Origin of the sequence: Nesterenkonia alba DSM 19423 (genome assembly GCF_000421745.1) — a bacterium.
Taxonomy (GTDB): Bacteria; Actinomycetota; Actinomycetes; order Actinomycetales; family Micrococcaceae; genus Nesterenkonia; species Nesterenkonia alba.
On sequence record NZ_ATXP01000006.1, the window covers coordinates 57,672 to 115,342 of the forward strand.

The following is a 57,671-nucleotide window of genomic DNA, read 5'->3' on the forward strand; positions in this document are numbered from 1 at the left end:
GACATGATCCCCGGCCGTACCACCTACATGTACCTGACTCCTCAAGAGGAGGGCAGCTTCGACGGCAAGTGCGCAGAGCTCTGCGGTGAATACCACTCGGAGATGCTCTTCAACGTGGAAGTTGTTCCCGAGGACGAATTCGTCGAGTACCTGCAGACCCTTGATGAGGGGCACCTGGGCGATGAGTACAACCGCAACCCCAATCTTCATGACCAGGAAGAACTGACCGGAGGGGATGACTGAGCATGACGACAATGGAGTACTCCTCCGATGAGGCCCGGGGTGCAGTGCGCAGTGCGCCCACATCCAAGGGTCAGGTGGTCGTCAACTGGCTGACCACCACTGACCACAAGGTGATCGGGTACATGTACCTGATCTCCTCGTTCATTTTCTTCTGCGTCGGCGGTGTGATGGCGCTCATCATCCGCGCCGAGCTGTTCGAGCCGGGGATGCAGTTCCTACAGACCAAGGAACAGTACAACCAGCTGTTCACCATGCACGGCACGATCATGCTGCTGATGTTCGCTACCCCGCTTTTCGCCGGGTTCGCCAACGTCATGATGCCGTTGCAGATCGGTGCTCCCGATGTGGCCTTCCCGCGGCTGAACGCTCTAGCCTTCTGGCTGTTCCTCTTCGGTTCCTTGGTCGCCATGGCCGGGTTCCTCACCCCCCAGGGTGCGGCCAGCTTCGGTTGGTTCGCCTACGCCCCGCTGTCTGACACCACTTATTCACCCGGCGTCGGGGGAGACCTGTGGGTGCTGGGCCTGGGGCTAACCGGTTTCGGAACGATCGCAGGTGCCGTCAACTTCATCACCACGATCATCTGCATGCGCGCCCCGGGTATGACGATGTGGCGGATGCCCATCTTCACCTGGAACGTGCTCATCACCTCGATCCTGGTGCTGATGGCCTTCCCGCCGCTGGCCGCGGCATTATTCGGTCTGGCCATGGATCGCCGCCTCGGCGGGCACATTTTCGATCCGGAGTCCGGTGGTGCGATTCTGTGGCAGCACCTGTTCTGGTTCTTCGGCCACCCCGAGGTCTACATCATTGCGCTGCCATTCTTCGGCATCGTCTCGGAGATCATCCCGGTCTTTAGCCGCAAACCGATCTTCGGGTACAAGGGGCTGGTCTACGCGACGATCGCGATCGCTGCGCTCTCGGTGACGGTGTGGGCGCACCACATGTACGTCACCGGTGCGGTCATGCTGCCGTTCTTCGCGCTGATGACGATGCTCATCGCCGTGCCGACCGGTGTGAAATTCTTCAACTGGATCGGCACCATGTGGAGAGGGTCCATTACCTTCGAGACACCTATGTTGTGGACCCTCGGCTTCCTGGTGACGTTCCTCTTCGGTGGTCTGACCGGTGTCATCCTGGCCTCCCCGCCGCTGGACTTCCACCTCTCCGACACGTATTTCGTCGTCGGACACTTCCACTACGTCATTTTCGGCACCGTGGTGTTCGCCATGTTCGCGGGCTTCCACTTCTGGTGGCCCAAGTGGACCGGGAAGATGCTCAACGAGCGGCTGGGCAAGATCAGCTTCTGGATGCTGTTCATCGGCTTCCACGGCACCTTCATGATTCAGCACTGGCTGGGTGTGATGGGCATGCCGCGGCGGTACGCCGACTACATGGTGGAAGACGGGTTCACCGCAATGAACCAGTTCTCCACGGTGTTCTCCATGCTGCTGGGTGCCTCCCTCATTCCGTTCTTCTGGAACGTGTGGATCACCCACCGCAAGGGCCGCCGTGTCTTGGTCGACGACCCCTGGGGCTTCGGTGGCTCCCTCGAGTGGGCCACCAGCTGCCCGCCCCCGCGGCACAACTTCTACGCGCTGCCGCGGATTCGTTCCGAGCGCCCTGCCCTGGACCTGCACCACCCGGAACTCTCCGAGCGGCACAGCCTCCACACTCCCGCAGGAAAAGTGTTCGGCCCCGCCGACCAGAAGGACAAGGCAGGTATCTGAGTCATGAAGACCAATATCGTCATCTTCGGTGGCCTCGGCGTCTTCCTCGTCATCGTCACCGCCGTCTACGCCTTCCTCACCTACAACTGGGAGTCAGCCGGCTCCGGTGGTCTACAGGGTGTCGAATGGGTCGGTGTCATCTGCATGCTGCTGGCCGCAGGTCTCGGCTTCATGCTCTGGTGGTACCTTCGCTCCACTGACAAGCACGCCGGCCCCATGGACGGCGACAACCCCGAAGGGGAAATCTCGGACATGGCCGGTAACTACGGGGAGTTCGCCCCGTGGAGCTGGTGGCCTCTGGGTCTGGGTGCCACGTTCGCAGTGCTGGTGTTCGGGGTCGCCGTGGACTGGTGGATCGTCCTGCTGGGTCTCATTCCCGCGCTGTTCTTCATCACCGGTTGGGTGATGGAGTTCAATCGGGGTCGCTACCGGCACTGATGGCCGTACGCCCTATCGTCATCCACGGCGAACCGGTGTTGCATACCCGGGCCGCTGAAGTGGAGACCATCGACGACGACATCCACGCCCTGATCCAGGACATGGATGACACTCTGGACGCCTCTAGAGGGGTGGGTCTGGCGGCCCCGCAGATCGGTGTGGGCTTGCGGATCTTCAACTGGAAGTACCACGGAGACACCGGAGACGTTCCCCAGCGGGGTGTCATCATCAACCCGACTGTTCGACTTATCGGGAAAGTCTCCCAAGAGGCACCTGACCCCGAGACAGAAGTCGAAGGATGCCTCTCCGCCCCGGGATACAGCTTTCCTCTCAAGCGCAGCGACCACGTGGAGGTCCACGGCCTTAATCCCCAGGGACAGCCGGTGCACTTCGAAGCCACTGGGTGGTTTGCCCGCATTATGCAGCACGAATACGACCACCTGGACGGCTACCTTTACGTCAATCGGCTTGCTCCGCGATGGGCTAAGCGCTGGAAGAAGGCGGTACGCAAAGAGGGGTGGACCGGGCCCGGCCACAGCTGGCTACCCGGCCAGGATCCAGATCCCTTCGCTACGGATGAGGACACCGCTTCACACGACGACGCCGAAGAACAGTCCGCAGCGTAAGGAAACCTCCGCGGTTCAGTCCAGTTCCGTCATGGGCCCTGCGATGGGGGGTTCTGTGACAGGACGTATCGGCACCCGGTGAAGCTGCGCGGCTAATCTGGTGGCATGTCTGAGAACACCACCACGTGGCCCCACCTGCTTGACACCCTCCTGGCCGGGCGAGACCTGTCCGCCTCCGATGCCGCCTGGGCCATGGAGCAGATGTTCGCCGGAGAACTCACCGATGCCCAGATCGCTGGTTTCCTCGTGGCCCTGCGCGCCAAAGGGGTGACCGGAGGGGAACTGCTCGGTCTGGCAGATGCCATGCTCAGCCACGCCATCAGTGTGGAGATTCCCGGACCCACTCTGGACATCGTCGGTACAGGTGGGGACAAGCTGGGCACCGTCAACCTCTCCACCATGAGTTCGCTGGTGGCGGTCGGCGCCGGAGCCAGGGTCGTCAAACACGGCAACCGCGGTGCCTCATCCACCGCCGGAGCCGCTGATGTCATCGAAACGCTCGGGGTCAGTCTCGACCAACCGGTTAAACAGGTGGCTGCCGCAGCCGAAGAAGTCGGCATCACCTTCCTCTTCGCCCAGGTCTTCCACCCCGCGATGCGCCACGTCATGCCGGCGAGGAAAGCTCTTGGGATCCGGACCGTCTTCAACTTCCTTGGACCACTCTCCAACCCCGCCCGAGTCACGGCCCAAGCCATTGGATGTGCCTCGGCAGAGCTGGCGCCTCAGATGGCCCAGGTACTGGCAGGGCGGGGAACGCGCGGCCTGGTCTTCCGTGGACGGGATGGGCGGGACAAGATGACCACCTCCGCGGAAACCGATGTCTGGGAGGTGCGTGACGGCGTCGTCGAACACCACGTCATCACCCCTGAGCAGCTGGGACTGCAGCGCTGCGCGGTAGAGGACCTCCGTGGGGGTAGCAGTCAGGACAACGCTCGCACCGTCCGGCAGATTCTGACCGGCCAGAGCGGACCGATTCGAGACGCCGTGTTACTCAATACCGCTGCCGGACTCGTCGCACTCGAAGAGAACGGATCTGGTCCGTTGCACCAGCGGCTCAGTGCCCAGATGCAGCGTGCCGCGGAGTCCATCGATAGCGGGACCGCAGCCGATGTGTTGGCCCGTTGGACGGCATTCCACCGCTGAGCAGGCTGCGTTTTCGACGACGTGTAGAAATATTCCTGCAACTTTCAGTTCCGTAGAGCACGCGTACTTCCGCGTCATGACGCGGAAGTTGGGCTGAGACCCCGTTCTGGCCAGCGCGCCACGCCGCCGGCTGCGATGGCATGGCTGGGAATTTTCAGGACATAATGTCTCTGTGACATCCGCAACCGAAGCCCCAGCTGCCGCCGGCGCACCGCGCACGCTGCCGAACCGCCCCAACATGGTCTCTGTGGGGACCATGGTGTGGCTGACCAGCGAGCTGATGTTCTTCGCCGGCCTCTTCGCCATGTTCTTCACGCTGCGCTCGACTCAGCCGGAGATGTGGGCTGAGTACAGCGCACGCCTCGACGTCGTGCTGGCCACCATCATTACGGTGATCCTGGTCTCGTCCTCGGTGACCGCACAGTTCGGCGTCTTTGCCGCCGAGCGTCACCAGCCGCGCCGGACCGGCGGACTCTTCCAGTTCACCAAATGGGGCATGGTCGAGTGGTACATCGCCTCCTTCATCCTGGGGTCGATCTTCATCGCCGGTCAGAGTTTCGAGTTCGCTGAGTTGGTCTCCCACGGGGTGGCCATTCAGACCAACTCCTTCGGTTCGGCCTTCTACATCACCACAGGCTTCCACGGGATTCACGTGCTGGGCGGACTGTTCGCCTTCCTCTACGTGATTGCCCGTGCCTACTTCTCCGTGAAGTTCACCCATAAGGAAGAGTCGGCAGCCATCGTCGTCTCCTACTACTGGCACTTCGTGGACGTCATCTGGATCGCCCTCTGGGCAGCGGTCTACATCCTGCCGCTGTTCGTCTAGCACCTGGCGAAGCACCCACCTCGCACACCGCACCGACAAGCAAAGGAACCGGCTCAACGTGAAGGCACTCTCGCAGAAGCGCCGCCACCCGTTCGCGTTCGTGGCGCTGCTCCTTTTGGGGCTGCTGCTGACCGGCGGACTCTACGCCGCGGCGACCACGGTCAACCAGGCTCAGGCCACCGGCGATGTCCCGGACGGGTACTCCGCCGACCAGGTCGAAGAAGGTGAGCGGCTCTTCGTGGCCAACTGCGCCACCTGCCACGGCATCAATGCCGAGGGCAGCGACGCCGGACCTTCCCTCGTCGGCGTGGGTGCGGCTTCCGTCGAATTCCAGGTGGGTACCGGTCGGATGCCCATGCAGATGCAGGGTCCCCAGGCCCAGCAGAAGCCACCGCAGTTCAATGACGAACAGACCACTCAGCTGGCTGCCTATGTCGCCTCCCTGGGAGCCGGACCGGCAGTGCCCGATGAGCAGTACCTTGATGTGGACCAGGGCGATCCTGCCCGTGGTGGCGAGCTGTTCCGCATCAACTGCGCTATGTGCCACAACGCAGCCGGTGCAGGTGGCGCTCTGACTGAAGGTAAATTCGCTCCGTCGCTGCACGGTGTGGATGAGGTTCATATCTACACCGCTATGACCACCGGTCCGCAGAACATGCCGGTGTTCAGCGACTCCAACATTCCGCCGGAGGACAAGCGGGACATCATCGCCTTCCTGAAGACCTATGAGGCACAGGGGAGTCCGGGAGGGTTCTCCCTTGGCTTCCTTGGACCGGTTTCCGAGGGGCTTCTCATCTGGACACTCGGACTGGCGCTGCTCATCGGTTCGATGGTCTGGCTGACGTCCCGATCGAGCTGACCGGCAGAACGACACCTGAGAATTTCCGCACCTGAAAACAGCAAAGGACAACACATCTATGGGCGAGCACGGTAACGGCGACCGGGACTCCGGGGCCGTCATCACAGCCGGCGAGGGGGACAAGGGCTCATACGCCATCGACAACCCTGGCCTGCCGCCGCACCGTCCGCGGCTGGCGGATGTCGATGAGAAGGCGGCCAAGCGCGCTGAGCGTCAGGTCACGGCCCTGTTCCTCGTCTCTATCATCGGTACCGTCGTCTTCTTCGTCGGGTACTTCGCCGTCGGACGCATGGACGAGTTCGACGACTACTTCGACGGAATGACGGCTCTGCGACTGCAGAACACGCTGCTCGGTGTCGGTGCGGCCCTGGCTATGCTCGGCATCGGTCTTGGGGTGGTGCACTGGGCAAAGACGCTCATGCCCGATCACGAGATCGTCGAGGACCGCAAGCCGCTTCGCACCGAGCAGGACCGCCAAGAGGCCGAAAAGATCGTCACCGAAGTCGTCGAGGAGACGCAGATCAAGCGTCGCCCGCTGATGCGTAACACGCTGATCGCAGCTGCGCTGCTGGCTCCGCTGCCCGGGATTGTGATGTTCCGCGATCTCGACCGCAGTGAAGACTTCGGTGTGGAGCGCCTGCGGCACAGCCTGTGGGACGAAGGGGTGCGACTGGTCCGTGACCCCACCGGTACACCTATCCGTGCTGCAGACCTCACAGTGGGCTCGGCGATGCACGTCATCCCGGAGAACCTACGGGAGATCTCCTCTCACGGTGAGCGGCTCTCGGAGAAGGCCAAAGCCGTTGTGCTGCTGATGCGGCTGAACCCCGACGAATTCGAGAACCCCGAGCACCCGGAATGGACCCATGAGGGCATCATTGCCTGCTCAAAGGTCTGCACCCACGTCGGGTGCCCTGTGGCGCTGTATGAACGGCACACCCACCACCTGTTGTGCCCGTGCCACCAGTCCACCTTCGACGCTTCCCAGGAGTTCAAAGTGGTCTTCGGCCCCGCCGGTCGACCGCTTCCGCAGCTGCCAATCACCGTCGATGACGAGGGCTTCCTCGTGGCGCAGAGCGACTTCCAAGAACCCGTCGGCCCGACCTACTGGGAGCGTGGCAACGCATGAGCACTCCGCACACCCCGAAATACACCGAGGCCCAGTACCTCGAAGTCGACCAGTACCAGCCCAAGACCCGCACCGGGCGCATCACCAACTACTTCGACCAGCGGGTCGGCGGTACTTCCATCGTCAAAGAGTTCGGTCGGAAGGTCTTCCCCGATCACTGGACCTTCATGTTCGGTGAAGTGGCACTCTACAGCTTCGTCATCGTGGTGCTCTCCGGGGCATTTTTGACCTTTTGGTTCGACCCATCCATGGCGACCACCCGTTACTCGGGCTCCTACGCACCCCTGCAAGGCCTGGAGATGTCCATGGCCTACGCCACGGCCCTGGAGCTGAGTTTCGATGTGCGCGGTGGTCTGTTCATGCGCCAGGTGCACCACTGGGGCGCTCTGCTCTTCGTTCTGGCGATGAGCATCCACATGCTCCGCGTGTTCTTCACCGGTGCCTTCCGTAAACCGCGTGAGGTCAACTGGGTGATCGGTGTGGCGCTGCTGCTGGCCGGTATGGCCGCCGGGTTCACCGGCTACTCCCTGCCGGACGAGGTGCTCTCCGGGAACGGTCTGCGCATCATCGACGGCATGATCAAGGCGATCCCGGTGATCGGGACCTACATCTCCTTCTTCCTCTTCGGAGGGGAGTTCCCGGGCAATGAAGTCATCCCACGGCTGTACACCCTGCACATCTTCATCATCCCGGCGATCATCCTGATTCTCATCGCCATCCACCTGTTCCTGGTCGTAGTGCATAAGCACACCCAATACCCTGGCCCGGGACGGACTGAGCGCAACGTCGTTGGATACCCAGTGGGTCCGGTTTACGCGGCCAAAGCTGGTGGCTTCTTCTTCATCGTGGCTGGCATCCTCTCGTTGATTTCCGGCACCTTCCAGATCAACGCGTTGTGGAACTACGGCCCCTACGATCCATCGCCGGTTCAAGCCGGGGCGCAGCCGGACTGGTACATCGGACCGTTCGAAGGTGTGCTGCGACTTATGCCCGGTTATATCGGGGACATGTCGTTGGAGTTCGTCATTCCGACCCCATGGGGCGGGAACTCCGTGGCCACACCGGTGCTCATTCCGATGATCCCTATTGCGATTCTCTTCCTCGGGATGTTCATCTGGCCGTGGTTGGAAGCCTGGATCAGCGGGGACAAGAAGGAACACCACCTGCTGGATCGGCCCCGCAACGCTCCGACCCGTACCGCTATCGGCGCGGCCACCGTGGTGTTCTACTGCATCATGTGGGGAATGGGGTCCAACGACCTGATCGCCACACACTTCCAGTTGTCGCTGAACGACATCACCTACTGGTCGCGTGTGCTGATCTTCCTGGGACCGATCATCACCTACATCCTCACCAAGCGGATCTGTCTGGCCCTGCAGCGCAAGGACCGGGAGACGGCACTGCACGGTCACGAGGCTGGAATCATCGAGGTCAGCCCCGACGGTGAGTTCCACGAGCGGCACTCGCGCCCAGACGAGTACGAACTCTGGACGCTGGTGTCTTACGAAGCACCGGAGCCCAGTGGCCCGCAGCCGAACGCCAAGGGCAAGATCACCCGCACGGAGAAGTTCCGTGCCTGGCTGAACCGCATCTGGTGGGAAGACCGGGTGGAGCCGGTCAGCCGCGAGGAGTACCTCGAGGCACTAGAGCACGACCACCACGAGCCGGAAGCCCTCGGCCCGCACACCAAACGCGAGCTCGAGCACAATAAGCACTGAGCCTCGAACGCGCAGGTCGCGAATGGCCCCGCTGGTATTCCAGCGGGGCCATTCTGTTTCCCCAGCACAAGCATCTGCGCATCAGCACTGGGCCTCCATCAGCACTGGGCCCGCAGCAGAGGCGTGTCTGAATCAGCGTTGCATCGCGCGGGCCCTCAGGTGCCGCGGATAATGGAGCGAAGACGGTTCAGCCGCTCTGCGACGGCCCGCTCGTGGCCGTTCTGCGTGGGGGAGTAGTAGTCCACGGCGAGGAGGTCATCGGGAGCGTATTGCTGCCGGGCGACGTGATGGGGCTCATCGTGGGCGTACACATAGTCGGCCCCGTGCCCCAGCCGCTGAGCACCCTTGTAGTGGGCGTCACGCAAATGCATGGGCACCGGTGCGCCCTTACCGGCACGCACATCCGCAATGGCAGCATCCAGTGCCTTGTAGCTGGCATTGGACTTCGGAGCGGTGGCGATATGTACCGTTGCCTGGGCCAGAATAATCCGGCCTTCAGGCATGCCGATGAGCTGAACCGCTTGGGCAGCTGCCACAGCGGTCTGCAGGGCTGTCGGATCCGCCATGGCGACTTCCTCGCTCGCGGCGATGACGAGGCGCCGGGCAATGAATCGGGGATCCTCTCCGGCGACGATCATCCGGGCCAGATAGTGCAAAGCAGCGTCCACATCGGAACCACGCAGTGACTTGATGAACGCGGAAATAATGTCGTAGTGCTGGTCGCCGTCTTTGTCGTAGCGCTGAACAGCGAAGTCAGCCGCTTGCTCGGCGTCGTCTGCGGTGATGAGCAGCGGATCTTCTGTCTCAGGAACGTGGTGGCGCCCCAACGCCACGGCTGCTGCGGCTTCCAGGGTTGTCAGCACCCTCCGGGCATCCCCACCGGAGATGCGAAGAATATGGTCGCGGGCGGCGTCGTCGAGCACGAACCGGTCTGCTAAGCCGCGGTTTTCTGTCAGCGCCCGATCGATGAGCCCGTTGAGGTCTTCGTGGGTCAACGGCTGCAGTGTCAGCAGCAGGGACCGGGACAGCAACGGAGCGACGACGCTGAAACTCGGGTTCTCCGTGGTGGCGGCCACCAGAATGACCCAACCGTTCTCCACACCCGGCAGCAGTGCATCCTGCTGAGCCTTATTGAACCGGTGAATCTCATCGAGGAACAGCACGGTGGTCACACCGCGTAAGTCGCGATCTTCCAAGGCCTGATCCATCACCCGCCGAACATCTTTGACTCCGGCGCGGATGGCTGAGAGCTCAACGAACTTCCGAGTCCCGCCGCGGGCAATGACGTGAGCGATCGTCGTCTTCCCCGTCCCCGGAGGCCCGTAGAGGATCACCGAACTCGGTCCAGCCGGTCCGCTGGAGCCCTCGGCCAGTACCCGCAGAGGAGAACCTTCCTTCAGCAGATGTTGCTGGCCGAGGACCTCATCGAGAGTGCGGGGGCGCATCCGCACAGCCAGAGGCGTATGCCGACCTGAGCTGGCGCCTGAACCAGCTGTGCTGACGGCGTCGTGCTCGTCAAACTCCGAGGAGAACAGGTCGCCTGTCATAGCTGCCAGACTAGCCCAGGGCCCCGAGAAGCCCCTGGGCCACAACGAGCCTAAGAGTTCTTTGGTCCCGGCGCCGCGTCGACACCGGCTTCCTTGCGCTGTTGCGCAGTGATGGGGGCAGGCGCGTCGGTGAGTGGATCGTGCCCGTTGCCGGTCTTGGGGAAGGCGATGACCTCACGGATGGAATCCTCCCCGGCCAGCAGGGCGACAACCCGGTCCCAGCCGAAGGCGAAGCCGCCGTGCGGGGGAGCGCCGTACTTGAAAGCGTCAAGGAGGAACCCGAACTTCTCCTGGGCCTCGTCTTCGGACAGCCCCATCACCTTGAATACCCGCTGCTGGACATCCTGCCGGTGAATACGAATCGAACCGCCACCGATTTCGTTGCCGTTGCAGACCAGGTCATAGGCGTAGGCCAGCGCGTCTGCGGGATTCTTGTCGAATGTCTCGGCAAACTCCGGTTTCGGTGCCGTGAAGGCGTGGTGAACCGCTGTCCAGGCACCGGACCCCACGGCGACATCCCCAGCCGCCTTGGCGTCGTCGGCCGGTTCGAACATGGGTGCATCCACCACCCAGGCGAAAGACCAGGATCCGGGTTCGATGAGGTCAAGACGTTCGGCGATTTCCACGCGAGCTGCCCCCAGCAGCGCGCGGGAAGACTTGGGCTCACCTGCGGCGAAGAAGATGCAGTCACCGGCAGAGGCCCCGACGGCCTCAGCGAGTCCGGACTTCTCCGCCTCGGAGAGGTTCTTGGCCACCGGGCCGCCCAGTTCACCATCCTCACCAACCAGGACATAGGCCAGGCCCTTGGCCCCGCGCTGTTTGGCCCACTCCTGCCAGGCGTCCAGGGTCCGCCGCGGCTGGGAGGCCCCACCGGGCATGACCACCGCGCCCACATAGGGTGCCTGGAAGACTCGGAAGGGAGTTTCGGCGAAGTACTCAGTCAACTCGGTCAACTCCAGGCCGAACCGGAGGTCCGGCTTATCCGTGCCGTAGCGGGCCATCGCCTCCCGGTAGGTGATATGCGGAATCGGGGTGCTGATCTCTACCCCAATGAGCGCCCACAGTCGGACGGTGATCTCCTCCACCAAGGAGATCACATCCTCCTGCTCCACAAAGGCGGCCTCGATATCCAGCTGGGTGAATTCCGGCTGTCGGTCGGCCCGGAAGTCCTCATCCCGGTAGCAGCGGGCGATCTGGTAGTACTTCTCGATCCCGCCGACCTGGAGCAATTGCTTGAACAGCTGCGGAGACTGTGGCAGGGCGTACCAGGAGCCGGGAGCCAGGCGAGCCGGAACTAGGAAGTCGCGGGCACCCTCCGGCGTCGAACGAGTCAGGGTGGGGGTCTCCACCTCAGTAAAGCCCTGCTGGTGTAACACCTCCCGGGCAACCCGGTTCACCTCAGAGCGCAGCCGGATCGCCCGCGACGGCCCGGGTCGGCGCAGGTCGAGATACCGGTGCTTCAGACGAGCTTCCTCCCCAACTTCGACGTGCTCGTCGATCTGGAACGGCAGTGCCGCCGAAGGGTTGAGCACCTCCAGCTCCGAGGCGATGATCTCCACCTCACCGGAGGGAATATTGGGGTTCTCATTACCTTCTGGACGGCGTTCCACAGTGCCGGTGACCCGCAGGACGAACTCATTGCGTAACGGGTCAAAATCTTCCTCATCCCGCACGACCACCTGCGCGATCCCTGAGGCATCGCGCAGATCGAGGAAGGCCACCCCGCCGTGATCCCGGCGGCGGGCCACCCAGCCGGTGAGTGTGACAGTCTGACCCAGAAGTGCGGCGCTGATCTCGCCTGCAGTGTGTGTGCGGAGCACGGCGTCCTTTCGACGTACGGGAGCGGTTCTGTGCTGAGCTTACAAGTCTCGTCCGGGGCGCAGAACCCGGGGCGTGAGGTCCTCGGCTGGGGGAGTCCACACCGCCGGGTCGGCAGGCACCTGGTCCCCGGAGCGGATGTCCTTGACCTCGTGGTGACCTTCGGCGTCGGTGAACCACACATACGGGATCCCACGCCGGTCGGCGTATTTGATCTGCTTACCGAACTTTTCGGCGCTGAAGGCCACTTCGGCACTGATACCCCGGGCGCGGAGCTGGTCGGCGACATCCTGGGCTGTGGACCAGTCCGTATCCTCGCGCAGCGTCACATAGACCGCAGTAGGTACCGAACGGGAGGCGGTGAGCTCATCGGCGGCTAGCAGCGCAGAGATCAGCCGGGTTACCCCGATGGAGAGTCCGACGCCGGGAAACGTGCGTTTGCCGTGGGTGGCCAGGGAATCGTAGCGCCCCCCAGAGCAGATCGACCCGAGGTTCTCATGCCCGAAGAGCACCGTTTCATAGACCGTTCCCGTGTAGTAATCGAGCCCACGGGCGATGGACAGATCCGCCACAGCCTGTCCCGGCACCCGCTCCTGCAGTGTGGCGATGACCTCGGTCATCTCCCTCAGCCCCTCTTCGAGCAGCTCGTTAGCTGCCCCGGGAGGTAGCAGATCGCGGACTTGCTCGGCGAAGGAGACATCTGCTGTGCGGATCTGGGCCAGGGCCAGGGCTTTCTGCGCCTGGTGCTCATCGGCACCGCAGGTCTCGGCCAGCTCGGCCTGCACACGGGCGGGGCCAATTTTGTCCAGCTTGTCGACAATGCGTAGCACCGCAGCAGGATCGTTGAGACCCAGAGCGGTGTAGAAGCCTTGGGAGAGCTTGCGGTTATTCACCCGCAGTTGGAACTGACCGATGTCCAGAGCCGCCAAGGCCCGAGCCATGACCACAGCGAGCTCAGTGTCGGCGCGGAAGGGCAGGGTGCCGTCACCGACGATGTCGATATCGGCCTGGGTGAATTCCCGGAACCGTCCGGCCTGGGGCCGCTCTCCCCGCCAGACCTTCTGGATTTGATAGCGACGGAAGGGAAAGGCCAAGTGCCCGGCGTTTTCGGTGACGTAGCGGGCAAACGGCACAGTGAGGTCGAAGTGCAAGGCGAGTTTGGCCTCAGCGGCCGAGTCGGCGTCGTCGTGGATTCGGGAGACCGCATAGACCTCCTTATCCACTTCCCCTTTACCCAACAGCGTGTCCATGGTCTCCACGGCACGGGACTCGATCGAGGCGAAACCGTGGCGTTCGAAGACCTCCCGCAGGGTGTCGAGCACATGCAGCTCCACCAGCCGCTCGGCCGGAAGCAGCTCGAGGTAGCCGGAGAGCGATGCAGAACGTGCCATGGCGGTGAGTACAGCTCCTTGCGGATCAGATCAGGGGGTTATCGGCTCAGCCACGCCATCATAGCCGCCGGGCGGGATGTGAAGCACTCGCCTAGCTGGTTCTGACCACCCGGTAGGCTGGAGACTATGAGTCCAGCAGTGAAGCCCACCTACCACCAGACCTCTCTGGATGAGGTACGCCGGCGTACCCGGGTGGATGCCGAAGGTCATGTGTACCTCACCTCACCGGAACCCTCCGGCGAGGAGACCTATGTAGGGCAATACTCCGCCGGTGGTGGTGAAGACGAGGCGCTGCGGTACTACGCGCGCAAATTCGACGAACTCTACAACCGAGCGCTGCTGCTGGGAGCCCGTGTCGCCACTCGCGCTGACAGTGTCTCGGTGCTGCGGGGTAGCCACACGGCCCTCACCAAAGAGCTCGACGACGGCACGTGGGTGGGCGACGTCGACTCGCTGCGCAAACTCTTAGCTGAGATCGCTCGGGGCATCGAGGAGATCGCCGCCGAGGAGCAGAAGGCCCATGACGAGGCCGTGGCTGCGAAACTCGCCGTGCGCGAAGAGATTGTCGCCGAAGCCGAGCAACTGGCTGCTGCCGATGATGCCCAGCAGCACTGGAAGACTGCCCAGCAGCGGATGAACGAGCTCTTCGAGGCGTGGAAAGCGGAGCAGAAATCTCCACCGCGGATCCCCAAATCACAGGAGGACCCCCTGTGGAAGCGGTTCCGTACCGCGCGCAGTACGTTTGAGCGCCGCCGCAAGGCTTTTTTTGTGAAACGGGACAAAGAAGCTGCGGAGATCAAGCGGGCCAAAGAGGAACTCATCGCCGAGGCCGAAGCCTTGCAGCACTCCACGGATTTCGGTCCGACCACGAAGGCATATCACCGCCTGATGGACCGGTGGAAAGAGCTCGGGCGTGGCCCCCGTAAGACTGAGGACGCCCAGTGGAAACGGTTCCGTGCAGCCGCGGATGTCTTCTTCAGTGCCCGGGATGAAGCCAATGCCAAAGTCGACGCCGAGTACCAGGAGAATCTGAAGAAGAAAGAGGAAATCCTGGCTCGCCTGGAAGAGCTGATGCCCTTCACCAAGCCGGAGGCGGTGCGGGACCGGTATTACAAGCTGCTCGATGAGTACGAGGCGGCCGGTCGCGTGCCTCGCGGCGATATTAAGCGTCTGGAGCGGCGACTTGGGGAGATCCAGGACGCCTTCCGTCAAGCAGAGGGCGCCAAATGGCGTCGGAGCGACTCAGTCCAGAACGACCGCCAGCACCAGATGCTCAGTCAATTGCAAGAGAGCATCGCCCAGCTGGAGCGTGACGTCAAAGAGGCTCAAGCCAGTGGGGATCAGGCTCGGATCCGCGAGGCGGAAGAGGCGTTGGAGGCCCGTCGCAGCTGGATGGCCATGTTGCAGTCCAACTGAGATCACGGATCGATTACAATCGTGAGCGCCTTTGGATACCATGATGTCTATTTCTGGCCGTCCACCTGCCGTCAACCTTGAGGATCGTTCGTGAGCGATGAAATGCTCCCTGAGGTGGGGTCTCGGCGTCGTCGCCGCGAGATCCGTGAAGCCAGGGAGCGTGCCCGGGCGGCTGAACGGGAACGTCAGTCCGCTGTCCGGCGGCTGAGCCGGTCTTCGACCGCCTCGCCGGCGCCAGATCTCTTCGATCAGGAGTCGAGCCAGACCCAGGTTCCTCCGGCGGTCCGGCGGGAACGTGAAGGCAGCGATAACGGGCGCCCACAGAACCCCTCCCCGCAGCGGCCATCCGGGGAAACTCTTCCTCACCAGACTCTTCCCAACCAGGCGCTACCCACTCCGGTGGAGTCCCGGCGTTCCCGGCGGCAGCGCCGCAGTGCTACCGAAAGTGCCGCCGAATCGGGTGCCTCACCGGCTGTCCCGGGGGAGACCGCGCAGGGGCAACCCGCATCGTCGCGGTCGGCTCAAGCCCGTCACCAGGGCGGAACCGGTGCACAGTCCACATCGTCTCAGCCCGCAACGGACCAGCCCACACCCGATCGGGCGGGTCAGAAATCCCGTGGCCCGGCAGCCGGCTCAACGCCTGCGCGGCGGACAGAACGGCAGGTGCCTGATCGCCGGAGTCCGGGAACGCAGACGCCACGGGCGCAGCAGACTCCGCGGATCGACCAGGCGCCTGGGAATCAGGCTCCTCGGAATGAGGAACCCACGCGGATTCAACCGGCCGTGTCACCGGCCGCAGGATCTCATCAGCGTGACTCGACTCCGCCCGGAGAGGCTCTGCATCACGAATCCACCCCCACTGAGGCTCTCGGTGGCGCCCCCGCTGGCAAGGGCAGGGAGAGTTCCTCCGTGCAGACTCCACCACCGGTGCGGTCCGAGGACCACCCCAGCCCGGTGCCGGGTCGGGCCCGTCCCACCGCATTCGACGAGCTCGTCACCGGATCTGCGGCGTCCTCTGCTGAGGCTGCGGGTTCTGAGGAGCCGGCGGGTGAACAGGACATCTCAGCCGAGGAGTTTGATGCCTTCGACGCCGATGAGGGCGCCTTCGACGACGACACCTCCGCAAGTTTCGATGACTTCGAGGATCTTGAGCACATCGACCTCGATGAGATCGACGGTCATATTGAGCACGATGAAGACGGCCACCCGGTCTTGGTCTCCGCTTCTGGCTTCGGCCGGGGGTACCAGACCGTCCAGCCCCTGACAGGACGTATGGCACGCAATATTCTCCAACAGCGGAAGGCCAAGCGCCGTCGCCGCAATATCACCTTGACCCTGGCCATCGGCGGTTTTGTCGTGATGGTCGCCGTCGTCTGGATTTTCCTGCAATCCATTGCAGGGATCTTCGGGCCCCGTGAGGCGGAGGACTACGAGGAGCAGGCCGGCGAGTTCGTGCAGTTCCAGGTGGTCGAAGGCGACGGTATCGAATCGGTGGCCACCCGGTTGGCCGATGCCGAAATCATCGCCAGTACGGAGGCCTTCAGCGAGGCGGTGCAGGAACTCGAAGCCGAGGGCGAACGCGGGGAACTGCATCCGGGAACCTACGAATTGCGGGAGCAGATGCCCGCGGCCGACGCCGCCGAGGAACTCCTCAGTGAAGGCGGACAGTTCTGGTACATCGGCATCACCCCGGATATGTGGAACGATGACGTCATCGAAACGCTGGCGGAGAACACCGCCCACTCGTATGAGGAGTACCAGCAGCTCAACCGGAATCCGCAGCGCTTCGGCCTGCCGGAGCAGGCTGAAAACCTCGAAGGTTATATCGCCGCGGGCGAGTACCAGCCCGAGGCCGGAACTTCTGCCGAGGAAATCATCGAAATGATGATCGAACCGACCTTCGAGCTGCTCGAAGCCGAAGGGGTCGACGATCCTGACGAGCAGTACCGGGCCATCACCATCGCCTCACTCATCACCGCTGAGGGCCTGCCCGAGGACTACCCAAGAATCGCCGGTGCGATTGAGAACCGCCTGCAGGACGAGGACGGTGAAACCAACGGTTACCTGCAAATCGATGCGGCAGTGAACTATGGCCGCGGGGTGCGCGGCACCCACTTCACCGAGGAGGAACGCTTCGATGCCTCCAATGAGTACAACACCTACGTGCATTCAGGTCTGCCGCCCGGGCCCATCGGGGCTCCCGACCAGCGGGCGGTGACAGCAGCAGCGGATCCCGAGGACAACGACTATCTCTTCTGGGTCACCGTGGATCTGCACACTGGAGAGACCCGGTTCGCCGAGACATTCGCCGAGCACGAGGAGAACGTCGAACTGCTCAACCAGTTCTGCGAGGAGAACGAGGAGACCTGTAACCAGGAAGTCGGCGGCGGCCAGACCGAAACCGAACAGCCGGGGGGTCAGTGACCTCGCAGCAGCGCGCCGCTGTACTCGGCTCTCCGATTCAGCACTCGAAATCCCCGGCTCTGCACAGTGCCGCCTACCGCCTCTTGGGTGTGGAGATTGACTACACGCGCCGGGAAGTCAGTGAGCAGACGCTGCCCCGTTTTCTCTCCGGTGAGGGCGCCGAACCCGGCTGGGTCGGCTGGTCGGTGACCATGCCGTTGAAAGCCGCCATGGTCGAGCACATGACCACTTACTCCCCACGGGTCAAGACTCTCGGAGTGCTCAACACGGTGGTGATTGACCACGACGCCGACTCGCGGCGTCTCCACGGGGAGAACACCGACGTCGATGGGATCCTCAGAGCATTGACTGAGGCTGAGCTCACAGCACCCGGGCCGACGGCGGCCGCGGCGAGACAGAGCCAGCGTCCCTTTGCGGTGTTGGGGGCCGGGGGGACGGCGGCCGCGGCCCTCGGAGCCGCCGCCGAGCGCGGGCATCGTGAAGTCGTCGTCTACGCGCGCAGTCTGCAACGGGCCGCCTCCGCGGTGCCGCTGGCCCAGCGACTGGGACTGGAATGCACACTGCGTGAGCTGGAGGCTTTCCCTCACGACGTGGCGGCTACCTCCCCTGCGGCGGTGGTCTCCACCCTGCCACCGCGGGCGGCCGACCCGCTGGCCGCCGCGTTGGGCACCGTGACCCCGGGGGTTCCGCTGCTCGATGCTGCCTATGACCCGTGGCCCTCCCAGTTGGCTATCGCCTGGGAAAACGCCGGAGGGCAGGTGGCTAGTGGGCTGAGCATGCTGTTGCACCAGGCGGTCAAACAAGTGGAGCTGTTCACTGCCTCCACCGGCCACCCGGCCGGTGAACTGGCAGCGACCGCTCACCGCCAGCTGGTGGAAACGATGCGCACAGCGATCGGACTTCAGCCCCCTGGGAACAGGACCACGGACTGAACACCGCAGCTTCTGCGGCCGCTTGAGCTCACCAACCCGGTTAGGATGGTCGGCATGTTGCGCTGGCTGACTTCCGGAGAATCTCACGGCCGTGCCCTGGTTGGCATTCTCGAAGGCCTCCCCGCCGGGGTGCCGCTGACTTCCCAGGATGTCCAGGACCGGTTGGCTCGTCGGCGCCTGGGCTATGGTCGCGGAGCCCGCATGAAGTTCGAGCAGGACGAGGTCACTCTCATCGCCGGAGTCCGGCACGGTGAGACCTTGGGCGGTCCGGTTGCCATCGAGGTCGGCAACACCGAGTGGCCTAAATGGGAGAAGGTCATGTCTGCCGACCCGGTGGACCCTGCCGAGATTGAGCACCTGGCACGCAACGCACCCTTGACCCGGCCCCGTCCTGGCCACGCCGACTTCACAGGGATGCAGAAGTACGGCTTCACCGAAGCGCGTCCCGTGCTGGAGCGCGCCTCCGCCCGAGAGACTGCCACCCGGGTGGCGTTGGGAACCGCTGCACAGAACTTCCTGGCCGAACTAGGCATGACTACGGTCTCGCACACCGTCGCCGTCGGGGAGGTCACCACTGACGACGACGCCCCGGTTCCCACCGCGCAGGATGTCGCCACGATCGACGCCGATCCGCTGCGATGCTTCCACCCAGCGACCTCTGAGGCGATGGTGGCTGAGGTCGATGCGGCACATAAAGCCGGCGAAACTCTCGGTGGCGTCGTCGAAGTTGTCGTCGACGGCGTCCCCCCGGGGCTGGGAAGCTATGTGCACTGGGACCGCCGACTGGATGCACGGCTGGCCGGAGCGCTGATGGGTATCCAGGCCATCAAGGGCGTGGAAGTCGGTGACGGGCTGAAGACCGCTGCCCGTCGGGGCTCCCAGGCCCATGACGAGATCGAACTCGACGCCCACGGGAGAATCCGCCGCTCGACCAACCGTGCCGGAGGGATCGAAGGCGGGATGAGCATTGGCGATACCCTCCGAGTGCGCGCGGCGATGAAACCTATCGCCACGGTGCCCCGAGCCCTGCGCACCGTGGATATCGCCACCGGGGAGCCAACCACTGCCCACCACCAGCGCAGCGACGTCTGTGCGGTCCCGGCAGCCGGGGTGGTCGCCGAAGCGATGGTCGCCCTGGTCCTGGCACAGGCAGTGTTAGAGAAGTGCGGCGGGGACAGCCTCACTGAGACGCGGCGTAACCTGCACAGTTACCTGGAGAACATGCCCGAACTGGGGCAGAACCCGCAGCTGGCCGGCAGCGACGGGGACCCCGTGCAGCCTCCGGCTGCCTTCAGCAGCTGATGAGCAGCCCGGCACGTACCCACAATGTGGTACTCATCGGACCCATGGCCTCCGGTAAGTCCAGTGTGGGCCAGGCACTGGCCCGCCGGTTGAACCGCCCCCATGTGGACACCGACCAGTTCTTCGTGGCCCGCTACGGTCCCATCCCTGAGTACTTTGCCCAGCACGGGGAGGAGTCGTTCCGGGCCGCTGAGGAGCGCATTGTCGCTGAGCTGCTCGATGCCCCCCGCCCATCGGTCATCAGCCTCGGAGGTGGGTCGGTGCTTTCGCCTCGGACCCGGGCATTGCTTGAGGGGCATTTCACGGTGATGCTCGATGTCACCGCCGAACAGGCCGCCGCCCGGATCGGCGACGCCTCCACCCGCCCCATGCTCGCCTCCGACCCGGTGGGCCGTTGGAAGAAGATCTACGCCGAGCGGGAATCCCTCTACCGGGACTGCGCTGATCTGGTGGTCAGTGCCGACCACGAGACGATCGAAGCCCGAGTCGATACCATCGAGAACGAACTGAACCGGATCACGAAAGACTGAGCGCACACCCCTATGAGCACTCCTACAGACAGCGGTGAGCCTGCGGGGACACCGCAAGCATCCACCCCGCTGAGCGAGACCCAGCACAGTGAGCCCACCACCATCACCGTGGGTGAGGGAACGGGAACCGGTGGAGATGAACTGGGCTATCCCGTCGTCGTCGGCAATGGACTCCTCTCCCGGCTGCCGGACCTCTTGGGCACCCAAGCCGAACGGGTGCTCATCATTCACCCGCGGGCGCTGCGTGCCACCGGTGACGTGGTGCGTGAAGACCTGGAGAAGGCCGGCTACACCGCCATGGTGGCCGAGATTCCCGATGCCGAAGAGGGTAAGCACATCCAGGTGGCCGCGTTCTGTTGGCAAGTGCTCGGGCAGAACGATTTCACCCGCTCCGATGCTGTGGTCTCCGTCGGCGGGGGAGCGGTCTCCGATCTGGCCGGCTTCGTCGCCGCTACCTGGCTACGGGGAGTGCGGGTTGTGCATATGCCGACCACGGTGCTCGGCATGGTCGACGCCGCCGTCGGCGGCAAAACTGGGATCAATACCGCTGAGGGGAAGAACCTGGTGGGTTCCTTCCACCAACCGGCCGGGGTGCTGGCTGACCTCGACACCCTCATTACCCTGCCACGCAATGAACTGGTCTCTGGATTGGCCGAGGTCATCAAATGTGGGTTCATCGCTGATGAACGGATCCTCACCCTGATTGAGGAGTCCCCGGAGGCCGCGCAGAACCCTCATTCGGCACAGCTGCGTGAACTCATCGAACGCTCTATCCGGGTCAAGGCTGAGATCGTCGGAGAAGACGCCCGGGAGGCTGATCGCCGTGAGCACCTCAACTACGGGCACACGCTGGCCCACGCCATTGAACTCGCTGAGCGTTATCAGTGGCGCCACGGTGCGGCCGTCTCGGTGGGTATGGTCTTCGCCGCGGAACTGGCGCACAGCCTGGGCCGGCTCAGTGAGGCCGAGGTCGACCGCCACCGGGCAGTGCTGACCTCACTGGGATTGCCCATTACCTACCGGGATGACCGGTGGAACCAGCTGCTGGAAGGAATCCGCCGCGATAAGAAGAACCGCGGCGATGTGCTCAGGTTCGTGCTGCTCAACGGCATTGGCAACCCCGCCACTGTGGAGATTCCGGATGCATCCATGTTGTACGCGGCGTACCAGGAGATCGGCGAACCAGTCAGCGGGACCACGATCTCCCTGTGACGTGCTGGGTGGAGGCCGCCTGTATGATGGATCGGCGGCTCACAGAGATTTATCGAACCAGAAGGGGCTCAATTTCGTGGCAACCTCGAACGACATCAAGAACGGCGCGGTGCTCAAGCTCGAGGGGCAGCTGTGGAACACCCTGGAATTTCAGCACGTCAAGCCGGGCAAGGGCGGAGCGTTCATCCGCACCAAGCTGAAGAACGTCACCTCCGGCAAAGTCGTGGACAAGACGTTCAATGCCGGAGCCAAAGTGGAGTTCGCCACGGTGGACCGCTCCGACTACCAGTTCCTCTACGCCGATGGCGACGATTACATCTTCATGGACTTACGTGACTACGACCAGATCACGGTGCCCGCTGAGATCGTCGGCGATGCCGCCAACTACCTGCTGGAATCGGCTACTGTCACCATTGCGATGCACGAAGGCACTCCGCTGTACCTGGAGCTGCCACCTTCAGTGGTGCTGGAGATCACCTACACCGAGCCGGGCCTGCAGGGTGACCGCTCCAATGCTGGAACCAAGGCAGCCACTGTGGAGACCGGTCACGAGATCCAGGTGCCGCTCTTCGTCGACCAGGGCACCAAGGTCAAAGTCAACACCAGCACCGGGGAATACCTCGGCCGTGTGACCGACTAATAAGTTCAGCGACCACTGTGGTGAAACGATCCCGATCCAAAGCCCGACGTCGGGCTCTAGAAATCCTCTTTGAGGCTGAGCAGCGCGGACTCCCGGCCGAGGAAGTCCTCACCCTGCGCAGCTCGGCCACTGAGCTGCAACTGAACCCGTATGCTCGTCAACTGGTCCTGGGGGTCAGTGCCCGGCAGGAAGAACTCGACGAGCTGATCTCTACCTACGCTCGTGGCTGGACTCTGGAGCGGATGCCCACAGTGGATCGCACTGCGCTGCGCATCGGGGCCTGGGAACTGCTGCACAACCCGGAGATCCCCGAGGCGGTGGCCGTCTCCGAGGCCGTGGCCCTGGTCCGCGAGCTCTCCACCGATGAGTCACCGCGGTTCGTCAACGGGCTACTCGGCAGGCTCCAGCAGCTCAAACCCACTCTGGTGGATGAGGACGAGGACCCCCTGCTCGATGAGGAGCCTGGCATGGATGAGGATGCAGACTCTGCCTGATAGGCTGAAGCAGGTGTCGATGAGGCACCAGCGCACCCGATGCGCCGACATCAGGTGCGCAGGCCGGCACGGCTTTGCCGCCGGGACCACCGCTCCTTTAAACATCGTCCTGTGAGGCGAGGAAGGAGTCGATACGATGACCCCGTCATCTGAGACTGCCCAGGTCATGAGCGCTTCGGATATTGAACGCGCCCTGACCCGAATCGCCCATGAAATTGTGGAGACCCACCGCGGCACTGCGGGACTGGTCATTCTGGGTATTCCGCGCCGGGGCGTCCCCTTGGCCCGCCGGTTGGGTGAGAAACTCGCCGGCATAGACACCGACTTCGACTCCCACGACCAGGTCGGCTCCCTGGATATCACCATGTACCGGGACGATCTGCGCACCACGGGTGCCCGCACACCTGAGCCCACCGAACTGCCCGCCAGCGGAATCGATGCCGCCACTGTGGTGCTCGTCGACGATGTGCTGTACTCCGGGCGGACGATCCGGGCTGCACTCGACGCTCTTTCTGACCTCGGCCGGCCGGAGACCGTCCGGTTGGCAGTCCTGGTCGACCGGGGTCACCGGCAGCTGCCCATCCGGGCCGACCACGTCGGTAAAAACATCCCCACATCCCGTCAGGAACGCGTCTCGGTCCGCCTGGCGGCCATTGACGGTGTGAGTGCCTCAGATGAAGCGGTGGTGATTCAACGGTGAAACACCTGCTGACCACCTCCGACTTAAGCCACAGCCAGGCGATGAACATCCTCGACACCGCTGAGGAGATGGACCAGGTGTCCCAGCGGGAAGTGAAGAAGCTTCCCACCTTGCGCGGCCGCACAGTAGTCAACCTGTTTTACGAGGACTCCACGCGCACCCGGGTCTCCTTCGAGGCGGCCGCTAAGCGGCTCTCGGCCGATGTGGTCAACTTCTCCGCCAAGGGGTCCTCGGTCTCCAAAGGGGAGTCACTGAAGGACACGGTCCAGACCCTCGATGCCATGGGGGCCGATGCCATTGTCATTCGCCATCCTGCTGCCGGAGCGGCCGCGCAGCTGGCCGCCAGTGACTGGACCCAGGCGGCGGTGCTCAACGCGGGCGACGGAACCCACGAACACCCCACCCAGGCGCTGCTGGACGCGCTGACCCTGCGCCGTGGCTACGCCGCCGCCCGGGACACTGGATCCCGCGGCACCGACTTATCAGGACTGAAGGTGCTCATCATCGGAGATGTGCTGCACTCCCGGGTCGCCCGGTCCAATGTATGGCTGCTGACTACCCTCGGGGCGAAAGTCTCCCTGGTCGCTCCGGCCACCCTGCTGCCGGTGGGCGCGGAAACCTGGCCGGTGACCATTCACTACGATCTGGATGAGGCCCTGGCCACGGACCCGGACGCAGTGATGATGCTACGGGTTCAGGCCGAACGGATGGGCGGGGCGTTCTTCCCCACGAGTGCGGAGTACACCCGCCGCTGGGGTCTGACCGATGAGCGGCTCGCCGTCGTCGAATCCTTGCGGATCGGCCCGAGTCAGGCCCCGGCGATGATCCTGCACCCTGGTCCGATGAACCGCGGCGTGGAAATTTCCGCCGCCGCTGCCGACTCCCCGCAGTCGGTCATCACCGAGCAGGTCACCCACGGTGTCTCCGTGCGGATGGCCGTGCTGCACCTGCTGCTCTCCGGAAGGAGCGAAACGTGAACGCCTATCTCATCACGGCCGCCGCACCCTATGGGCAACAACCGGTCGACATCCTCATTCGCGATGGGCGGATCGTCTCCATCGGTGAGAACATCACCGACGACGACGCCGAACGGGTCGATGCCGCCGGACTCATCGCCTTGCCGGGGATGGTTGACCTCCATACCCACCTGCGTGAACCCGGCCGCGAGGACGCAGAGACGGTCGACACCGGGACACGGGCCGCTGCCCGCGGGGGATTCACCGCCGTGCACGCTATGGCGAACTCCCAGCCGGTGGCCGATACCGCCGGCGTCGTCGAGCAGGTCAAGCGGCTCGGAGATGACGCCGGTTGGAGCGAGGTCTACCCAGTGGGTGCGGTCACCCGCGGTCTGGCCGGAGAACAGCTGGCCGAGCTTGGAGCTATGGCGGCTTCGGCGGCTGAGGTGAGAATGTTCTCCGATGACGGCCACTGTGTGGCCAACCCCCAGCTGATGCGCCGGGCTTTGGAGTATGTCAGCACGGTGGGCGGGTTCATCGCCCAGCATGCCCAGGACCCGGATCTGACCGCCTGGGGCACTGACTACGCGGCCCAGATGAACGAAGGCATCGTCTCTTCCGCCCTCGGATTGCCTGGCTGGCCGTCGGTGGCCGAAGAGGCGATCATCGCCCGGGATGTGCTGCTGGCCGACTACGTGGGAGCCCGGCTGCATATCTGCCACGTCTCCACCGCCGGCAGTGTCGAGATTCTCAAGTGGGCGAAGTCCCGGGACATCCAGGTCACCGCCGAGGTCACGCCCCACCACCTGTTGTTGACCGATGAGCTGGTCCGCAGCTTCGACCCGGTCTACAAGGTCAATCCGCCGTTGCGGACCGAGCGGGATACCCGCGTGCTGCGTGAAGCCCTCGCCGAGGGGATCATCGACGTGATCGGCACCGACCATGCTCCCCACCCCACCCAGGCCAAGGAGTGCGAATGGCACCAGGCCGCCATGGGGATGACCGGGCTAGAGACCGCTCTGCCTGCGGTGACGCACGCGATGATCTCCACCGGGTTGATGGACTGGCGGCGCTTTGCCGAAGTCACCTCGGAGACTCCGGCGCGTATCTACGGGCACACCCATCAGGGACGGCCGCTGGCCGAAGGGGAGCCGGCCAACCTCATCCTCGTCGATCCGGGGGCGGTGACCACCGTACGGCCCGAGGAACACGCCACGAAGGGGCAGAATTCGCCTTACCGAGGGATGGAGCTGCCCGGAGTGGTTCGAGCCACCTTCCTCAACGGCCATCAGGTGGTCGCTGATGGCGCCCTGACCGTCTCCACCACTGGGAGGTCCGCATGACACCCACCCCGCTGGGCACCGCCCCCGCCGCTGCACAGTTTCTGGCCGATACCACCCGGCCGGAGATGACCGGTACCTACCTGATGTACCTATGGGTCTCCCTAGGGGTCATCGTGGTCTTCTGCCTACTGTTGTGGATCGGGTGGCGCGGACGCAAGCGTCGCCAGCAGGGCATCCCCGAACCGGCTGATGTTCCCGCACAGCTGATCGAGACTGAGCCACAGGCCGCCGCCGAAGGGATGGTCATCGGCACGGTGAAAGCCGAGGACTACCTGGACCGGGTGGCGGTGCATGAACTCGGCTTGCGGACCACCGGCCGGATCGAAGTCCACGACGCCGGAGTGGCCGTCTTCCGTGCTGGGGCGCGTAACGTCTTCATCGGCACTGAGGACCTCAGCTACGTGCGCACCGACCGCGGCGTCGTCGGGAAGTTCGTTGAACGCGACGGCGCCATTATCTTCGGGTGGCAGCTGGGCACTGAGGAGGTCGAAACGGCATTCCGACCCCGTCGCGCCGTAGAGGGGCGTGCCCTGCTCAGTGCCGCCGAGGCCCTGACCCCCCGTCAGACAAATCAAGAGACCCCACACCCCGACCAGACACCTTCCCAGGAGAACTCCGCCGAATGAGTACCGAACCCGCATTACTGGTCCTGGAGGACGGCACTGTCTACACCGGCACCGCCTACGGCGCGGTGGGCACCACCCTGGGAGAGGCGGTCTTCGCCACCGGAATGACCGGCTACCAGGAGACCCTGACCGACCCCAGCTATGCCCGGCAGATCGTGGTGCAGACCGCACCCCACATTGGCAACACCGGGATCAACGACGAAGACCCCGAATCCCGGCGCATCTGGGTGGCCGGCTATGTGGTGCGCGATGCCGCCCGCCGGCCCTCCAACTGGCGCTCCGTCCGCAGCCTGGAGGACGAACTGTCTGCACAGGGCATCGTGGCCATCAAAGACGTCGACACCCGGGCGGTCACCCGCAGGCTGCGGGACCACGGGGCCATGCGCGCCGGGATCTTCTCCGGGCAGGCCGCCCGCCGCCCCGAGGCTGAACTGCTCACCGAGGTGCGGGAGCAACCGTCCATGGTGGGGGCACGCCTGGCTGAAGAAGTCAGCATTGACCAGGCATACGTCGTCGAGCCCGCTGACCACGGCTGGGTGGATGCTCACGGCCGCCCCAAGGAGCCGATCGCCACAGTGGCTGCCATCGACCTGGGGTTGAAGAACATGACCCCGGTGCGGATGGCTGAACGGGGCCTGCGGGTCCACGTATTGCCGGCGAGCACCACCTTTGCCGATATCGAAGAACTCCAGCCCGACGGCGTCTTCCTCTCCAATGGGCCCGGAGACCCTGCCACAGCCCCGCAGGTCGGTCTGCTGCGGGAGGTGCTCGACGCCGGCACTCCGGTCTTCGGTATCTGCTTCGGTAACCAGATCCTCGGCCGGGCGCTGGGCTTTGGCACCTACAAACTGCCGTTCGGTCACCGGGGCATCAACCAACCGGTCATCGATCACGCCACCGGGAAGGTGGAAATCACCAGCCAGAATCACGGCTTCGCCGTCGATGCGCCCATTGGGGAGACCGTCACCGCACCTGAGGCGAAGTACGGGCGGGTCCAGGTCAGCCACTCCAGCCTCAATGACGGTGTCGTCGAAGGACTGCGCTGCCTGGACATCCCGGCCTTCAGCGTGCAGTACCACCCTGAAGCCGCCGCGGGGCCGCATGACTCCGCGTATCTGTTCGACCGATTCGTCGAACTCATCATCGCCCGCAAGACCGGGAAGCAGGCCACTGGGGCCGATACGCTCCCGCAGACCACCGCCACCGCAGGAGGACACGAACAGAATGCCTAAGCGCGCCGACCTGAACTCCGTGCTGGTCATCGGCTCCGGGCCCATCGTCATCGGGCAGGCCGCCGAGTTCGACTACTCCGGCACCCAGGCTCTGCGGGTGTTGAAAGAAGAAGGCCTGCGCGTCATCCTGGTCAACTCCAACCCCGCCACCATCATGACCGACCCGGAGTTTGCTGACGCCACCTATGTGGAGCCGATCGATCCCGACGTCGTCGCCAAGATCATCGCTAAGGAACGCCCCGACGCGTTACTACCCACCTTGGGCGGTCAAACCGCGTTGAACACCGCCATCGCCCTGGACAAAGCCGGAGTACTGGCCGAGTACGACGTTGAACTCATCGGAGCCAACATCGCCGCCATCGAACTCGGTGAGGACCGGGAGAAATTCAAAGGCGTGGTGGAACGCTCCGGTGCGGAGTCGGCACGTAGCCGCATCGTCCACTCGATGGATGAAGCCCTCGCTGCCGCTGAGGAGCTCGGTTACCCCATGGTGGTCCGCCCCTCCTACACCATGGGTGGGCTTGGCTCCGGTATGGCCTACAACGAAGCTGACCTGCGTCGGATCGCCGGAGCTGGGCTGCAGTATTCACCGACCACTGAGGTGCTGCTCGAGGAGTCGATTCTCGGGTGGAAGGAATACGAACTGGAGATGATGCGCGACGCCAACGATAACGTCGTCGTCGTCTGCTCCATTGAGAACCTCGACCCCGTTGGGGTACACACCGGGGATTCGATCACCGTGGCCCCTGCCATGACCCTGACCGACCGGGAGTATCAGCGGCTGCGAGATATTGCGATCAACGTGATCCGCGAAGTGGGTGTGGACACCGGCGGCTGTAATATCCAGTTCGCCGTGGAGCCGACGACCGGGCGCGTGGTCGTCATTGAAATGAATCCGCGGGTTTCCCGGTCCTCCGCGCTGGCCTCGAAGGCCACCGGCTTCGCCATCGCCAAGATCGCCACCAAGCTGGCAGTGGGCTACACCCTGGATGAGATCCCCAACGACATCACCCAGAAGACCCCGGCCAGTTTCGAACCCACCCTGGACTACGTAGTGGTCAAGGTGCCGCGCTTCGCTTTCGAGAAGTTCCCGGCCGCCGATCCGACACTGACGACTACGATGAAATCGGTCGGTGAGGCGATGGCCATCGGCCGCAGCTTCACCGAGGCGCTGCAGAAGGCCTTGCGGTCTCTGGAGCAGCGGGGAGCGGAGTTCACCTTCGCGGCACCGGAGGAGCCCGCAGCCGACGTCGCCGGGTTGTTAGAGGCAATGGCAACCCCCACCACCGAGCGGATTCACCAGGTGCAGCAGGCACTGGAAGCCGGCGCGGAGCTGGAAAACATCCACCAGATCACCGCGATCGACCGGTGGTTTCTGGACCAGATTCAACTCATCAACGAGGTCGCCGCGCAGATCCGTGAAGCCGAAGCCCTCGATGCTCAGACCCTGCGGCTGGCCAAACGGCACGGCTTCTCCGATGAGCAGATCGGCCGGCTGCGATCCATGGACCCCGCAGTGGTTCGGGGAGTCCGCCACGCGCTAGGAATCCGCCCGGTGTACAAGACAGTGGACACCTGCGCGGCCGAGTTTCCCGCCTTCACCCCTTACCACTACTCCAGTTACGACCTCGAAGACGAGATCGAGCCGCACGCCAAGCCCTCTGTCATCATCCTGGGCTCCGGACCCAACCGGATCGGGCAGGGTATCGAGTTCGACTACTCGTGTGTCCACGCCACGATGGCGCTGGCCGAGGCCGGATACGAAACGGTCATGGTCAACTGCAACCCGGAGACCGTCTCCACCGACTACGATGTCTCCACCCGCCTGTACTTTGAGCCGTTGACTCTGGAAGACGTGCTCGAGGTGATCGCCGCCGAACAGCGCACCGGGGGAGTGGCCGGGGTCTTCGTTCAACTCGGCGGGCAGACGCCACTGAAGCTTGCCCAGCAACTGGCCGACGCCGGAGTGCCGATTCTGGGCACCTCCCCGGAGGCCATCGACCTGGCTGAGCACCGGGGGGCTTTCGACCAGGTGCTTACCACCGCGGGGCTCATCGCCCCAAAGAATGGGACTGCGGTCAGCTTTGAGGACGCCAAACGGGTGGCCGATTCTATCGGGTACCCGGTGCTGGTCCGGCCCAGCTACGTCCTGGGCGGTCGAGGCATGGAGATCGTCTACGACGAACCCGGCCTGGCCCGGTACATCGCCGGAGCCACTGAGGTGACCCCGGAGCACCCGGTGCTGGTGGACCGGTTCCTCGAAGACGCCATTGAGGTCGACGTCGACGCCCTCTACGACGGTGAAGAACTTTACCTGGGCGGGATCATGGAGCATATTGAGGAGGCCGGTATCCACTCCGGGGACTCCGCCTGTGTGCTGCCGCCGATCACCCTGGGTCCCGATGTGCTGGCCAGGGTCCGCGAGGCTACTGAGGCGATCGCCGCGGGCGTCGGGGTTCGGGGGCTGATCAATATTCAGTTCGCGGTGGCCTCTGATGTTCTCTACGTCATCGAGGCCAATCCCCGGGCCTCCCGCACAGTGCCCTTTGTCTCCAAGGCGACCGGGGTGCAGCTGGCCAAGGCCGCAGCCCACATCGGCACCGGTGTGTCCATCGCGGAGTTGCGTACCGGCTCCGGGCATCGACTCTCCGGGGTGCTGCCCGCTGAGGGAGACGGCTCCCTGCTGCCGCCGAACGCCCCGGTGGCGGTCAAAGAAGCCGTGCTGCCCTTCGCCCGGTTCCGTACCCCGCAGGGCCGCAGTGTGGACTCGCTGCTGGGTCCTGAGATGCGCTCCACCGGCGAGGTCATGGGGATTGACGCCCACTTTGACACCGCCTTCGCGAAGTCCCAGCTGGCCGCCAGTAACCCGCTGCCCACCTCCGGGAAGGTGTTCGTCTCCGTCGCCAACCGGGACAAACGCGGCATCATCATGCCGGTCAAACGGCTCGTGGATCTTGGGTTCTCTGTGGTCTCTACAGGTGGGACCGCCGATGTGCTGCGCCGCAACGGCATCGGCTGTGAAGTGGTCCGCAAGATCGCCGACACCGGCGAGGAGACCGGCACTATTCTGGAACTGGTCGAAGCCGGTGACATCGACCTCATCATCAACACCCCCTCAGGTGGGGACGCCCGCAGCGATGGTTACGAGATTCGTGCCGCCGCGACCAGCCTGGGCATTCCGGTCATCACCACGGTCGCCGAGTTCGGTGCCGCCTGCCAGGCCATCGAGGCCCAGCGACAGTTCAGCTGGTCAGTGGCCTCCCTGCAGGAACACGCCGCCGCACTGCACACCGCCGCCGGTGAGCACGGTGCTGCTGCAGAAAGCGCCAGGGCGTGAGCGGCGCAGATCAGCAGCCCTTCGGGGTCCGCCTGGAGGCGGGCCTGCAGCACCGTGGGAAACTCTGCGTAGGTCTCGACCCCCATCCGGAGATGCTCACCGAGTGGGGACTAGGTCACAACCAAGCAGGTCTGGAGGCTTTCGGTGCCCGGATCATCGAGGCGGCGGCCTCACGGGTGGCCGTGGTCAAACCTCAGGTGGCCTTCTACGAGGCCTTCGGCCCCGAAGGTCTGTGTGCTTTGGCGACAACGATCCGCCAGGCGAAAGAGGCGGGCCTGTTGGTGCTGGCCGATGCCAAACGCGGCGATATCGGTTCGACAATGCAGGCCTACGCCCAGGCCTGGCTCAATCCCGCTAGTGATTTCGGTGTCGATGCACTCACGGTGAGCCCCTTTCTGGGTTTCGGTTCCCTGCAACCGGCCATTGAGCTAGCCCGGCACCACGGGGCCGGCTTATTCGTTCTGGCCCTGACCTCCAATCCTGAAGGTCGTGAGGTTCAGTTGGCGTATCACGACGACGACGGCACCGGAGCTGGGCCGGTGACAGTCGCCGAAGACATCATCCGGCAGACTGCGGCGGTCAATGCCATCCATGCGGCACAGCCTCCTGCAGGCACCGCGCAGGGTGCGCCGCTGGGCAGTATCGGACTGGTGGTCGGGGCGACCACCGCTCATCTGGCCGCGGACTACGGTATCGACCTGACCCTCGGCCGGCCTGCCCTGCTGGCTCCCGGGTACGGGGCCCAGGGAGCCACCGCGGAGACCCTGCGGCGATCTTTCGGACCCGCCTGGGGGCAGGTGCTGGTTAACTCCTCTCGGCAAATCCTGGAGCACGGTCCCGAACCACGCCGACTCGCCGCCGCGATCGACTCCGCCCAGGAGGATCTGAGCCGATAACCCGCTGGTCAGCCACGGTGCAGCAACCTCACAGCATGCGAGGAGTGTGATGCGCTGTTGCCCATGACAGAAATTGGCGCTACATTCTGCCTCAGGCCCATCCGCGCAAGCGGCGTTGAAGACCTGACAAGGAGAATAACTGTGGCACTGCGACAGCTGACCTCGGAGGAACGAGACTCAGCCCGGAAGAAGGCCCTGGCGGCGCGTATCGCCCGTGCGGAGATCAAGCGGGACTTCGCCGCGGGCAAGCTCAGCTTCGGCGATGTCATGGGCAAGGCCGATGCCGATGAGGCGATCGCCCGGCTGAAGTGCACTGAACTCCTCGAGTCGCTACCCGGCGTCGGACGGGTCACTGCCACCAAGATCTGCGAAGAGCTCGGGATCTCCATTAACCGCCGTTTGGGGGGACTCGGGGTCAAACAGCGGGCTGCCCTGGCCACGCATCTGGCAGAATTGGGCTGATGCAGCCACCCTCCACCCGCCCGCGTGTGACCGTTTTGGCAGGACCCACCTCGGTGGGAAAGTCCACGCTCAGCCGGCACATCCGCACTCACTACCCTCAGGTGCACTTCTCCGTCTCGGCGACCACTCGGCCGCCGCGGCCTGGGGAACATGATGGGGTGGACTACCACTTCATCTCACCTGAGCGCTTCGATGAACTCATCAAAGCCGAAGCGTTCCTGGAGTGGGCTACTGTCCACGGTCGGCATCGCTACGGGACACTGCGCAGCACTGTGGAGCAGGCACTGACCGAGGGTAAACATGTGCTGTTAGAGATCGACCTGCAGGGTGCCCGCCAGGTGCGTCAACGAATGCCCGAGGCACAGTTCGTCTTCCTGGCCCCACCGAGCTTCGAGGACCTCGTCGCCCGCTTGACCCACCGCGGCACGGAGGACGAGGAAGAGAGGCGCCGTCGGCTCGAAACGGCTAAGATAGAACTTCAGGCCGAATCAGAGTTCGACGTGACGATCATCAATGACGACGTCGACCGGGCCGCGCGGGAGCTTCTGGCTCGCATGGGCCTCGACGTGACGAACGCCGATCCCGCCACGACCTGATGAGAGCCCCGGCCGCAACCGGCCAGGCACCCGACCAACGAAGGACACCGTTTCAGTGACTGAGCAGCTCGAAGGCATCATCGACCCGCCCATCGACTCCCTGAGCACCAAGGCCGAGTCGAAGTACGCGCTGGTGCTGTTCGCCGCCAAACGTGCCCGCCAGATCAACAACTACTACGCCCAGTTGCACGAAGGCCTCTTCGAGCACATCGGCCCCCTGGTGGATACCAAACTCAACGAGAAGCCGCTGTCCATCGCGCTGCGTGAGATCAACGAAGACCTGCTGGTCATGCGGCCGAAGACGGCTGTGGTCGAACCTGCTGGCGAGACCGCGGCCGACAACGCCTGAGGCGGACGATACGCCTGAAAATCCCATGCGCATCGTCCTCGGTGTTACCGCCGGCATCGCCGCCTATAAGTCGGCGCACCTGCTACGGCTCCTCACGGAGGCCGGTCACACGGTCGACGTTGTGCCCACGCCGAGTTCCGAGAAGTTCGTCGGCCGGGCTACCTGGGAGGCACTCAGCGGCCGCCCGGTGACCACTGGGGTCTTCGACAGCGTGGATACGGTCCGGCACGTGCGGCTGGGTCAGCAGGCCGATCTGGTGGTGGTCGCACCTGCCACTGCGGACCTGCTGGCCCGAGTGCGGGCCGGAATGGCCAATGACCTGCTGACTTCCACCTTATTAGTGACCCGAGCTCCTGTGCTGATGGTTCCGGCCATGCACACCGAAATGTGGCAGCACCCGGCCACTGTGGACAATGTCGCAGTGCTGCAGCAGCGCGGTCTTGAGATCATGGAACCGGCCACAGGGCGGCTGACCGGGGTTGACTCCGGCGCCGGGCGGATGCCTGAACCCGAGCAGATCGCAGCCCGAATCGAGGAGATCCTTTCGGCGAAACCGGCCACGGAGTCAGCCTCTTCGCCAGGCACAGGCCCGCTGACCGGGGCCCGGGTGGTCGTCACCGCCGGGGGGACCCGGGAACCCCTGGATCCGGTGCGGTATCTGGGCAATCGGTCCTCCGGCAAACAGGGCATCGCCCTCGCCCGTGCCGCTGCGCGCGCCGGGGCACGGGTCCAGCTGATCGCCGCAGTCACAGACGGTGGGCTGCCCACCCCGGCCGAAGGTATCGACATCGTCCGGGTGGAAACCACCGCTGAACTCCGCCGAGCCGTGCTGTCTAGGGCCGATGAAGCCGATGTGCTCATTATGGCCGCCGCGGTAGCGGACTTCCGCCCCGCGGCCAGCTCCCAGACCAAGATCAAAAAGACTTTCGACGGCGCCCCCGTGATCGAGCTGACCACCACAGAAGACATCCTCGCCGAGACGGTACGGCGTCGCCGAGCAGGGGCCGCCGGCCCGCGGGTCATCGTCGGCTTCGCCGCCGAAACCGGGGACGAGCACACCGACCCGTTGCAGTTGGCGCAGCAGAAACTGGAACGTAAAGGGTGTGACCTTCTGGTGCTGAACCGAGTCGGGGAAGGACTGGTCTTCGGCCAGGACAGCACGGAGGTGCATATTCTCTCGGCACCGCAGTATCACGCGGTACTGGGGACAGATCCGGTCACCCTTCGAGGAACTAAAGATGAGGCCGCCGAGCGCATCGTGGAACATACCGCCACTGTTTTGACCCACCAGGGCTGAGGCCCTGTTGACCAGGCAGTCAGAGGTGGCGACTGCTTCGGCACACACCTGGGTGAGCCGTCGTCGTCGGCTATGACGAATTTCTCACGCGCCGCCCACGGCGCGATGCCCTCAGCGATAGGATGACCCGGTGAGTATACGAGACGACCTGCGCCTGTTCTCCTCGGAGTCGGTGACCATCGGGCACCCGGACAAGATCTGCGACCAGGTCTCCGACTCAATCCTCGACGCTCTGCTGGCCAAGGACCCCGAATCGCGTGTTGCGGTGGAAGCGCTCACCACCACCGGTCTGATTCACGTCGCCGGAGAAGTCACCACTGACGCCTATGTGGAGATCCCCCACATTGTGCGTAACACGCTGCTGGGCATTGGATACGATTCCTCAGCCAATGGGTTCGACGGCGCCCGCTGTGGGGTGACGATCTCCATCGGCCAGCAGTCAGCAGAGATCGCTGGAGGCGTCTTCAACTCTCTGGAAGCCCGCACCGGAGAGGCCTCCGATCCCCGTGACGCCCAGGGTGCCGGAGATCAGGGCATCATGTTCGGCTACGCCACACGTGAGACCCCTTCTTTGATGCCGACGCCGATCAGCCTCGCCCACCGGCTTTCAGCGCGACTGACTGAGGTGCGTACCTCAGGGGAACTGGACTACCTGCGCCCCGACGGCAAAACTCAGGTCACCATCGGTTACGACGGGGAGACTCCCGTGAGCTTGGACACTGTCGTGGTCTCTAGCCAGCACACGGTAGAGACCACCCAGGCCCAACTGCACGCCGAGATTTCCGAACATGTCATCGCCCCTGTCATCGCCGAGTCAGGGCTGGATACCGCTGATGTCGATGAGATCATCAACCCTTCGGGGCCCTTTGTTATCGGTGGGCCGGTCGGGGACGCCGGACTCACCGGCCGGAAGATCATCGTGGACACCTACGGGGGATTCGCCCGCCACGGAGGCGGTGCCTTCTCCGGCAAGGACCCCTCCAAAGTGGATCGCTCAGCCGCCTACGCCATGCGGTGGGTCGCTAAGAATGTCGTGGCCGCCGGTCTCGCTGGCCGGGCTGAGATCCAGATCGCCTACGCCATCGGCCGGGCCCAACCGGTGGGTATCTACGTGGAGACCTTCGGTACCGAGCAGGTGGATCCGCAGCGAATCCCGGCTGCCATTCGGGAAGTGTTCGACCTACGGCCCCTCGGGATCATCGAGGATCTGCAGTTGAAGCGCCCCCTCTACGCCGAGACCGCCAAAAACGGGCACTTCGGACATGACGCCTTCCCCTGGGAGCAGACCAACCGGGTCGAGCAGTTGCGGTCGTTCTTCTCCGCCTGAATCGGACTGACGAGTTCTCCGAGGTGGAACGTACTATCAAGACATGACCAGCGCGGACCCGGAGCCCCCTGCCGGCCGTGCCACCCGCCAGCCGTTGCTCGACGGCCTGGCCAGCGAGCTGGCCGTCCCGCCGCCGTTGCCCGCCGGTACCGCAGAGCGCCTGCCGGTGGCCCAGGTGCTCTTGGAAAGTCCCGTCCCACACCTGGACCGGCCCTTCGACTACGCGGTACCCGCGGAGCTGGATACCCGGGTGGTGCCTGGCGGACGGGTCAAAGTGCGGTTCTCGGGGCGGGAGATGTCCGGTTGGGTTCTCTCCCGCAGTGCGCAACCGGGCACCGCGGTGAAACTGAGCCCCATCAGTAAAGTGGTCTCCGCTCTTCCGCTGTTGGATGAGGAGATCCGCCGGTTGTGTGAACAAGTGGCGACCCGTTACGCGGGGGTGACCTCTGATGTCATCCGGGCGGCGGTGCCGCACCGGGTTGTGCGGGTGGAACGAGAATTCACCGGACTGCAGCCCGGCTGGACCCCACCGGCGGTCCAGCCGTCACCAGTAGACGACATCCCCCACTCCCTGCAGGAGTTCCTCACCCACCTAGCCTCGGCACATTCCGGCTCACCTGCCGGGCCTCGGGCGGCACTCTGTGGGGTCGCCGGCTTCGGACCTGGTGGCTGGGTAGCCAGCGCCCTGGCCGTGGTGCAGGCAGCCCTGGTGGGAGGTCACGGTGCTGTGGTTGTGCTCCCCGACCAGCGGGACGTTCAACGGATGGCTAGCCTCCTCCGAGAAGCTCTGGGGGATGAAGTGGTCGCCGAACTGACTGCTGACCTCGGGCCCACCGCCCGATTCCGTTCCTTTCTGCGGTTGCGCTACGGCACCGCCCAGGTCGCAGTGGGAACCCGTTCCGCGGTCTTCGCGCCCGTACAGCGGTTGGGGGTCATCATCATGGTCGACGACGATGAGACCACTCTGAGCGAACCCCGCGCCCCCTACCACCACGCTCGGGAGGTGGCCCTCTTACGGACCGTGGACACCGGTGCCGCGATTCTCTTCCTCTCGGGGCACCGCAGCCTGGAAGTCCAACGGCTGGCGGAACGCGGCTGGCTGGCCGAGCTCACCCCGCCGGCACGCATGCAGCGGCAACAGGCTCCCCGGGTCATCTCCACCCACGACTCCTACCAACTGGAGCACGACCCCATGGCCCGGCGTGCCCGAATGCCGGCCGCCGCCTACCGGACCGCCGCTGAGGGGCTGACCACCGGGCCGGTGCTCATCCAGGTGGGTCGGGCCGGCTATGTCCCTGCGGTGTTGTGCTCCCGGTGCAGCACCCGCCAACAGTGCCCCGACTGCTCCGGTCCACTCAGTCTGCCTGTCCACCACCAGCAATCTGCCACGTTGCGCTGCCGGTGGTGCGGACTGCACCACCGCCGGCACCGGTGCCCGGAATGCGGTGGAGCCCAGTTCCGCGCCGGTTCGCGTGGAGCTGACCGGACCTCCCACGAACTGGGCCGGGCCTTCCCCCAGGTGCCGGTGATCTCATCTACCTCCGACCACCCCGTGGCGGAAGTGGGGCACGCCCCGGCCCTGGTGGTCGCCACTCCCGGCCTGGAACCTGTGGCCCCCACCGGCTACAGTGCCGCGGTACTGCTCGACGGGGACGCTCGGCTCAGCAGGGAAGGACTCGATGTGCCCCGGCAGGTGCTGGCCTCCTGGTTTCGGGCGGCCGGGCTGGTCCGCTCCCAGGAGACTTCCGGTGCGGTGGTGGTCACCGCCGCCGACGAGGAACTCACCGCCGCCCTGGTGCGTTGGGACCCGATCGGATACGCCCGCCGAGAGCTCTACCGCCGGTTGGAGGTCGGCCTGCCCCCGGCTCGCCGGGTCCTCAGCGTCACCGGGGACGCTACCGAGGCTGAGGAGCTCATCGCCCGGGTCCGCCTCCCCGAAGGCCTGGAGTGGATCGGTCCGGCCCCGGTGGAGGGCGGTCACCGGTGGCTGCTGTTCTTCAGCTACGCCCAGGCTCACCAGGTCATTGCCGAGATGCGCCGAGTGCGTCGCACAGCCAGCGCTTCACCGGCCGGAGCTGGGCGGGCGCTGCGAGTCGCCGTCGACGACGTCGCTAGCCTCCAGATCTGAGATGAATCGCCGCATCGCGCGGGCCAGCTGAGCGGGTCGCTCGTAGTGGATGAGGTGTCCGGTATTGCGCACCAGCTCCATCCGCGCGTGCGGTAGCCGCTGTTGGAGCGCTGCCCGGCCGGCTCGCGTGCTGAGCTGGTCCTTGGCCCCGGCCACTAGCAGCACCGGCAGGTTCAGCCGGTCGGCGACCTCGGTCACGGTATGCCGGCTCGAGGCCCGGTAGGCCTGAAGAAGAGTCTGCCGGTCGGTGTAGGTGCCGAAGTACCGGTGGTGCTGGTCCTTGACGAAGGCGCGGACCAGCGGATCGTCGTCGACACCGATGGTCAGGTTCGTCACCGCCATGGCGAACCGGGAGCGCAGCAGGGCATTGCCGCCAGCTTCTGGCAGCAGGCGGCTCAGTGCATAGTAGAGCTCCACTCCACACGCTCCGGGGAGCAACCGTCCGGAAAACACCGGATCACTGATCGGGGCACTCAACACCAGTCCCGCCCAGTCCCGCACCCCCGAGGCGATATGCGCGGCGGTGACGATTGTGCCGAAGGAATGCCCGAAGAGCACATCATCAGTGGTGAAGCCCAGGTGCGCGGCCACCGCTTCGACGAACCGGTGATACGTGCTCAGAGTATGCGGCAGTGTGGCACCGGTGGCCGGGTCGCGGACCGGCTCGGTGGCGTTGAAACCGGGCAGATCGGGAACGACCACCTCGAACTCCGGCAGGGCATCGACGATCAGTTGCATCCCATGGTGGTCTCCCCGGAAGCCATGGACGAACATCAGCCGCCGTTGAGACGCCGGTTCAACGGTGGGGGTGTAGTGCCACAGTGCAGTCCGGCATGTAGCCTCTCGACCGTGCCGCGGCGCCGCGCCATTGCTTCTGGCTGTGTCATCGTCGCCGGCAGGGCCCTCGGCTCCGACTGGCTGGTCTGGCACAGTGAAGCGGAGCTGGACATCACGCCGGGTACCCGGCCGGTGGGGATAACCGGTCCAGGGGACCGGATCGCCTGTGGTGGCGGGGGCAGAGGAGGTCACAGGCACCAAGCCTACCGAGCCGGCGTCGTCGTCCCCTTCAAGGGCCGCTCGGTCCTCGATGAGCTGGTCTGGTCTCGTTGAGGCCGGCCTGATGGGTAGCGGTGTGGTCCGCGGTCGCCGGTCTGATGGCGTAACCTCATAGACTGTCCCCGACGGTGACCGGGACCCACAGAACCGGGCCTCACCGTCAATGTCCATGACCGCATGAGTGTGAGGTGCCCGATTCAGGTGAGCGAGACCGCCGCGCGCAGCGAGAAAGCCAGCTACGACTTCCGCGAGATCGAGGCCCGCTGGCTACCGTTTTGGGAACAGGACGGCACGTTCGCCGCCGACCTCGACGACAACACGCGGCCTCGCAAATACGTCTGCGATATGTTCCCCTACCCCTCGGGGGATCTGCACATGGGGCATGCCGAGGCCTTCGCCATCGGGGATGTGCCCGCCCGCTACTGGAGGATGCGCGGGTTTAACGTGTTGCACCCCATCGGGTGGGACTCCTTCGGGCTGCCGGCTGAAAACGCCGCCATCAAGAACAATGCGCATCCTGCGGAGTGGACCTACGCCAATATCGACACCCAGGCCGCCAGTTTCCGCCGGTATGCGATCAGCGCGGACTGGAGTCGCAGACTGCACACCTCCGACCCGGAGTATTACCAGTGGACGCAGTGGCTGTTCCTGCAGTTCTACAAGCGGGGCCTGGCGTATCGGAAGGACTCTCCGGTCAACTGGTGCCCCAGCTGCCAGACCGTCTTGGCCAATGAGCAGGTCGTTGACGGTGCCTGTGAGCGGTGTAAGACCCCGGTGACGAAGAAGTCCTTGAACCAGTGGTACTTCAAGATCACCGACTATGCCGACCGGCTGCTCGAGGACATGCAACAGCTTGAAGGCACCTGGCCGGAGCGAGTCTTGGCGATGCAGCGCAACTGGATTGGCCGCTCCACCGGGGCCAGTGTGCGTTTTGATATCGCCGACGACGCCGCCGAGGTTGGTCCGATCGAGGTGTTCACCACCCGGCCAGACACCCTCTACGGTGTCACCTTCATGGTGGTGGCCGCCGATGCGCCGCTGGCCGAAGAACTGGTCACCGAGGCCCAGCGCGCCGAGTTGGACAGCTACCGGGAGAAGCTCAAAAGCGTCTCCGAAATCGAGCGGCAATCCGCCGACCGGGAGAAGACCGGGGTGTTCCTGGGCAGTTACGCTCTTCACCCCCTGACCGGTGAGCGTTTGCCGATCTGGGCCTCCGATTATGTGCTGGCCGATTACGGCACCGGTGCTGTGATGGGTGTGCCCGCTCACGACCAGCGGGATCTGGAATTCGCCCTGGCCATGGACCTGCCGGTCACCGTGGTGGTGGACACCGGGGAGGAGCACCCGGCCTCCACCGGGACGGCGGCCTCCGGTGAGGGGACCGCGATCAACTCCCCGCGCTGGGAAGGTCTGCCCAAGCAGGAGGCCATCGAGAAGGCCATCGAGGTCTTCGAGGATGAGGGCGTGGGGCGCGCCGAGGTCAACTACCGGCTGCGAGACTGGCTGATTTCCCGCCAGCGGTTCTGGGGCGCACCGATCCCGGTGGTTCACTGCGCTGACTGCGGAGAAGTTCCGGTCCCGGAGGATCAGCTGCCGGTGACTCTGCCCACCGATATGCGCGGTGAACAACTGGCACCTAAAGGCAAGTCCCCCCTGGCCGCTCACGCCGAGTGGACCACAGTGTCCTGCCCGGAATGTGGGAAGACCGCCACCCGGGACACAGACACGATGGACACCTTCGTCGACTCGTCCTGGTACTACCTGCGATACCTGGACCCGCGGAACAGCCAAGAGGTTTTCTCCACCGAGCGAGCCAACCAGTGGCTGCCGGTGGACCAGTACGTCGGTGGCGTGGAGCACGCTATTCTCCACCTGCTGTACTCCCGGTTCTTCACCAAGGTGCTCCACGATATGGGTCTGGTGAACTTCACCGAACCGTTCAGCGCGTTGCTGAACCAAGGGCAGGTGCTCAACGGTGGCAAGGCGATGTCCAAATCCCTGGGCAATGGGGTGGACCTCGGAGAGCAACTGGACAAATACGGGGTCGACGCCGTACGCCTGACCATGGTTTTCGCCTCCCCGCCGGAAGACGACGTCGACTGGGCCGATGTCAGCCCCTCCGGTTCGGCGAAGTTCCTCTCCCGCGCCTGGCGCCTGGCGCAGGATGTCACCAGCGCGCCGGGAGCTGATCCCACTGCAGGGGCCCAGCCGTTGCGTGCGGTGACCCACCGGACCATCGCTGATGCTGAGGCGCTGCTTGAGGATCGCAAATATAACGTCGTCGTCGCGCGTTTGATGGAGCTGGTCAACGCCGCACGCAAGGAGATCGACTCCGGGGCCGGGCCAGCTGACCCCGCCGTGCGAGAGGCGGCTGAGACCACCGCCCAGCTTCTGTCCCTGGTGGCTCCCTACACCGCCGAGGACATGTGGGCGTTACTGGGGCATGAGCCCTCTGTGGCTAACTCCACCTGGCCGCAGGTCGAGCAGTCCCTGCTGGTGGAGGACACCGTGACCGCCGTGGTGCAGGTCAAGGGCAAACTACGGGACAAATTGGAGGTGCCCGCGGACATCAGCGCGGAGGAACTTCAGCAGCGCGCCCTGGCCTTGCCGAAGATCCAGCGCTACATCACCGAAGGTGGGGGAGTGCGCAAGGTGATCGTCCGGGAGCCGAGGCTCGTCAACGTCGTCACGGGTTGATGTGCCCACGGTGGGAAGCCTGCTGCGATGATCGCCGTTGTCACCGATTCAGCCGGCTGTCTTGCCTCACGGGGGCGACTCCGCGTGGTCTCTATTCCGGTCACCATTGGGGAGCAAAGCTTTCCTGAAGGCTCTGCGGACCTCGAGGAACGCCTGAAGCTGGCCCTGGCCTCTGGTGAGCCGGTGAGCACCTCCCGTCCCTCTCCGGGGGTTTTTGCTGAGACGTACGACCAGCTTCTTGCCCAGGGGTACCAGCACATCGTGTCGGTACATCTCTCCGGGGAGCTTTCCGGCACGGTGGACTCTGCTCGCCTGGGTGCCGCAAACACTGCAGCGCAGGTACACGTGGTTGACTCCCGGCAGGCCGGAGCGCCTCTGGGGTGGGCTGCGGAGGACGCAGCCCGGGTGGCTGAAGCCGGCGGGAGGGTGGAGGAGGTGATCGCTGCGGCCCAGCGCACCGCCGAAGCCGCCCGGGTGGTTTTCGCGGTACCAAGCCTGGAGCGGCTGCGTCTCTCCGGGCGGCTCCGTGGGCCCGTGGCCGCCCTCGGTTCTTTGATGCACATCACTGCAGTGCTGCACCTTCAGGCCGGGCGAATCCAGCCCGTGGCGAGGCCGCGCACCTGGCAGACAGCCCAGCAGAAACTCCTCGAGCAGACCCTTCACGCGGCCCAGCAGGGCCAGGTGAGGCGCTGCACAGTGCATCACGCTGCTGACCCCCAGGGAGCCCGATGGTTGGCTGAGCGGCTGAGGCACCAGCTGGATGAGACCGCACCGGGCCAGAGCGTTGATGTGGTGAACTTACCACCGGCACTCAGTGCCCACCTCGGCTTGGGGACCCTCGCGGTCGCTGTCGACGCCGCACCCCCGCCCTCTGGCTGAGCTGCCTGCCAGGTCACTTCAGTTGCGCTGCCCACTCGGCAGGACTGTCCCATCGCGGTGCAGGCCTCAGAGGTCTTGCGCGAAGGACTTTTCCACCCCGGCGCGCTGACCAACTGCGGCACGCCGATCTATCCACAGGGGGTGCCACCTGTGAACCGTTGAGGGGATGGACCCCTCTACGGTGCGGATATGGCCCGCTATGACACACTGAGCAGCGAACTGCCTAACCCCGAACGGCCTAGCCCCGAACCGCAGACTGTCGGCGCGCAGGGCATCAGCGCGGAACAGGTCGATGTCGGTGAGGATCCGCTCTGGGAGGATGAACCGGTCCTCAGCAGGCGAGAGCGTATGCGTCAGGCCCGGCAGGCGGCCCACGCCGCGCCGGCGCGATTCTCCCTCCGGCTCTCGGCAGTGATCGTGGTGGTCGCCGCCGTGGTGACCTGGCTAGTGGTCTCCTGGCTCAGCGGGGCACATCGTGCCGGGGAGGAACTCCCCGATCCACCAGAACCCCAGGCTGCCGGTGCAGACTCAGACGCTGGCTCTGGGGACACCGCCTCCGGCGACGATTCTCCAGGGGACGGGGGAGAGGCAGACCAAGCTCGGCAGGGCGAGATGGACGCCAACCTCATGGTCCACGTAGCGGGGGCGGTCGAGGATCCGCAAGTCGTGGAACTGGAACCAGGAGCCCGAGTTCTTGACGCTGTGGAAGCTGCCGGAGGGCTCACCGAGGACGCAGCCGCCGAGGCGGTCAACCTGGCGGCTGAAGCCGAAGACGGCACGCTCATCTGGGTTCCCACCCAGGAGGAGGCCGAGGCTGGAATGAGTCCACCCCAGGCCGCCGACACCGCGGCGGATGCAGACGGTGATGGTCAAAAGGTCAACATCAACACCGCTGATGCCGCCGAATTAGAAACCCTGCCGGGGATCGGCCCCGCATTGGCCGAACGCATCATCACCCACCGACAGACCCACGGGGAATTCGGTTCGGTGGAGGAGCTGGAAGCGGTCAGCGGCATTGGTCCCGCTGTCCTGGAGAACATCGCTGACCTGGTCACCTGGTGAGCGGGATCAGTTCATCTGCCCAGCGCGGTTCGGCCCCCGTCCCCGTGCCTACGGCTGACGATCGACGCAACCGGCTGGACTTCAGACTGGTGCCAGCGGCCCTGAGTGCCTGGGCCATCGCACTGGTCTGTGTCCACGCGACGGCTTCCTACGCTGTCAGGCTCAGTGCAGCAGCAACTGTGGTGAGCCTGCTGGCACTGGGGGCCGGCGTACTCCTGCGGCGGCACCGACGTGCCGCATTAGTCGCCGCTCATCTGTGTTTGGCGGCGGTCTGCAGTGCCGGGGTGGCGCATTCTGCCTACCTCTCGTTGCAGACCGTGGAGTCCACCGGCTGGGCAGCTGCCGTTGAAGACCCCGGACGTCTTGAAGTGCAACTGCGGGTCACTGAGGATGCTCAGCCGTTGCGTGAGCCGGGGTGGGGCGGGCAGCAGCGTGTTCGTGCCACCGCTACGGTGCATCGTTTCCGTCCAGCCGGAGAGCAGGAGTGGATCCCGGTACGCGGTGCTTACGCCGTGGTCATCGCGCAGGTTCCACACGGAGTGCATCCGGATTGGTTGCTGACTGCTGGGGTCAGATATTCCGGTGAGGTGCGCGCGAGCCCCACCGATCCGGGGGAACGCGCCAGTGCGTTGCTGTTCCCGGCTACAGAACCTCTTGCCGAGCTGCCGGCAGACGCCTGGACCGATCTGATGGGTGTTTTCGGGCACCTGCGGGAGACGACCTCCCGTGCAGCGGCCTCCACGGTCGCAGATGCGCCTGCTCTGCTTCCCGGGGTGATCCTGGGGGACAGGTCCGGTCAAGATGAGGAGCTCACCGAGGCGATGCGGGTCTCTGGGTTGAGCCATATGACAGTGGTCTCTGGAACCCATTGCGCCTTGGTGATGGGCGCGCTGATGGGTGTGTTGCGGATATGCCGCACACCGCGGTGGTGCACCCCGGTGGCGGTGCTGCTGGGGTTGGTGCTCTTCGTGTTGCTCGTCCAGCCCGCGCCGAGTGTTATTCGGGCCGCAGTCATGGGCGGGATCGGGGCGGTAGCCGTCTTTGCAGGCCGAGGCAGAGTGTCGTCGTCGCTGCTGATGGTCTGCGTGCTTGTGCTGCTGGTCTATGACCCTTGGTACTGCGTGGAGCCGGCCTTCCAGCTTTCAGTGGCCGCGACAGCCGGGATCGTGCTGGTGGGGCGCCGGTTGAAGGAGATCTTTGATCCGTGGATGCCAGCTATCGTTTCCGGACCACTGGCCCTGGCCACTGCCTCGCAGATTTTCGTCACCCCGGTGCTGTTACCCATCGCCGGGGGTGTGAATACCTACAGCGTGGTGGCCAATATCCTCGCCGGGCCGTTGCTCCTCCTGGTGACGGTTCCCGGCACAGTGGCGGCGCTGCTCTCGGTTGTGGCTCCCGGCGTGACTCATCTGCTGCTGAACGTGGCTGCCGTACCCGCAGCGGTCATCGGGGTGATTGGACGCAGCGTAGCAGGATTACCACAGTCTTTAGCTGAGTGGCCCCCAGGCTGGCTCGGTTGGGTGCTGGTGGTGGTCTATCTCGCCGGGTCAGTGGTGATGTCTCGGCTGCTCATTGAAGCACGGCGTCCGGGTCAGTGGGAACTAGTGCTGCTGACGGTCTGCGCCGGATCCTTCGCTGCAGTGGTGATTCCAGGACCCACCGGGTAAAGAACGAGGACACGGTTGTGGTGCCGAACCCGCGAACGGTCCGGCACCACAACCGATATCAGGACGGTAAGAGGATTATTCCGCGGCGGGAACCTTCAGTTCATCGCCAACGTAGATGAGGTTGGGGTCCTCGATGAGGTCAGTGTTGGCACCCCAGAGGTCGGTCCACTCCACACCGAGCTCATCAGCGATGCTGGCCAGGGTGTCACCGGACTGGATCTGGTAGGTCTCGTCGGAGACGTCGACGTCGGTGTTCGGCTCAGCGGAGAACTGCGGGGTGGAGCTGCTCTGCTGCTCAGGCTGGCTTTGCTGCTGGGACTGCTGGCTCTGCTGCTGCTGTCCCTGGTTCTGTTGCTGGGTGTTCTGCTGGGACTGCTGAGTCTCCTGCTGCTGGGACTGGCCGCCGCCGTTACCGCCGCTGGGAGAACCAGAGAGGCCCAGGCTGGCGGAGCAGGCAGGCCACTGGCCCCAGCCGTAGCGGGCCTGCAGCTCAGTGGCCACAGCAATTTGCTGCTCACGAGTGGCCTGGTGCGGGTATTCCGCGTACTGCTGACCGCCCATGGCGTCCCAGGTGGACTTCATGAACTGCAGTCCGCCGTAGAAGCCGTTGCCGGTGTTGATGGACCAGTTGCCGCCGGATTCGCACTGGGCCAAGCGGTCCCAGTCGCTGGTAGCGGTCGCTGCGGGGGCCTGAGCCACCAGGGCGCCGCCAGCCACTGCGGCAGCAGCCAAAGATCCGCCGAGCATCTTCTTTACGGAGAGAGTCTTCATCATGTTCCTTCTGTTCCTCACTTGGTCGGTGCAGGTTTTCACCGGGCCGGCAGATCGTCGATGGGAGGCGCAGTACTGCCGGTCCTGATGTCCTCTGCGTACGAGCTGAAAGATCACGCTCGCATCACAAAAGATGTCCGCGCTCCAGTAAAGGGCCTCAGAGTGTGGGCGTCAAACCCACCACAAACGTCCCGTGAAGCGGAAAAACCCCGACATTACGCGGATCGAGCACCGTTATCGTCCTGTGATCTTTCTTTCTGTGGATTTTCTGTGAATCTCAGGTCACACTGCCTGGCATCGCGCTGTTCCGGGTCCTTTCAGGCTAGGGATAGACTCCATTGCGTGAGTGAGCCGCAGGTGACTGAGTCGAAAACGATTCACGTGGCCGCCGTCGTTATTCAGGACCCCGAGGGGCGCGTGCTGACCGTGAGAAAACGAGGCACCAGCCGCTTCATGCAGCCCGGGGGTAAGCCAGAACCCGGCGAAACTCCGCTCCAGACGGCGTTGCGAGAAACCCGCGAAGAACTGGACCTGCCCCTGCGTTCTGAGCAGCTGGAACTGATGGGCCAGTTCTCCGCCGCAGCCGCCAATGAACCCGGCCACACAGTGGTATGCACCAACTACCGCGTCAGCTTGGGTCAGGACGCCACAGCGATCTTGCGCACAGTAAAACCTGCCGCAGAGATTGAGGAACTGCGCTGGTTCCGGCTGGATGAGCTTGTCTCCCGCACCGACGTCGCACCCTTGCTCACTGATGTCATTGCCGACCAACTGCGGTCTGCCGTGACCTAAGACCTCAGTCTGCCGGGTCGGCGGACTGATACCGTGATGAACATCCCACGGGTGCCCCGAGTACGGGGCTGAGATCGGACTGCAACTGTCCGGGACCGGCCGAACCTGTCCGGATCATGCCGGCGAAGGAAGAAGGAGCATCACGATGACTGCACGCTTCACCGAAACCCTCCGCGCGGAGAGTCAGCCCACCTGGGACCAGGCGGTTGGTCACCGCTTCGTCGACGAGCTCATTGCTGGACGCGTCGACGACGACGTCATGGCCACGTATCTCATCCAAGACCACCGGTTCCTTGAGGCTTTCGTGACGCTACTGGGTTCAGCGATCGCCACCGCTGACACGTTCGAGGCGCGACTGCGGTTTGGCCGATTCGTCGGCATGGTCGCCAGTGACGAGAACACGTATTTCCTGCGGGCCTTCGATGCTCTGGGGGTCTCCGAGCAGCGGCGTGCCGCAGAGCCGGACACCGAACCTACGGCCGGTTTCATCAGCATCATGCGTGAAGCCGCGCAGACTCGAGACTATGTGGCGGTGCTCGCTGTGCTCAACGTCGCCGAATGGCTCTACTACGAATGGGCCCACCGAGCCCAGGGACACCGGCCAGAGAACTTCGTGCACGCCGAGTGGATCCACTTACACGACAACCCAGACTTCAACGCCTTCGTAGAATTCCTCCGCAGCGAACTGGACCGCCTGGGCCCGACATCCCCGCAGACCGCCAGGGACTTCTTCTCCCGAGCCGTGGACTTGGAATTGGCGTTCTTCGACGCCGTCTACGGCAGCTGATGCGGGAAAGGCCCCGGCACGTGACCGGGACCTTTCCTCATCCAAGGGGTGAGCGACGGGGCTCGAACCCGCGACCCTCGCGACCACAACGCGATGCTCTACCAGCTGAGCTACGCCCACCATGAGGCACATGCCACCGGCTGCTGAATCAAACACTCCACGATCGCAGCGGACCGGTGCACCTCCGGCGCTGTTGAACCTCTCGATGAACGTCTGGTCATGACCAGCTCGATCTCTCCAGGCCGAAAAGCGCCGCAGATCATCATACATCGCAAGTACCCCGCTGAGCACATCGGCTCCGTGGAGTGCCACAAACAACGACCACACCCTGCCTTAAGCCGGCGACACTGGCCACCCGCGCTGGTCACATCCGCCGAATCCCGGCGAACGGCAGTCCACCGGGGCTGGTCAGCGGAAGATCGTCTGCCGGTAGTGCCGCAGCTCGGCGATGGAGTCCACAATGTCCCCCATGGCCCGGTGGTTACCGGTTTTGGCAGGTTTGGCCTCAAACGCCTCTGGGTACCAGCGGCGAGCCAGCTCCTTAACCGTAGAGACATCAACAATCCGGTAATGCAGGTGCTCAGTCAGCGCCGGCATCCCCACGCGCAGAAACGCTTTATCCGCATGGACGGAATTGCCCGCCAGCGGAGCGGTCCGGGCCTCAGGGACCCAGGCGGTGACATAGTCGAGCACTTTCTTCTCCGCCGACTCCAAGGAGATGCCGTCTTCCAGCTCAGCGAGCAAACCGGAGGCGGTGTGCATCTGCCGCACGATGGACTCCATTCCCTCCAGTGCGGCCGGATCGGGGCGGATAACGACGTCGACCCCCTCACCGAGCACATTGAGGTCAGCGTCGGTCACCAGGGCGGCCACTTCGATGAGCACATCGCGTTCGGGGTTTAACCCCGTCATCTCGCAGTCGATCCACACCATCCGGTGGGACCAGTCCCCGCCTGGTGCGGTCTGTTCGGATTCGTCTCTTTCAGTCACGGCCGACACTTTACCCACTCCCACTGCACTGAATCGCAGCAGAATGCTGTGAGACAAGACCAGAAGAAGGACCGGCGCCCACGGGGAGACGCCGACGGCACCGGGGGCGGGCCGCCGGTTCAGCAGACTGCAGTGGATCACCGCGCCGTGCAGAAAGCCCGCCGGTAAGATAGGCACAATGACAGCCCAGCGCACCCGTGGACCCCTCATCGAGGGGTTCATCGGATCGCTGCTCATCCTTGCCGGGTCCTTTGGGGTGGGGTGGCTGGTCTCCAACTCTCCGGTGGCGCGCTGGGACTGGGTGATCCGGCTGCGGACCGAACCTGACGGCGTCGTGCTCTCCACGGTGCTGCTGACCCTGGGCTGCTGGGTGATGTTCCGGGCGTGGCTGCGGTTGGGCCGCCGCCTCGGAGAAGGCACCCACTCAGCGGATCAGGCCCCCGACTGGCCTGAAGGCAGTGTGCGCACCGTCAACCTCGCGGTGGTGCTGTGGTGTGTGCCGCAGCTAGTGGTTATTCCGATCTTCTCCCGGGATGTCTTCGCTTACCTCAACCAGGGCAGGCTCGTCCTAGCAGGGGAGGACCCCTATCAGACAGGGGTCTCCAGTCTCGGCAATTGGTTCCAGCTGGGGACTGATCCCATCTGGGCCGAAGACGCCACCCCCTATGGGCCGTTGTTCCTCTGGGTGGAGGCGGCGGTGACGTGGGTCGCCTCGGAAAGCACCGACCTGGCGATCATCCTCTTCCGCCTGGCCTGCTTCGCCGGGGTGGTGATGATGATGATTTACGTTCCCCGCCTGGCCGCCCTCCACGGGGTCGACGCCGCCCGGGCCCAGTGGATCACCTGCGCCAACCCACTGCTCATCATCAGTTTTGTCTCCAGCGCCCACAATGACGCGATCATGGTGGGGTTTGCCCTGGCCGGAATCTGGGCGGCCGCCCATGGGCGGGGGATTCTGGCCACCGTGTTGGTGACCGTCTCGATCGGAATCAAGCCGATCACCATGGTGCTGCTGCCATTCATCGGGTTGTTGTGGGCCGGACCCGGTGCCAGCTGGGTGCAGCGGGTGAAGAAGTGGATCGTGGTCGGGGGACTGGCCCTGGCGATCATGCTTGCCGTGGGGCTTATTCAGGGGTACGGGTTCGGGTGGCTGACCGTACTCATCGGCACCGGAACGGGAGCGACGTTCTGGTCCCCGGTGGCCATCGCCGATGGCGCGATCTCCGGGATGCTGGCGAACCTGGGACTGACCCACTATTGGACGCTGGATACGCTGCGACTCATTGGCCGGATCCTCTCTGTGGTCATCGTGCTGGTCCTCATCTTCACTGGCTCGGACCAGCACATTGTGCGCCGGCTGATGTGGGCGTTCACCGCGATTGTGGTGCTCTCCCCGGTGATCCAGCCCTGGTACCTGCTCTGGCTGCTGCCGCTGTTCGCTGTCACAGGGATCCGCCCCAACTGGCAATTCAAGTGGGTTGTGTTCACCGTGGCGTTCTTCCTGGCCTTTGGTGCCTCCGACCAGCTGTCCATCTACCAATTCCTCGAACTGGACCAACAGATGGTGGCGCTCTCCCTGGGTGTTTCCTACGCCTGCCTGGCACTGATGTTCACTGTGGACCCGGGGACCCGGTGGGTCGCCTGGCAGGGCTGGCAGCTTCCTCGTCTGCGGCTGCGGTGGCCGCGCCCCGGCCGGACTCCCGAACCGCCATTGACTACCGATGAACTCCACACGGCACCCCCGCGGACAGAAGAAGACGAAGGGCAGCCGCGTGTCTGAACGCCATGGTGAACACGGTCTTCAGCGCAATGTGCTGACCCGCTACGCCGAAACCGCACGCCGAGCTCTGGGCCGCTGGCCGGTCACCGGGTGGCTCATCGGCGGGGCCGAAGGGGAGGTCTCCCACACCCTGCGTCAGGGACTGCTGGCCGCGTTACTCATCATGGTCGGTTCCTGGGGGGTGGGCTGGCTGGTCACCACCCCAGGTTCAGTGCTGGCCTTCAACGAAGTGCTGTTGCCGCTGCGCACCACCGAGGTTGGGGTCATCACCTCCACGGTGCTGCTCATCGTGGGGACCCTGCTGCTGTTGCGTTCCTGGTTGCGGCTGGCACAGCGTACAGATCTCACCGGCGACGACGCCGTCGGCCTGATGCGCCGGGCCCTGTTCACCTGGGGTGCCCCGCTGCTGTTGTGCTTTCCCATCTTCTCCCGGGACGTGTTCTCCTACCTGGCCCAGGGCCGGTTACTGCACACCGGGCTGAATCCGTATGAGCACGGGGTCAGTGAAGTGCCCGGCTGGTTCATGGAGGGAGCCGACGCACTGTGGGCGGAGTCCCCTTCACCCTATGGTCCGTTGTTTTTAGTTATCGCCCAGATGATCTGGTTCAGTACCGGGGGGATCCCGGAACTGGGGGTTGCCGCGTTCCGGTTGCTGGCGGTGGCAGGTGTGTTGCTGATGCTGTGGAGCATTCCCCGGCTGGCTGAAGCTTTTGGTTCCCGACCCGGCTGGGCGCTGTGGCTGTGCCTGCTCAACCCCCTGAGCCTGATGGTGTTCATCCCCGCCGCGCATAACGACCCGCTGATGATCGGTCTGATGCTCGCCGGTGCGTGGTACGCGCTGCGGCGGCGTCGGCTTGCCGCGATCCTGCTGGTCACCGCAGCTGTGGCGGTGAAACCCATCGCCCTGGTGGCGTTGCCATTCGTGGTGCTGCTCAGCCTGCCGCATACCGCCAGCTACGCCCTACGGTTCCGCGAGTGGTTGGTCGCCGGCTCTATCGCGGCGGCACTGCTCATCGGTGGGGGGCTCTGGCTGGGCGTGGGGCTCGGCTGGTTTACCGCCGCACTGTCGGCCGGCTCCGCGGTACTGCAGGGCGCTCCTGTGGGTCTGCTGGGCATGGCTGTAGGTGAGCTGGCCGCGATGCTGGGGCAGGCGGATGCGGAGGCAGTCGCCGTCGTCGTCTACGACGCCGCCCGGGTGTTCTCAGCTGTGGTGCTGGCGCTGATGCTACTGCGCCCCCGGCTAGGCAACCCGGTGCTGTGGGCGGCCTACGGGCTGACCGTGGTGGTGCTGTGTTCCTCGGTGATCCAGCCGTGGTACGTGCTGTGGCTGCTGCCGCTGTATGCGGTAGTCCACATGTACCGGGGCCGGGTGGTGACTTTCGTGGTGCTGTTACTCACCGTCATGGTGCTGGCTTCGATGGTGGGCCAGCTGTGGGTGGCTCAGTGGATGGACGAGTGGCTCATCCGGGGGATCGCCGCAGCCGTTGCGATGCTCTACCTGGTGTACATCACTCTGCTGGACCCGGCGACGTCGGCCATGTTCACCGTGCGGGAAAGATCACAGCGCTGGAATGCCGTCGATGGCTGGCTACGCTTGAGAGAATTATCGACGCCCGACACCTCCTGGGCAGCCTCTGACGTCTACACGAAAGCCGCACGGTGAACCTGAAGTCCAAACTGCTGTGGGTTCTGCTAGCGGCAACAACCTTCGCCGCAGTGCTGTCGGTGGCCGCGATGCAGTGGTGCCGGGTCAACGGCTGGTCGGACCCTGACCAGCACCTGCGCATGTGCTACTCCGATGTCGCCCTGCTCTACACCGAGCGGGGCTTAAGTGAGGGACTCTTCCCCTTCATCGACAACGTCCCCGCCGATCAGGTCATGGAGTACCCGGTGCTCATCGGCGTGGTCACTGGGGTGCTGGCCCTGCTGGTGCCGACAGGACTCGACGACGACGCCGCACGGCTGGTCTTCTACGATCTCAACCACCTCGCGGCGATCCTTTGCTGGGTGGCGGTGGTGCTCATGACCGCGGCCTCCACAGCACGCAGCCGCGCTCGCGACGCCATCCTGGTGGCCCTGGCCCCCGGGATCATCCTCACCGTGTCCATCAACTGGGACATGTGGGCGGTCTTCTTGGGGTCCTTTGCTGTGCTGTTGTGGGGTCGGTCCCGTCCGGGATGGGCCGGTGTGCTCATCGGCCTGGGCACTGCCATGAAGCTCTACCCGTTGTTCTTCCTGGGGGCGATCCTGGTGCTGTGCCTGCGGACCGGGCGGTTGCGTAGCTTCACCGGGGTGCTGGTGTCCGCCGTGGGGACGTGGCTGGTGGTGAACCTTCCGTTCATGCTCACCCAGTTCGACCAGTGGGCCACGTTCTACCGGTTCTCCTCCGAACGTGAGGTGAGTTTTTCCTCCATGTGGTTGGCCTTCACATGGCTGCCCCTGGACGGGCAGGGGTTCTCCCTACTGTCGAATGGACTGTTCCTGCTGTGCTGTCTGGCGATCGCGTGGCTGGGTCTGGCCGCCCCGCAACGGCCACGTCTGGCCCAATTGTGTTTCCTCATCGTGGCCGGTTTCCTGCTGCTGGGAAAGGTGTATTCACCCCAGTTCGTCCTGTGGCTGATCCCTCTGGTGGTCTTGGCCAATCCGAGGTTGCGGTCGTTCGTCATCTGGCAGGCTGCAGAGGTTTTCCACTGGGCCGCAGTGTGGCTGATGAGCGCGAAGATCACCTCCGGTGGGCAGATTGGCGCTGGGCACCATCTCATCGAAATCGCCTATGGTGCCGGCATCGTGGCACATATGGCGGCGGTGATCTGGCTGATGGTCCAGGTGGTCGGCGATATCCTGCATCCGGAACGGGACCCGGTACGCGCCGCTGAGGCCGGTGGCGACCCGCTGGCGGGTGTCACCGCTACAGCACCCGATGTGGTGACCTTGCCCGGGGCTGGGCAGCCGAGACGATTCAGTGTGAGGTGGTGAGCCGTGGCTGAGATGCTCACGGTCATCGCACCGATGTTCCTGCTCATCGTGGTGGGTTTCGGTGCCGGGTTCGTGGGTCGGTTCCGGCAGGCCGCCGGGCACCTCAACGCCTTTGTGTTTTACTTCGCGTTGCCCAGCTTCATCTACACCACCATGGTCAGCGCCCCGCCACTGGGCAGTTTCCCGGCGGTGGGACTGCTCATCCCGCTGACGCTCACACCCCTGCTGGCAGTGGGGCTCTACCTGCTCTGCCGCGCGGTGGGACGCTGGCGGGACCACGCGGGTCCGGCTTCCTTGGCGGGGACTTTCGGCAATGTGGGGTACTTCGGCATCCCGATCTCAGTAGGTGTGCTCGGCCCCGAGGCGGGGTTGGTCGCCGGGCTGGTACACACCGCCCACAATGTCTTCTTCATGAACGCCTACCCCATGGTGCGTACCGCGGTACACGCCTCACGGGCCTCATCCGGGCGACCACAGAACCTCCGGCAACTCTGGCGCGAGCGGTTGTGGCCGATCCTGCGCCGGGCGGTGTTGCTCAACCCGGTACTCGGATTCATCCTCCTGGCTCTGTTAACGGTGTTCACCCCTGTTCAGATGCCGGCGCTGTTCAACGAGCCGGTGGAGATGATCGGGCAGACCGCGGTGCCGCTGGCACTGTTCTGCGTGGGTCTGGCACTACATCCGGCACTGGCCGGAGTGCGCAGCGGCGGGGCGCCGGCAGCCCCCGTCATCTTCGGTGCCACGGCCAAGCTGCTCATCTTGCCCGTCATCACCTGGGCGGCGGTGTTGCCGTTCTACGACCAGCTGGGACCGGTTTGGGCCGGGGTGCTCATTATTATGGCGGCCACCCCCAGTTCCACCACTGTGTTCCTCTTCGCCGAAGAGTACGACGGCGACGGCCGCCTCGCCGCAGCCATTTTGGTCCTCTCCACGGCCCTGAGCCTGGTCACCCTCCCGGTAGTGGCCGAGTTCATCCTGTGACCGGCCCCGGAGCGCTACGAGGTGGAGGCTCCTCAGTGGTGTTCACCCGGAGTTCACCTCACCCCAGTTGACTAGTACTGATGAGTGACACCGAACAAAACCGTCCGGTCAGGGAAGCCGGAGGCAGCGTGTGGGAGGTCTTCTGGGTCTTCCTCCGCCTGGGGCTGACCAGCTTCGGTGGTCCGGTGGCGCATCTGGCGTACTTCCGGGAGGCCTTCGTCGAGCGACGCAAGTGGCTGAGTGAACGCGCCTACGCCGACCTGATGGCGCTGTGCCAGTTCCTCCCCGGGCCGGCCTCCTCCCAGGTGGGTATGGCCCTGGGACTGCACCGCGCCGGTCCCGGCGGGCTCTTCGCAGCCTGGTTCGCCTTCACCCTGCCCTCAGCAGTGCTCATGATCGCTTTCGCCTACGGGGTGGCTGCCGCCGGAGACCTCTCCGATGCCGGGTGGATCAACGGGCTGAAAGCCGCCGCAGTCGCCGTGGTCGCCCATGCAGTGCTCGGAATGGCCAAGTCCATGACCCCGGACGCCCCGCGGGCCACGATCGCCGCGTTAGCGGCGATCATCGTGCTGCTTGCCCCTCACCCCGCTGTACTGGTCGGGGCCATCGCGCTCTCCGGGGTCATCGGGCTGATCTGGCTGCGGCCGCAACAGCAGACCAGTACCGAGGCCGACACTCTCCACGTGCGGATTCCCCGCCCGGTGGCAGTGGCATGTTTGGTGCTCTTCGGTGCCCTGCTGGCAGGACTACCGGGGCTGGTGGCCCTCACCCAACACAGTGGGCTGACCCTGGCCGATACGTTCTATCGGGCCGGGTCCCTGGTTTTCGGCGGCGGACACGTCGTCTTGCCGCTGCTGCAGGCCGAAACGGTGCACCCCGGGCTGGTGGACGCCGATAGCTTCCTCGCCGGGTACGGGGCCGCGCAGGCGCTGCCGGGGCCGCTGTTTACCTTTGCTGCGTTCCTCGGGGCCTCAGCGGAGACCGACACCACTGGGGTGCTCGGTGCGGTGATCGCCGTGGTGGCGATCTTCCTGCCCGGAGGGCTGCTACTGGTGGGCTGCCTCAGCTTCTGGGAGCAACTGCGGTCCAATCGGGTTGCCCGCCGGGCCATGGACGGGTTCAACGCCGGAGTGGTCGGGATTCTCGCCGCCGCGCTCTACACCCCGGTCTTTACCGAAGGGGTGCTTCAGGTCGGTATTGAGGCGCTGGTGGTTGCCATCGCTGCGTTCATTGCGCTGTCCAGCTGGAAGATCCCCGCCTGGGCGGTGGTCATCGCCGCAGGCCTCCTTGGCTGGATCGTTCTCTGAGCTGACAGTTACCTGTCATCCAGCCACAGCAAAGGTGTACTGACTAGCTTCCTCGCAGTGACTACGCGCCCCCGGAGCACCTCCCGTTTGGCGGCTCTCGACGTCGCCCGTGCCGGTGCTGTCTTCGGGATGGTGATCGTCAATGTGGGCCCTGTCCTGGCCGAAGGGCCCGCTTCCTGGCCGATGCAGCTGCTCTACGGACGAGCCTCTGTGCTGTTTATCCTTTTAGCCGGACTCGGCGTGGTGCTGCTGGCCGGCACCCGCTCTGCTGGGCGCAGCGTCACCGGGACTCTGCTGTGGCGGGCGGCGGTGCTGTTCCTGCTGGGGCTGGCCCTGCAGCCGTTGCCCCATGAGGTCAATGTCATCCTCACCGTGTACTCCGTCCTGTTCCTGGTGGCCATCCCGGGGTTGCGTGTGCCTTCCTGGGCGGTGCTGACCACCGCGGGGGTGCTCACCGTCGTCGGCCCGCTGGTGTGGATCGCAGTGAACCGAGGGGTCGAGGAGAAGGACGACGCCGCCCGCTTCGGAGACTCCCCGGGACAGATTCTTGCCTCGGTCACTCTGACCGGCCCCTACCCGGTGATCGTCTGGGCGGTGCCGTTCCTGGTGGGGATGTGGGTTGGGCAGCGTGACCTGCGCAGCCGCAGCACCCAGTGGGCTCTGGTGATCTACGGGGCGATCGCGGGACTGGCTGGATACGCCGTGGCGGAGGGACTGCAGTTCATCTATGGTGCTCCCGAGCCGGAAAGTGTGGACTATGACCGCCTGCTCACCGCCGGTGGGCACTCCCACATGCCGCTGTGGTTGGTCAGCGCCACCGGAACCGCGGTACTGGCTGTGGGTCTGCTGCTTCTGGTGGTGCCGCACCTGGGCCGTGTCACCGCACCCTTTGAGGCCGTAGGGCGTATGCCGTTGACCGCCTATACCGCACACCTACTCCTCATTGCGTTCCTGGTGCGCCCCGGACCGGATGAGGCTGGCACCGGCCTGCTGGCCAGCGTGGGCATCATCGTCGTTCTGGTGGTGCTGAGCCTGGTGTGGTCGATGATCCGGCGCACCGGGCCCCTGGAGTACCTCATGCGCCCACCCCCACTGCCTCGGCTTCGGCGGCCACCGTCGTTTTCAGCGGATCCACCGTGAACCGGGTAGATCGGTGTGAAGAGCCGCCTGAAGTTGGTGATCTTCCTGCCCGTCTGTGATCCGACTGTCCGTTTCCATTGAAGACCACTGATGTTCCATGGGGTGATGACGTGATGATCTTGCAGAGCACTGAGGCTCTCCGCCCGGCCCTTGCGGGCACCGCTGCTGCCGCACTGGTGCTCACTGGCTGCGGCCTGACCGACCAAGAGCCTCCCCCGGCGGAGGAGGCCGAGGAGACTCAGCCCGGAGAGCACCTGGATCCAGAGGATGTGCCCGAGGCGGACCCGGACGAGGAGGACACCGACGCCGGAGAGCCCTATCTCAGCCAGCAGGCGGTCAGTGCCGGACACCCAGAGGCCGTCGCCGCCGCGGAGGAGATCCTCGCCCAGGGCGGAAACGCCGTTGATGCTGCCGTGGCGGCCTCCTTCGCAGTGGCGGTGATCGAACCGGTTGCCTCTGGTATCGGTGGGGGCGGCTCCGCGATCCTCGCCGGACCGGAGGGCGAACCGGTCTTCTACGATTACCGCGAAGTGGTCAACAACGACGGTGATATCCCCGACACCGGAACTGGCATCCCAGGGTTCGTCGCGGGAATGGGACAACTGCACGAGGAGTACGGCCAGCTCAGCTGGGAGGAAGTCCTCGAACCCTCCCGGGTCTTGGCTGACGAAGGATTCGAAGTCTCCGATTACCTCGCTGAGCGCATCACCACCGGGCAGGGGCCCGAGTATCTCGCCGAGTTGGAGGCATTCACTCCCGATGGCGCGAGTTTGCAGGCCGGTGACGACCTGGTCCAACCCGAGTTGGCCGAGACCATGGAACGCCTCATCGACGCCGGCTGGGAGGACTACTACACCGGTGAACTCGCCGCCTCCCTGGTGGAGCAGGCTGAGGGGATCGACGCCGAAAGTTTGGAATCCTATGAGGTCATTACCTCGGAGCCGGTGACCGGAGAAGTGGGCGATTACGACGTCGTCTCCGCCTCTCCCTCGCTTCCCGGGCCGGCGCTGATTCAGATGCTGCAGATCGCCGAGGCCGAGGGGATCGCGGAGATGGAACCGGGGTCAGCTGAGTACATCGATACGCTCTCCCGGGCCTGGGGTGTGGCGGAGGAAACGATCT

49 protein-coding genes, 1 tRNA gene, 1 pseudogene and 1 riboswitch (2 of these 52 cut by a window edge) are annotated in these 57,671 nt (G+C 64.6%); of the genes and pseudogenes, 44 read left to right on the forward strand and 7 right to left on the reverse strand.

Annotation, left to right across the window (positions count from 1 at the left end):
- The 9 genes from ctaC to qcrB all read left to right on the forward strand — a co-directional run.
- On the forward strand, positions 1–243 hold the end of the coding sequence (gene ctaC, locus H578_RS0106225; protein WP_022872831.1) for an aa3-type cytochrome oxidase subunit II. The gene continues 633 nt to the left of window position 1, outside the view; 243 of the gene's 876 nt are visible here — the last part of the coding sequence; the start codon falls outside the window, past its left edge; it ends in the stop codon at positions 241–243.
- Between the two features lie 2 nt (positions 244–245).
- Complete coding sequence (gene ctaD / locus H578_RS0106230; protein WP_022872832.1) at positions 246–1,970, forward strand: aa3-type cytochrome oxidase subunit I; 1,725 nt, start codon at positions 246–248, stop codon at positions 1,968–1,970.
- 3 nt (positions 1,971–1,973) lie between these two features.
- The gene (locus H578_RS0106235) at positions 1,974–2,408 is read left to right on the forward strand and encodes a cytochrome c oxidase subunit 4 (protein WP_022872833.1); all 435 of its coding nucleotides are present in this window, start codon (positions 1,974–1,976) and stop codon (positions 2,406–2,408) included.
- Positions 2,408–3,034 (forward strand): peptide deformylase, encoded by a 627-nt coding sequence (def, locus tag H578_RS0106240; RefSeq protein WP_022872834.1) that lies wholly within the window; start codon positions 2,408–2,410, stop codon positions 3,032–3,034. Before H578_RS0106235 ends, def begins: the two co-directional genes overlap by 1 nt.
- 105 nt (positions 3,035–3,139) lie before the next feature.
- Positions 3,140–4,177, forward strand: coding sequence for an anthranilate phosphoribosyltransferase (trpD, locus tag H578_RS0106245; protein ID WP_022872835.1), 1,038 nt, complete (start codon positions 3,140–3,142; stop codon positions 4,175–4,177).
- Between the two features lie 172 nt (positions 4,178–4,349).
- Positions 4,350–5,003: an aa3-type cytochrome oxidase subunit III gene (gene ctaE / locus H578_RS0106250; RefSeq protein WP_022872836.1), complete on the forward strand. Its 654-nt coding sequence runs from the start codon at positions 4,350–4,352 to the stop codon at positions 5,001–5,003.
- A 58-nt stretch (positions 5,004–5,061) separates the two neighbouring features.
- Positions 5,062–5,862, forward strand: a complete 801-nt coding sequence (gene qcrC, locus H578_RS0106255) for a cytochrome bc1 complex diheme cytochrome c subunit (RefSeq protein ID WP_022872837.1) — start codon at positions 5,062–5,064, stop codon at positions 5,860–5,862.
- 58 nt (positions 5,863–5,920) lie between these two features.
- Positions 5,921–6,991, forward strand: coding sequence for a cytochrome bc1 complex Rieske iron-sulfur subunit (gene qcrA, locus H578_RS0106260; protein ID WP_022872838.1), 1,071 nt, complete (start codon positions 5,921–5,923; stop codon positions 6,989–6,991).
- Positions 6,988–8,709, forward strand: a complete 1,722-nt coding sequence (gene qcrB, locus H578_RS0106265) for a cytochrome bc1 complex cytochrome b subunit (RefSeq protein ID WP_022872839.1) — start codon at positions 6,988–6,990, stop codon at positions 8,707–8,709. Before qcrA ends, qcrB begins: the two co-directional genes overlap by 4 nt.
- 155 nt (positions 8,710–8,864) lie before the next feature.
- On the opposite strand, the gene H578_RS0106270 is transcribed toward qcrB, so the two are convergent.
- From H578_RS0106270 to hisS, 3 genes are read right to left on the reverse strand one after another with little or no spacing between them, the layout of a single operon-like run.
- Entirely contained in the window at positions 8,865–10,256 is a 1,392-nt protein-coding gene (locus H578_RS0106270; RefSeq protein WP_022872840.1) for a replication-associated recombination protein A, read from the reverse strand.
- A 50-nt stretch (positions 10,257–10,306) separates the two neighbouring features.
- The gene (gene aspS, locus H578_RS0106275; protein ID WP_022872841.1) at positions 10,307–12,076 is read right to left on the reverse strand and encodes an aspartate--tRNA ligase; all 1,770 of its coding nucleotides are present in this window, start codon (positions 12,074–12,076) and stop codon (positions 10,307–10,309) included.
- 39 nt (positions 12,077–12,115) lie between these two features.
- Entirely contained in the window at positions 12,116–13,465 is a 1,350-nt protein-coding gene (hisS, locus tag H578_RS0106280) for a histidine--tRNA ligase (RefSeq protein WP_022872842.1), read from the reverse strand.
- 126 nt (positions 13,466–13,591) lie between these two features.
- Here hisS and H578_RS0106285 point away from each other — a divergent pair, with 126 nt between their 5' ends.
- From H578_RS0106285 to H578_RS16680, 21 genes and pseudogenes are all read left to right on the forward strand, one after another.
- The gene (locus H578_RS0106285) at positions 13,592–14,881 is read left to right on the forward strand and encodes a DUF349 domain-containing protein (RefSeq protein WP_022872843.1); all 1,290 of its coding nucleotides are present in this window, start codon (positions 13,592–13,594) and stop codon (positions 14,879–14,881) included.
- Positions 14,882–14,971: 90 nt separating this feature from the next.
- Positions 14,972–17,305, forward strand: a complete 2,334-nt coding sequence (locus H578_RS15550) for an endolytic transglycosylase MltG (RefSeq protein WP_084710000.1) — start codon at positions 14,972–14,974, stop codon at positions 17,303–17,305.
- Positions 17,302–18,237 carry a shikimate dehydrogenase gene (locus tag H578_RS13755; protein WP_022872845.1) on the forward strand — a complete coding sequence of 312 codons (936 nt, stop codon included), beginning with the start codon at positions 17,302–17,304 and terminating at the stop codon, positions 18,235–18,237. The genes H578_RS15550 and H578_RS13755 overlap by 4 nt, the downstream gene beginning before the upstream one ends.
- Before the next feature lie 54 nt (positions 18,238–18,291).
- Positions 18,292–19,539 carry a chorismate synthase gene (gene aroC, locus H578_RS13760; RefSeq protein WP_084710016.1) on the forward strand — a complete coding sequence of 416 codons (1,248 nt, stop codon included), beginning with the start codon at positions 18,292–18,294 and terminating at the stop codon, positions 19,537–19,539.
- Complete coding sequence (locus H578_RS0106305; RefSeq protein ID WP_022872847.1) at positions 19,539–20,069, forward strand: shikimate kinase; 531 nt, start codon at positions 19,539–19,541, stop codon at positions 20,067–20,069. Before aroC ends, H578_RS0106305 begins: the two co-directional genes overlap by 1 nt.
- A 12-nt stretch (positions 20,070–20,081) precedes the next feature.
- Positions 20,082–21,281: a 3-dehydroquinate synthase gene (gene aroB / locus H578_RS0106310; protein WP_022872848.1), complete on the forward strand. Its 1,200-nt coding sequence runs from the start codon at positions 20,082–20,084 to the stop codon at positions 21,279–21,281.
- A 76-nt stretch (positions 21,282–21,357) separates the two neighbouring features.
- The gene (gene efp / locus H578_RS0106315; RefSeq protein WP_022872849.1) at positions 21,358–21,921 is read left to right on the forward strand and encodes an elongation factor P; all 564 of its coding nucleotides are present in this window, start codon (positions 21,358–21,360) and stop codon (positions 21,919–21,921) included.
- A 20-nt stretch (positions 21,922–21,941) separates the two neighbouring features.
- A pseudogene (gene nusB / locus H578_RS13765) lies at positions 21,942–22,349 on the forward strand (transcription antitermination factor NusB); the annotation flags it as partial.
- Positions 22,350–22,551: 202 nt separating this feature from the next.
- Positions 22,552–23,115, forward strand: coding sequence for a bifunctional pyr operon transcriptional regulator/uracil phosphoribosyltransferase PyrR (pyrR, locus tag H578_RS0106325; protein WP_022872851.1), 564 nt, complete (start codon positions 22,552–22,554; stop codon positions 23,113–23,115).
- Positions 23,112–24,092: an aspartate carbamoyltransferase catalytic subunit gene (locus H578_RS0106330; RefSeq protein WP_022872852.1), complete on the forward strand. Its 981-nt coding sequence runs from the start codon at positions 23,112–23,114 to the stop codon at positions 24,090–24,092. The genes pyrR and H578_RS0106330 overlap by 4 nt, the downstream gene beginning before the upstream one ends.
- Entirely contained in the window at positions 24,089–25,414 is a 1,326-nt protein-coding gene (locus H578_RS0106335; protein ID WP_022872853.1) for a dihydroorotase, read from the forward strand. The genes H578_RS0106330 and H578_RS0106335 overlap by 4 nt, the downstream gene beginning before the upstream one ends.
- Positions 25,411–26,040: a PH-like domain-containing protein gene (locus H578_RS13770; RefSeq protein ID WP_022872854.1), complete on the forward strand. Its 630-nt coding sequence runs from the start codon at positions 25,411–25,413 to the stop codon at positions 26,038–26,040. The genes H578_RS0106335 and H578_RS13770 overlap by 4 nt, the downstream gene beginning before the upstream one ends.
- On the forward strand, positions 26,037–27,272 hold the full coding sequence (carA, locus tag H578_RS0106345; RefSeq protein WP_022872855.1) for a glutamine-hydrolyzing carbamoyl-phosphate synthase small subunit: 1,236 nt from the start codon (positions 26,037–26,039) through the stop codon (positions 27,270–27,272). The genes H578_RS13770 and carA overlap by 4 nt, the downstream gene beginning before the upstream one ends.
- A complete protein-coding gene (gene carB, locus H578_RS0106350) occupies positions 27,265–30,609 on the forward strand; it encodes a carbamoyl-phosphate synthase large subunit (RefSeq protein ID WP_022872856.1) in 3,345 nt (1,114 codons plus the stop codon). The genes carA and carB overlap by 8 nt, the downstream gene beginning before the upstream one ends.
- Positions 30,606–31,505: an orotidine-5'-phosphate decarboxylase gene (gene pyrF, locus H578_RS0106355; RefSeq protein ID WP_022872857.1), complete on the forward strand. Its 900-nt coding sequence runs from the start codon at positions 30,606–30,608 to the stop codon at positions 31,503–31,505. The genes carB and pyrF overlap by 4 nt, the downstream gene beginning before the upstream one ends.
- 141 nt (positions 31,506–31,646) lie before the next feature.
- Positions 31,647–31,967, forward strand: coding sequence for an integration host factor, actinobacterial type (gene mihF, locus H578_RS0106360; RefSeq protein WP_022872858.1), 321 nt, complete (start codon positions 31,647–31,649; stop codon positions 31,965–31,967).
- Positions 31,967–32,563, forward strand: a complete 597-nt coding sequence (gene gmk, locus H578_RS0106365; RefSeq protein ID WP_022872859.1) for a guanylate kinase — start codon at positions 31,967–31,969, stop codon at positions 32,561–32,563. Before mihF ends, gmk begins: the two co-directional genes overlap by 1 nt.
- A gap of 55 nt (positions 32,564–32,618) precedes the next feature.
- Positions 32,619–32,912: a DNA-directed RNA polymerase subunit omega gene (rpoZ, locus tag H578_RS0106370; protein WP_022872860.1), complete on the forward strand. Its 294-nt coding sequence runs from the start codon at positions 32,619–32,621 to the stop codon at positions 32,910–32,912.
- 25 nt (positions 32,913–32,937) lie between these two features.
- Positions 32,938–34,209: a bifunctional phosphopantothenoylcysteine decarboxylase/phosphopantothenate--cysteine ligase CoaBC gene (gene coaBC, locus H578_RS0106375; RefSeq protein ID WP_022872861.1), complete on the forward strand. Its 1,272-nt coding sequence runs from the start codon at positions 32,938–32,940 to the stop codon at positions 34,207–34,209.
- Positions 34,210–34,345: 136 nt separating this feature from the next.
- Positions 34,346–35,536: a methionine adenosyltransferase gene (gene metK / locus H578_RS0106380; RefSeq protein ID WP_156837241.1), complete on the forward strand. Its 1,191-nt coding sequence runs from the start codon at positions 34,346–34,348 to the stop codon at positions 35,534–35,536.
- Between the two features lie 43 nt (positions 35,537–35,579).
- Positions 35,580–37,664, forward strand: a complete 2,085-nt coding sequence (locus tag H578_RS16680; protein WP_022872863.1) for a primosomal protein N' family DNA-binding protein — start codon at positions 35,580–35,582, stop codon at positions 37,662–37,664.
- Here the strand turns inward: H578_RS16680 and H578_RS16415 are convergent.
- Complete coding sequence (locus tag H578_RS16415) at positions 37,599–38,438, reverse strand: alpha/beta fold hydrolase (RefSeq protein WP_281163348.1); 840 nt, start codon at positions 38,436–38,438, stop codon at positions 37,599–37,601. The genes H578_RS16680 and H578_RS16415 overlap by 66 nt on opposite strands.
- A 75-nt stretch (positions 38,439–38,513) precedes the next feature.
- Between H578_RS16415 and H578_RS16420 the strand changes: the two genes are divergently transcribed.
- The 5 genes from H578_RS16420 (at position 38,514) to H578_RS0106410 (ending at position 45,025) form a co-directional block, all read left to right on the forward strand.
- The gene (locus H578_RS16420) at positions 38,514–38,774 is read left to right on the forward strand and encodes a hypothetical protein (RefSeq protein ID WP_169558505.1); all 261 of its coding nucleotides are present in this window, start codon (positions 38,514–38,516) and stop codon (positions 38,772–38,774) included.
- Positions 38,775–38,921: 147 nt separating this feature from the next.
- Complete coding sequence (gene leuS, locus H578_RS0106395; protein ID WP_022872865.1) at positions 38,922–41,417, forward strand: leucine--tRNA ligase; 2,496 nt, start codon at positions 38,922–38,924, stop codon at positions 41,415–41,417.
- A gap of 27 nt (positions 41,418–41,444) precedes the next feature.
- The gene (locus H578_RS13780) at positions 41,445–42,296 is read left to right on the forward strand and encodes a DegV family protein (protein WP_022872866.1); all 852 of its coding nucleotides are present in this window, start codon (positions 41,445–41,447) and stop codon (positions 42,294–42,296) included.
- Positions 42,297–42,485: 189 nt separating this feature from the next.
- Positions 42,486–43,358, forward strand: a complete 873-nt coding sequence (locus tag H578_RS13785) for a ComEA family DNA-binding protein (protein ID WP_022872867.1) — start codon at positions 42,486–42,488, stop codon at positions 43,356–43,358.
- A gap of 89 nt (positions 43,359–43,447) precedes the next feature.
- Entirely contained in the window at positions 43,448–45,025 is a 1,578-nt protein-coding gene (locus tag H578_RS0106410) for a ComEC/Rec2 family competence protein (protein WP_169558506.1), read from the forward strand.
- 75 nt (positions 45,026–45,100) lie between these two features.
- On the opposite strand, the gene H578_RS0106415 is transcribed toward H578_RS0106410, so the two are convergent.
- Positions 45,101–45,796 carry a LysM peptidoglycan-binding domain-containing protein gene (locus tag H578_RS0106415; protein WP_022872869.1) on the reverse strand — a complete coding sequence of 232 codons (696 nt, stop codon included), beginning with the start codon at positions 45,794–45,796 and terminating at the stop codon, positions 45,101–45,103.
- Positions 45,797–46,138: 342 nt separating this feature from the next.
- Between H578_RS0106415 and H578_RS16590 the strand changes: the two genes are divergently transcribed.
- Both H578_RS16590 and H578_RS0106425 read left to right on the forward strand, forming a co-directional pair.
- Positions 46,139–46,588 (forward strand): NUDIX hydrolase, encoded by a 450-nt coding sequence (locus H578_RS16590; RefSeq protein WP_245554928.1) that lies wholly within the window; start codon positions 46,139–46,141, stop codon positions 46,586–46,588.
- Positions 46,589–46,627: 39 nt separating this feature from the next.
- A riboswitch (TPP riboswitch) is annotated at positions 46,628–46,736 on the forward strand.
- Positions 46,734–47,375 (forward strand): TenA family protein, encoded by a 642-nt coding sequence (locus H578_RS0106425; protein WP_022872871.1) that lies wholly within the window; start codon positions 46,734–46,736, stop codon positions 47,373–47,375. Its footprint overlaps the riboswitch before it by 3 nt.
- Before the next feature lie 47 nt (positions 47,376–47,422).
- Here the strand turns inward: H578_RS0106425 and H578_RS0106430 are convergent.
- Positions 47,423–47,495, reverse strand: a tRNA-His gene (locus H578_RS0106430).
- A gap of 288 nt (positions 47,496–47,783) precedes the next feature.
- Positions 47,784–48,365 (reverse strand): oligoribonuclease, encoded by a 582-nt coding sequence (gene orn / locus H578_RS13790; protein WP_342664310.1) that lies wholly within the window; start codon positions 48,363–48,365, stop codon positions 47,784–47,786.
- Between the two features lie 178 nt (positions 48,366–48,543).
- On the opposite strand from orn, the gene mptB (H578_RS13795) reads away from it, so the two are divergent.
- From mptB (H578_RS13795) to H578_RS0106470, 7 genes are all read left to right on the forward strand, one after another.
- Positions 48,544–50,145 carry a polyprenol phosphomannose-dependent alpha 1,6 mannosyltransferase MptB gene (gene mptB / locus H578_RS13795; protein ID WP_022872873.1) on the forward strand — a complete coding sequence of 534 codons (1,602 nt, stop codon included), beginning with the start codon at positions 48,544–48,546 and terminating at the stop codon, positions 50,143–50,145.
- Complete coding sequence (gene mptB, locus H578_RS13800; RefSeq protein WP_156837237.1) at positions 50,138–51,808, forward strand: polyprenol phosphomannose-dependent alpha 1,6 mannosyltransferase MptB; 1,671 nt, start codon at positions 50,138–50,140, stop codon at positions 51,806–51,808. The genes mptB (H578_RS13795) and mptB (H578_RS13800) overlap by 8 nt, the downstream gene beginning before the upstream one ends.
- Positions 51,805–53,121 carry a glycosyltransferase family 87 protein gene (locus H578_RS0106450; RefSeq protein WP_022872875.1) on the forward strand — a complete coding sequence of 439 codons (1,317 nt, stop codon included), beginning with the start codon at positions 51,805–51,807 and terminating at the stop codon, positions 53,119–53,121. Before mptB (H578_RS13800) ends, H578_RS0106450 begins: the two co-directional genes overlap by 4 nt.
- A 12-nt stretch (positions 53,122–53,133) precedes the next feature.
- Positions 53,134–54,102 (forward strand): AEC family transporter, encoded by a 969-nt coding sequence (locus tag H578_RS0106455; RefSeq protein ID WP_245554935.1) that lies wholly within the window; start codon positions 53,134–53,136, stop codon positions 54,100–54,102.
- An 80-nt stretch (positions 54,103–54,182) separates the two neighbouring features.
- Complete coding sequence (gene chrA / locus H578_RS0106460; protein ID WP_022872877.1) at positions 54,183–55,409, forward strand: chromate efflux transporter; 1,227 nt, start codon at positions 54,183–54,185, stop codon at positions 55,407–55,409.
- A gap of 57 nt (positions 55,410–55,466) precedes the next feature.
- A complete protein-coding gene (locus H578_RS13805) occupies positions 55,467–56,549 on the forward strand; it encodes a DUF418 domain-containing protein (RefSeq protein ID WP_156837238.1) in 1,083 nt (360 codons plus the stop codon).
- Positions 56,550–56,662: 113 nt separating this feature from the next.
- On the forward strand, positions 56,663–57,671 hold the 5' portion of the coding sequence (locus H578_RS0106470; protein WP_022872879.1) for a gamma-glutamyltransferase. Its footprint extends 716 nt past the window's final position; 1,009 of the gene's 1,725 nt are visible here — the first part of the coding sequence; its start codon is at positions 56,663–56,665; its stop codon lies beyond the right edge, outside the window.

What these genes read in the sequence shown, in the direction of transcription:
- carA (WP_022872855.1), top strand. Translation starts at nt 26,037, where the DNA reads ATGAGTACCGAACCCGCATTACTGGTCCTGGAGGACGGCACTGTCTAC.
- gmk (WP_022872859.1), top strand. Translation starts at nt 31,967, where the DNA reads ATGCAGCCACCCTCCACCCGCCCGCGTGTGACCGTTTTGGCAGGACCC.
- coaBC (WP_022872861.1), top strand. Translation starts at nt 32,938, where the DNA reads ATGCGCATCGTCCTCGGTGTTACCGCCGGCATCGCCGCCTATAAGTCG.
- H578_RS0106285 (WP_022872843.1), top strand. Translation starts at nt 13,592, where the DNA reads ATGAGTCCAGCAGTGAAGCCCACCTACCACCAGACCTCTCTGGATGAG.
- trpD (WP_022872835.1), top strand. Translation starts at nt 3,140, where the DNA reads ATGTCTGAGAACACCACCACGTGGCCCCACCTGCTTGACACCCTCCTG.
- qcrB (WP_022872839.1), top strand. Translation starts at nt 6,988, where the DNA reads ATGAGCACTCCGCACACCCCGAAATACACCGAGGCCCAGTACCTCGAA.
- chrA (WP_022872877.1), top strand. Translation starts at nt 54,183, where the DNA reads ATGAGTGACACCGAACAAAACCGTCCGGTCAGGGAAGCCGGAGGCAGC.
- aroC (WP_084710016.1), top strand. Translation starts at nt 18,292, where the DNA reads ATGTTGCGCTGGCTGACTTCCGGAGAATCTCACGGCCGTGCCCTGGTT.
- H578_RS13770 (WP_022872854.1), top strand. Translation starts at nt 25,411, where the DNA reads ATGACACCCACCCCGCTGGGCACCGCCCCCGCCGCTGCACAGTTTCTG.
- H578_RS13785 (WP_022872867.1), top strand. Translation starts at nt 42,486, where the DNA reads ATGGCCCGCTATGACACACTGAGCAGCGAACTGCCTAACCCCGAACGG.
- carB (WP_022872856.1), top strand. Translation starts at nt 27,265, where the DNA reads ATGCCTAAGCGCGCCGACCTGAACTCCGTGCTGGTCATCGGCTCCGGG.
- def (WP_022872834.1), top strand. Translation starts at nt 2,408, where the DNA reads ATGGCCGTACGCCCTATCGTCATCCACGGCGAACCGGTGTTGCATACC.
- pyrR (WP_022872851.1), top strand. Translation starts at nt 22,552, where the DNA reads ATGACCCCGTCATCTGAGACTGCCCAGGTCATGAGCGCTTCGGATATT.
- qcrA (WP_022872838.1), top strand. Translation starts at nt 5,921, where the DNA reads ATGGGCGAGCACGGTAACGGCGACCGGGACTCCGGGGCCGTCATCACA.
- H578_RS0106425 (WP_022872871.1), top strand. Translation starts at nt 46,734, where the DNA reads ATGACTGCACGCTTCACCGAAACCCTCCGCGCGGAGAGTCAGCCCACC.
- H578_RS16680 (WP_022872863.1), top strand. Translation starts at nt 35,580, where the DNA reads ATGACCAGCGCGGACCCGGAGCCCCCTGCCGGCCGTGCCACCCGCCAG.
- hisS (WP_022872842.1), bottom strand. Translation starts at nt 13,465, where the DNA reads ATGGCACGTTCTGCATCGCTCTCCGGCTACCTCGAGCTGCTTCCGGCC.
- H578_RS0106235 (WP_022872833.1), top strand. Translation starts at nt 1,974, where the DNA reads ATGAAGACCAATATCGTCATCTTCGGTGGCCTCGGCGTCTTCCTCGTC.
- ctaD (WP_022872832.1), top strand. Translation starts at nt 246, where the DNA reads ATGACGACAATGGAGTACTCCTCCGATGAGGCCCGGGGTGCAGTGCGC.
- H578_RS0106415 (WP_022872869.1), bottom strand. Translation starts at nt 45,796, where the DNA reads ATGAAGACTCTCTCCGTAAAGAAGATGCTCGGCGGATCTTTGGCTGCT.
- H578_RS0106305 (WP_022872847.1), top strand. Translation starts at nt 19,539, where the DNA reads ATGAGCAGCCCGGCACGTACCCACAATGTGGTACTCATCGGACCCATG.
- H578_RS16415 (WP_281163348.1), bottom strand. Translation starts at nt 38,438, where the DNA reads ATGTTCGTCCATGGCTTCCGGGGAGACCACCATGGGATGCAACTGATC.
- H578_RS0106455 (WP_245554935.1), top strand. Translation starts at nt 53,134, where the DNA reads ATGCTCACGGTCATCGCACCGATGTTCCTGCTCATCGTGGTGGGTTTC.
- mptB (WP_022872873.1), top strand. Translation starts at nt 48,544, where the DNA reads ATGACAGCCCAGCGCACCCGTGGACCCCTCATCGAGGGGTTCATCGGA.
- aroB (WP_022872848.1), top strand. Translation starts at nt 20,082, where the DNA reads ATGAGCACTCCTACAGACAGCGGTGAGCCTGCGGGGACACCGCAAGCA.
- H578_RS13780 (WP_022872866.1), top strand. Translation starts at nt 41,445, where the DNA reads ATGATCGCCGTTGTCACCGATTCAGCCGGCTGTCTTGCCTCACGGGGG.
- H578_RS0106270 (WP_022872840.1), bottom strand. Translation starts at nt 10,256, where the DNA reads ATGACAGGCGACCTGTTCTCCTCGGAGTTTGACGAGCACGACGCCGTC.